Source organism: Kitasatospora xanthocidica, from assembly GCF_014656195.1.
Classification (GTDB): Bacteria; Actinomycetota; Actinomycetes; order Streptomycetales; family Streptomycetaceae; genus Kitasatospora; species Kitasatospora xanthocidica.
This window is the reverse complement of the sequence record NZ_BNBY01000050.1, coordinates 1-42,276: the sequence shown is the minus strand read 5'-3', so window position 1 is coordinate 42,276 and position 42,276 is coordinate 1. Positions and strand designations below refer to the sequence as shown.

Here is a 42,276-nt window from a genome sequence, read left to right as displayed (position 1 = left end):
TGTCGTGCCGGGCGGTCGTCGGCGCCCGTGCTTACGATCGACCGCCCGGCACGACCCGTGCCCCGACCGAGAGGTGTGCCATGACCGCAGCGGACGACCCGATCGGACTGCTCGCCCGGGCCCTCGCGCAGACCGCCGGACTGATCGACGGCACCGGCGTCGAACTGGCCGGCCACCCGACCCCCTGCCACTCCTGGGACGTCGGCGACCTGGTCAGCCACCTGCTCCACGACCTGCGGCAGTTCACCGTACGGGCGAACGGCGGGCAGCCGGACTGGTCGGAGCCCTTCGAGCGGGTCGAGGAGGACTGGCTGCACGCCTTCGAGGCCGGGGCCGAGGACCTGGTCGACGCCTGGCGCGCGGCCGGGGACCTCGACGGGACGGTCGAGGCACCCGGCAGCGGCACCGTGCCGGCCCGCTTCCCGCTCGACCAGCAGACCACCGAATTCGCCGTCCACGGCTGGGACTTGGCCCGGGCCAGCGGCCAGTCCACCGAGGGCCTGGACCACGAGGTCGCGCTGGTCGCGCTCGCCTGGGCGCAGGGCGCGCTCAAACCCGAGTACCGGGGCGTGGAGGAGGAGCGGTACGCCTTCGGCCCCGCCGTCACCGTGCCCGAGGACGCGCCGCCGTACGACCGGCTCGCCGCGTTCTTCGGCCGCGACCCGGCGGCGCCGGTGGTGCTCCCGTGACCCCGGCGGCGCCGGTGGTGCTTCGCTAGGGCCCGTCTTCGAGTCCCGTCCGCGCCGGCGCGCCCGCGTCAGGGCTGCGCCGGCTGCCGGGCCGCGGCCTGCTTGATCGCCTCGCGGATGCGCGGGTAGGTGCCGCAGCGGCAGACGTTCTGGATCTGGTCGATGTCCGCGTCCGTCGGGTTCGAGGTGCGGCGCAGCAGGGCGACCGCCGCCATGATCTGGCCGGGCTGGCAGAAGCCGCACTGGGCGACGTCGCAGGAGAGCCAGGCCTCCTGGACGGGGTGCAGGGTCTCGCCGTCGGCGAGGCCCTCGATGGTGGTGACGGTGTGGCCCGCGCAGTCCTTGACGGACCGGGTGCAGGGCTGGAACTCCTGGCCGTCGAGGTGGCTGGTGCAGGCGCGGCAGACGCCCACCCCGCAGCCGTACTTGGGGCCGGTGACGCCGAGCTTGTCGCGCAGCACCCAGAGCAGCGGCATGTCGTCCGGGGCTTCGACGGTGACGGGCTGCCCGTTGAGGACGAAGGTGTGGGTGGGCATGGGGGCGGGTCCTCAGAAGTTGATCGGGAAGGAGCGGGGGCTGGTGCCGGTCGCCCGGGCGTAGGCGTTGGCGACCGCGGCGGAGGCGGCCGGGACGCCCAACTCGCCCGCGCCGCCCGGCGATCCGCTCGGCGGCAGCAGGTGGATCTCCACCGTCGGCGGGGTGTGCCGCTGCCGGGCGTAGTGGAAGTCGCCGTAACTCCCTTCGCGGAAGGCACCGTTGTCGAGGTGGTTGCCGGCCTGGAGGATCACCGAGATGCCGTCGACCAGCGCGCCGGTCAACTGGGCTTCCAGGCCCTTGGGGTTGATCACCCGGCCGACGTCGGCGGCGATCACGGCCTTGGTGACCCGGGGGTTGGCGCGGTCGGTGGCGTCCAGTTCGACCAGGTAGGCGGCGATGCTGCCGTGCTCGTCGTGGTAGCCGATGCCCTGCGCCTGGCCGGGGGGCAGCGGGCGGCCCCAGTCGCCCTTCGCGGCGACGGTGTCCAGCACGGCCCGGCCGGCGGCGCCGCGCAGCCGGGCGCGGCGGAAGGCGACCTCGTCCTGGCCCATCCGCCGGGCCAGTTCGTCCATCATGATCTCGTCGGCCACCCGGACGCTGCCCGAGTAGACCGAGCGCCAGCTGCCGGTGTGCACGGCCAGCGGCAGTTCGGAGAGCAGCTGGGTGGGAACGCCCACGTTGTACGGGTTCTTCTCGGTGAGCAGGAAGAACGCCTGGGCGAGGCTGAGCCCGGCCACCGAGAGGCTGAACCCGGCGGCGGAGAGCGCCTCCCCGAGGCCGTGTCCGAGGTCCGTCTTGACGGTGGCGGCGCGGTGCTCCCAGCTGAGCACCTGCCCCAGGGCGTAGGTGGCCCGGACCCGGTGGTGGCTGGCCGGGCGCATCCGGCCGTGGCGCATGTCGTCGTTGCGCGTCCACATCAGCTTGACCGGGCGGCCCGCCGCCTTGGAGATCAGGGCCGCCTCCAGCGCCGCGTCGAAGAACAGCCGACGGCCGAAGGAGCCGCCGCCGCGGACCACGTGCACGGTGACGGCGCTCTGCGGCAGGCCGAGTTCGGCGGCGATGGTCTGCTGGGCGACGATCGGGCTCTGCGCCGCGAACCACAGCTCGGCCCGGTTCGGCCGGACGTCGGCGATCGCGGTGAGCACTTCCATCGGGGCGTGGTTCACGAAGGCGAAGTCGAACTCCCCGTCCACGTACTGGGTCAGCAGCGGCGGGATGAGGAAGGGCAGGTGGGCGGAGCGCAGCCGGGCCTTGACGTCGGCGTCGGACAGCCCGGCGACCGGGCCCGGGTTCCAGCTGGTGCGCAGCGCGTCGCGGGCCTTGAGCGCCTGGTCGAAGGTCTCGGCGAGGACGGCGACCCCGCTCGGGATCTGTACCACGCCGAGCACCCCGGGCATGGCGCGGGCGGCCGAGGCGTCCAGGGACTTGAGGGTGCCGTTGACGGTGGTGGGGCGGGCGACCACGGTGGGCACGGCGCCGGGGACCTGGAGGTCGCCGGCGTACTTGGCGCGGCCGGTGACGATGTCGCGGGCGTCGATCCGGCCGGTCGGGGTGCCCACCAGGCGGAGCCGGTCGGCGGGCTTGGGCGTACCGGGGACGGCGGGCAGGACCACCGTCGCGGCGTCGGCGGCGAGTTCGCCGTAGCCGGCCCGGCGACCGTCGGGGGCGAGCACGGCGGAGTCGGCGGTGCGCAGGGAGTCTGCCGGAACGTTCCAGCGCCTGGCGGCGGCGGTCACCAGCCGGGCACGGGCGGCGGCGGCCGCGCCGCGCACCGGGTCGTACAGCGAGCGGACGGAGTTGGAGCCGCCGGTCAGCTGGTTGAAGAGCAGTTCGGGGCGGCCGTCGGAGAGCGGCACGTCCACGTCGGTGAGCTTGGCGTCGAGCTCCTCCGCGACCATCATCGCGATCGCGGTGGTCAGGCCCTGGCCGACCTCCAGCCGGGGCAGGTACAGCACGGCGCGCCCGGCGGGGGTGATCTCCAGGACCAGCAGGTGGGAGGTCGGCAGTCCGGCCAGGATCATCGCGTCGCCGAGGTCGATGACGTCCGGGATGCCGGGCAGGCCGAGCAGTTGCGGGGGTGCGGCGTCCCGGGCGGCGGCCGCGGCGTGGGCGGCTTGTGCGGCCTGTGCCGCGCCCGGCGTGGCCGCCTGCGCGGTGGCGGGGGCGGCGGTGTCGAGGCCGAGGCGGGCACCGATGGTGAGGGTGGGCGCGGCCAGCAGGTAGGTGAGGAACCGGCGGCGGCCGGTGGGCCCGGCGGCCGCCGTGGTGTCCGTCGAGGTGTCCGCGCTCGCGTCCCGGGTGAGGTGGGGGCCGGCTTCCGTCGCGGTGCCCGGACGGTTGAGGGGGTGGGGCTGTCCGGCGTCGCCCGGGCGACCGGTGGAGTCCGAGGGGGCGATGGAGGTGCTGATGGGAGGAACCCTTCGAGCCGGAGAGACGGCACCGGTTCGGGCGGGCACGACGGCCCGGGCCCCGGTGCCGGACCGCGAACGCCGTTGAGCATAAAAGGGCGCTACTGACGGGTCAACACGGTCAAAGTTGGCCCCCGAATTGGCCGATCTCGCTTTTGCAACGTTCTGCGCCCGCGGAGTCGGAACGGGTACGGACGGCGCTTCGGCGGCGCGGGAACGGCCCGGCCAGGACGGCCGCGAAGCGGTCGGGGAGCCCAACGCGCCGCTGTCGCACGGGGGTTCAGCGCTCGGTCGGCGGTGCGGCGGAGCCCGGAAGTGGCCCAAGAAATCCCTTGATCACTGGACCTTCCGGATGGGCCAGTTCCTGCCTAGGGTAGGTGGCGAACCGTCGCCGACGGTTGTGAACTCCCGGCCGCACGCCGCCCGTCCGTGCGTCGGTGCTGTCGTCCGTCCGTGGGTTCACGGCCGGACACCGCAGAACAGTGACCGTCCGTGACCGATCGGCCGCGGACCAGCGAAGGAGCGACGTGCCGACCGACCGATCCGCCCGGTGGAGCACCCTCCTGCCGCCCGCCGGCCCCCAGCGGACCCTGGCCGCAGCCCAGTTGGCGAGCGCGGTGGGCGACGGCGCGTACTACACCTGCTCCGCGCTCTACTTCACCCGCGTCGTCGGGATGTCACCGACCGCCCTCGGGATCGGCCTCGCCGTCGCCTGGGCGCTCGGCTCCGTCGCCGGCGTCCCGCTCGGCCACCTCGCCGACCGGCGCGGCCCGCGCCGCACCGCGGTGGCGCTCGGGCTCGCCGCCGCCGCCGTGGTCGCCGCCTTCCTGGTGATCCGCTCCTACCCGCTGTTCCTGCTCGCGGTCTGCCTCTACGCCACCGCGCAGTCCGGACTGAGCGCCGCCCGGCAGGCGCTGGTCGCCGGACTCGTGCCGCCCGCCGAACGCACCGGCCTGCTCGCCCACCTGCAGTCGACGCTCAACGGCGGCCTGGCCGTCGGCGCCGCCGTCGGCGGCATCGCGCTCAGCGTCGGCACCCGCGACGCCTACCTCGGCGCCTTCGTCCTCACCACCGTCGGCCTGCTGATCGGCGCGCTGGTCCTGCGGCGGCTGCCCGAAGTGCCGCCCGCCCCCGAGGGATCCGGCACCGGACCGCGGCTGGCCGTGCTGCGCGACCGGCGGTACGCCGCCGTCACCCTGGTCAACGCCGTCCTGCTGCTGCGGATGCCGCTGCTCAGCCTGATCATCCCGCTCTGGATCGCCCAGCGCGCCCCCGCGATCGGCTGGCTCGGCTCGGCCCTGTTCGTCCTCAACACCGTGGCCGTGCTGGCCTTCCAGGTCCGGGCCGCGCGCGACGTCACCGGCCTGGACACGGCCGCCCGGGCGGTCCGCTCGGCCGGCGTGCTGCTGCTCGGCTGCTGCGCGGTCTTCGGACTGTCCGCCCTCGACGTGCCCGTCTGGGCGGTCGGCGCGCTGCTGACCGCGGCGTCCGTGCTGCAGGTGGCCGGCGAGATGCGGCAGTCGGCCGGCTCCTGGCAGATCGGCTTCGACCTCGCCCCGCCGGAGCGGATCGGCCAGTACCAGGGCTTCTTCGGCACCGGCGTCGCCGTCGCCCGCACCCTCGGACCGCTGCTGCTCACCACGCTCCTGCTCGACGGGGGCCTGGCCGGGTGGCTGGTCCTGGGCGGGGTCTTCCTCGCGGCCGGGTACGCGATGGGGCCGGTCGCCCGCTGGGCGGCACGGGACCGCGAGCACCTGGCGGCGCCCTCCGCCCGGGTCGTGGCGGACACCGCCGCGAAGGGCGCGTAGCGGAGGGGGACAGAGCCGGACGAAGCGCGACGACGCCGAGCGGGGGCGGGGAGAGCGGAAAACGCTGGCCCCGCCACCCGCGCGCTGGCATGCTGGCCGCGTGGACAGACCCCAGATCTGGCTCGACTTCGCCCCTGAGCTGCACCTCTTCGTCTCCTCGCCCCGGCGGGCCGGCCGCACCGCGCTGCACACCGACGGCGCCTCCACCCTCGGCCACGTCGTCGAGTCCCTGGGCGTGCCGCTCACCGAGGTCGGCGCCCTCGTGGTGGACGGCCGGGCCGTCCCCGACGCCCACGTGCCGGCCGACGGCGAGCACGTCTCCGTCCGGGCCGTGACCAGGCCGCAGCCCTCGCACACCCCGCCGCGCTTCCTGCTGGACGTCCACCTCGGCACCCTCACCCGCCGGCTGCGGCTGCTCGGCGTGGACGCCGCGTACGAGAACCCCGACATCGGCGACGCCGCGCTGGCCGCCCGCTCCGCCGCCGAACAGCGCGTCATGCTCTCCCGCGACCGCGGCCTGCTGCGCCGCCGCGAACTCTGGGCCGGCGCCTACGTCTACAGCCACCGCCCCGCCGAGCAGCTGCGCGACGTGCTCTCCCGCTTCGCCCCGCCGCTCGCGCCCTGGAGCCGCTGCACCACCTGCAACGGCACGCTGCACGCCGCCACCAAGACCTCGGTGCGCGAGCAGCTGCGGGACGGCACCGAGCGCTCCTACGACGCCTTCGCCCAGTGCGACGACTGCGGCCAGGCGTACTGGCGCGGCGCCCACCACGCCCGGCTGGAGGCGATCGTCTCCGAGGCGGTACGCGACTTCGGCAGCGGCAACGGCAACGGTCAGTCAGGGGTGGCGACGGCGTAGGGCCCTCTGGCGCAGGCCGCGTGGCCGTGGTCCCATCGGCGGTGGGGGACGGGACCACGCTACTCGGTCGCACGAGAGAGGCCAGGTCGTCGGATGAGCAATCAGGCAGAGCACCAGCCCTTCGGCACCGCGGACGTCGCGGACGCCCCCGTGGTCACCGCCCCCGACGGGGCCGAGGTGTACCCGCTGCTGGTCCTGGAGGGGCAGGGGAGCCTCGCGGTGTTCGCGCTCGCCCCCGGGCAGGTGACCCACGCGGTCTCCCACGCCACCGTCCAGGAGCTGTGGCAGGTCACCGCGGGCCGCGGCGAACTCTGGCGCCGCCAGGGCGAGCGCGAGGAGATCGTCCGGCTGCTGCCCGGCACCGCGGTGTCGGTACCGCTGGGCACCGCCTTCCAGTTCCGGGCGGACGAGGACTCCGACGGGCCGCTGCGGGTCACCGCCGTCACCATGCCGCCCTGGCCCGGGACGGACACCGAGGCCCGCCCGGAGGAAGGCCCCTGGAAGACGACCGGCTGGTGAGGCGGGGCATGCCGCGCCGCCCGCTGTCGGCGTTGGCCGCGGCCGCGGCGGTGCTCGCGCTCGCGGCCGCCCCGGCTGCCGCCGTACCCGCCGCGGGGCCCGCCGTCGGGCCGGTCCAGCCGCAGCTGGAGTCGCGCTACGTGACCATGCCGGACGGCGTCCGGCTCGCCGTCGACGTCCATCTGCCCGCGGGCACCCGGGCCGGTGCCGGCCTGCCCACCGTCCTGGTCACCCAGCGCTACTGGCGGGCCGCGGTCCGGGTCGGCCAGCCCGGCGGCGCGGGCGAGGAGGCCCGGCGGTGGACCGCCCGCGGCTACGCCTACGTCGTCGCCGACCTGCGCGGCACCGGCGCCTCCTTCGGCACCCTGACCTCCGAACTCGGCGCCGACGCGACCGCCGACAGCGGCCCGCTCAGCGACTGGATCGCCGCCCAGCCCTGGTCCAACGGCCGGGTCGGCACCACCGGCGTCTCCTACGGCGGCGACACCGCGATGCTCGCCACCTCCCTCGGCAACCACCACATCACCGCCGCCGCCCCGGTCTCCTACGACTTCGACCCGTACGAGGACCTGGTCCGGCCCGGCGGCGCGCTCATCGAGCCCCGGCTCGCCCCGTACGCCCTGCTGCTGCGCATCCTCGACCAGGCCGGCGGCACCACCTGCGAGACCGACGAGCGGACCAGGCGGCTCTGCGCGGACACCGGCCTCACCGGCCTCCAGCCCCGACCGGTCGACGGCCCGGACGGGCCGGCCCTGCTCGCCGCCGCGCGCGCCGAGCACGCGGACAACGCCAACCTGGTGGAGATGGCGAACTCCGGTGCGCACCGCGACTACCGGGACGGACCGGAGAGCTGGACGGTCGGCAGTGTCGGCGAGCGGACCGAGGCCGTCGAGGCCGGCCGGGTGCCGGTCCTGACCACGGCCGGCTGGCTGGACGCCGGCACCGCGAACGGCGTGCTCTCCCAGTTCACCGGCCTGTCCAACACCCAGGACGACTGGATCGGCCCCTGGAACCACGGCGCCGCCTCGCTCGCCGACCCGTTCCAGCCGGCCCGCCCGCTCACCGCGGCGGAACGCGGCGAACTCGACCGGCGCACCCTCGCCTTCTTCGACCGCTACGTCCGCGGCGGCGCCCGCCCCGACGGCCGACGGCAGGTGCACTACTACACCTTCAACGAGGGCGTCTGGCGCACCACCACCCGCTGGCCGGTGCCCGGCACCCGCACCCGGCGGCTCCACCTGGGAGCGGACCACATGCTCGGCCGACAGCCGGACGACCACCGCACCGGCTCCGACCTGCTCCGCCTCGACCCGACCGCGGGCACCGGCCCGCTCGACCGCTGGAACACCAACCTCAGCGGGGACGAGGTCAGCTACCCCGACCGCGCCGCCGTCGACGCCAAGCTGCTCGGCTACACCTCCGCCCCGCTGACCGCCGACACCCGGGTCACCGGCAACGGGAAGGTCACCCTCGACGTGACCGGCCTGGAGGGGTCGGCGCGCGGCGCGCTGCACGTCTACCTGGAGGACGTCGCGCCGGACGGCCGGGTGACGTATCTGACGGAAGGTCAACTCGCCCTGACAGAAAGGAAGGTGGCCGACCGGGGCGAGAACCCCGACTGGCGCCGGCTGCGCACGCCGCGCACCTACGCGGCGGAGGACGCCGAGGACTTCCCGCAGGGGGAGGCGCAACGCGTCACCATCGACCTCCAGCCGGTCTCGGTGCTCTTCCGGGCCGGCGAGCGGATCCGGCTCACCGTGGCCGCCGCCAACCCCGACTCCTTCCAGGTGCTCCCGGCCGACGGGCGGGCGAGCTACCGGATCGGGTGGGGCGACGGCCGGGCGTCGGTGCTGGAACTGCCGGTCGTGTCCTGATGGTTGAGGGCGCGGGGTTGCCCGGCCGCAGGACCGCCGCGGCCGGGCACCCCGTCGGCTACGCGTCCACGACCTCCAGGCCGTACGCGACCACGGCCTGGCGCAGACCGCCCGGGTAGCCGGCGAGGGCCGGGGTGAACTCCCAGTCGCCGGAGGCGTCGCGGTCGAAGCGGCCGAGCCGCATCGCGGTGTTGGTCTGCGCGCCGTCGGCCAGGTGCATCACGGCGGCGTCCTGACCGGCACCGGCTTCGAGGATCAGCGCCGGTCCGGCGAAGCCGGCCATGGTGGCGTCCGGGTGGTTCTCGGTGTCGGCGGCGGCGATGACGACCAGCCGGTCGACGTCGGCGGGCAGCGCGTCGAAGTCGACCATCAGGCAGGCGTTGGCGTCCTCGTAGCCGGTCACCAGCCGCACCGAACCGTCCGGCGTGGAGCCGTTGTTGTAGAAGACGAGGTGGTCGTCCGAGACCGCGACGTTGCCGCGGCAGACCAGGGCGGCGATGTCGTACTCCTGCTCGCCGGTCCAGTGCAGGAGCAGCCGGGCGGGCTCGGCCGCGACCTCGATCGCGGGCAGCGCGTCCAGGTCGGCGGCCTCGGCGGCGTCCTCCTGGGCGGCGGCGAACACCTCGTGGAAGCCGTGGTGCTTGAGCAGCCCGACCAGTTCGGCGCCGTTGATCAGGGCGACGGCCTTGCCGGTGACGAACTGGTGCGAACTCGGGCCGAACTTGCTGGTGGTGACGAGGACGGCCTTGGTCGCGGCCGGGTCGGCCCGCAGCGTGCCGTAGAGGTCGCGCACCGCCGACGGCGGCACCGTGTCCCGGTACCGCTTCACCTGCACGATCACGTTCCCGCCGCGGAACGGGTCGGTGTCGATCCCGCGGACGTCCACCCCGCCGTCCCGGGACCGGGCGGTGAGCTCGACCTTCATGCCCATCGCCGCCATCAGCCGGGCGACGAGCTGTTCGAACTCGACCGGGTCCATCGCCACCAGCAGCTGGAGCTCGCGCACCCGCTTGGACATCCGGCCGCGGTTGGCGTTGGTGTCGTCGCGGAGATGGCGGAACAGCACGCGCTGGGCGCGGCGTTCGTCGGTGTCGGGGTTGCCGAGGCGGTGGAGTTTCCGGCTCCGGGACATGGAGTGCCCCCTCTTGCAGATGACGGTTGTCGCAGGCGTCACCGTAGAGGAGTCGTGGGCGAAGCACTGTCGGCCCGTCAGTTCCGCCGCACAATCGAGACCTGGCCGGGAGGCCGCGGTGCCGGGCCTCAGAGCGCGTGCAGGTCGAGGTGCCAGGCGTGGGTGGTGTAGGCGCCCATCCGGGTCGGGTGGCGTTCGACCAGGGTCACGTCGAGGCGGTCGGCGGTACGGCGCAGCGAACCGCTGAACCGGTGCTGCTCGTCGGCGGGCAGCGGGTGCAGCTCGGCGAGGACGGTGTCGTCCAGGTCGCGGCCGACGGCCCGCAGCACGCCCGCGTCGAGCACCAGGAGGGTGCCGTCGGGCAGCACCAGCGGCTCCGGGGCCTGCGGGTCGGTGAGCAGCGGGCCGCGTTCGATCCGTCCGCCCGGCAGCAGCCGCACCACCCGGCTCTCGGTCGGGTGGCGGCGGTCCGTCTCGACCACGCGCAGGCCGCTGCCGACCACGTAGTGGCCGTAGCTGCGCCAGGAGTCGACCAGGGCGCCGTCACGGTCGTACGCCCGGGTGTCGAAGGCGTCGTAGCCGGCCAGGCCGAGCGCGAAGCGGCCGCCGCCGAGGGCCGCCGCGCGGTCCCCGCGCAGTTCGGCGACCGTGCTGCCGTCGGCGAGGTCCAGCAGGAGGGCGGGGCCGAGGTGGCCCCAGGCGGTGTAGTCGAACGAGTCGGTGGTGACCAGGACCCGGCCGGAGGAGAGGTGCGCCGCGTTGGGGCGGCCCGGGCAGGGCTGCTGCCAGCGGACCCGGCCGGTGGCGTCGACGCAGCTGAGCTCGCCGTTCCGGCCGTGCACCTCCAGCCCGTCCCGCCGGGCCAGCGGCCCGTCCGGCCGGCCCTGCGGCCGTTCGCCGCTCCTGCGATCATGGCCCATGACAGTGACCCGCCAGCTCCCCATGGCCCGGATGCTAGCGGACTCCGCCGAACGGCGGTGGCGGTTTCGGAGGGTGTCCGAACGGCCGACAATCTCTCCGGGAGTCCGGCTCCGGGAGTTCGGGCGATCGGACAATCGGAAGTCCGGGAGTGCGGGAGCCCGGGAGCTGTCCCAGGAGCCGAGGAGGAGGCCGCGGTGGAGTTCGAGGTGCTGATCGAGATCCCGCGGGGGTCGCGGAACAAGTACGTGATGGACTTCGTGGCGGGCCGGATCCGCCTGGACCGCACCCTGTTCACGGCCACCCGCTACCCGGCCGACTACGGCTACGTCGAGGGCACCCTCGGCGGGGACGGCGAACCGCTGGACGCCCTGGTGCTCGGCGGCGAACCGGCCGTCCCCGGCTGTGTGCTGACCTGCCGGGCGGTGGGCATGTGGGTGATGCGGGACGAGCGCGGCCCGGACCAGAAGGTGCTGTGCGTCCCGGCCGGGGACCCGCGCTACGCGGACCTGGCGGACATCGGCGACCTGCCGGAGTTCGACCTGCGGGAGATCAGCCACTTCTTCCGGGTGTACAAGGAGCTGGAGCGCGGCAAGTCCGTCGAGGGCTCGCACTGGGCGGACCGGGCGGCCGCGCACGCCGAGATCGCGGCCTCCCGCGCCCGGGCGGTGGGGACCCGCTTCGCCGACCCGGCGTAGCGGGGGCGGGGGCGGACCTGCTCCGAGGCCCGCCCCCGCCCCCGCCCCCGCCGCCGCTCAGAGCCGGGCGCCGCTCAGAGCCGGGCGCTGCTCAGGACGGCCCGGACCTGGTCGGCGATGGCCGCCTCGTTCTGCTCGAACTCCGGGGCGGTGAGCAGGTTCCCGTCCGCCGGCAGGCCGGTGAGGACCGGGGTGTGGAGGTGGCCGCCGGGGAGGCCGGGGGCGAGTTCGAGGCGGAGGCGGTTGGAGCGGTAGGCGACCTCGTTGGAGAGGTAGCCGCCGCCTCCGCCGGCGACCGCGCGGGAGCCCGGGGTGGGCCCGTCGGCGCGCTCCACGGGGTCGGTGGCGCCCGCCGGGATCTCGGTGACGGGCGTGTTGAGCAGCACCGGGTAGGGCTGCTGGACGGCCGTCATGGCGTCGGTCGGCAGCGTGGTGCGGATGAACTGGGGCCCGTCGGCCAGGCCGGGGGCGTCGACCGGGTGGCTGGTCGTGCCGCCGGAGAGCGCGCCGACGTTGTCGGGGTACGGGTCGGCGGAGCGGGCGCGTCCGGCCCAGGCCTCCAGGGTGAACAGGCCGGGGTAGCCCTGGCTGATGCTGGTGATCAGGTCGGCGGACTGCGGGCCGCCGGGCACCAGGTGCGGGCCGAAGGCGCGCTCCACCATGCCCCGGTCGAAGTCGCCGTAGCGGACCGGCAGGACGATGGCCCGCACCTCGGCGGTGCTGCCGTCGGCGAGGGTGATCCGCCGTCCGTTCAGCTGGAGGACGGCCGCGCCGGAGGGGTTGGCGCGGCGCGGCTCGGTGTCCAGGCCGAACGGGTCGAAGCCGCTGACGAAGATCCGCCGGATCCCGCGGGCGGCGCCGAAGCCGTCCGCGAGGCCGCGCGAGGCGTCCTCGAAGCGGGCCCGCAGCCCGGCCCGGTCGACGGTGAACCCGGGCTGCCAGCCGTCCAGTTGGACGGTCATGGCGAGCCTGGTCCAGTACAGCGGGCGGTCGTCGAGGGCGGGCAGTTCGCCGCCGGGGCGCCGGCCCTGGGCGCGGTCGACGCCGGCCTGCCACAGGGCCCGGCCCCAGGCGTCCACCACCCGCTCGGCGCGGTGGGGGGTGCGGGCGGAGCAGAGGGCGGCGGGGAAGCCGCGGAGCAGGTCGCCCAGGCCGGACCGCTCGGTGAAGGCGGCCGTGCGGGTGTCCTGGAGGCGGGCCTGCTCGGCGTCCGGGGCCGCCGTGACGGCGGTGCGGCAGCCGGCCGGGGCGGCCTGGGCGGCGGCCGGGGCCAGCAGCGCGACGAGCGTTCCGGTCAGGGCGGCGGCCAGGCCGGCGGTACGGCGTATAAGTGTCATGTCACCTGACAATAGGTCCGGACCTGACGCCCCGCCAGAGCGCCGTCGCGCGGCCCGTACGCCGAACCCGTGCCCGTACGCTGAGCGGGTGACAGCGCCCGAGCTCTCCCTGACGTCCCTGGTGGCCGACCCGTACGGCGGCTACACCCGGCTGCGCGCCGACGCGCCCGTCCACCGGCTCGTCGGCCCGGACGGCCTGCCGTTCTGGCTGGTGACCCGCTACCCCGACGTGCGCCAGGCCCTCGCCGACCCGCGGCTCGCCCTCGACAAGGCCCACGCCGCCCCCGGCAACTACCGCGGCTTCGCGCTGCCGCCCGCGCTGGACGCCAACCTGCTCAACATGGACCCGCCCGACCACACCCGGATCCGCCGCCTGGTCTCCCGGGCCTTCACCCCGCGCCGGATCGCCGCCCTGCGCGCCCCGGTCGAGAAGGTCGCCGAGCAGCTGCTCGACTCCATGGCCCCGGCCGGCCGCGCCGACCTGCTCGCCGCGTACGCCGCGCCGCTGCCGATCACCGTCATCTGCGACCTGCTCGGCGTCCCCGAGGACGACCGGCACGACTTCCGCGCCTGGACCGACAGCCTGATCACCCCCGACCCCGACCGCCCGGAGGCGGCCCGCGCCGCGGTCAAGGCGATGCTCGGCTTCTTCACCGGGCTGATCGAGCGCAAGCGCACCGCGCCCGGCGACGACCTGCTCTCCGACCTGATCGCCGTCCGGGACGAGCGGGGAGAGGGCGAGCCCGAGGTCCGGGACGTTCGGGAGGGGGAGGGCGGTGACCGGCTCAGCGAGGACGAGCTGACCTCGCTCGCCTTCCTCATCCTCTTCGCCGGCTACGAGAACACCGTCCACCTCATCGCCAACGCCGTCCTCGCCCTGCTCACCCACCCCGAGCAGCTCGCCGCCCTGCGCGCCGAACCGGAGCTGATCGACGGCGCCGTCGAGGAGTTCGCCCGCTTCGACGGCCCCGCCCCGCTGGCCATCCGCCGCTTCGCGCGCGAGCCCGTCACCATCGGCGGCGTCACCGTCCCGGCCGGGGAGACCGTGCTGCTCGCCCTCGGCTCCGCCAACCGCGACCCCGAGCAGTTCGCCGACCCCGACCGGCTCGACCTGCGCCGCCGGGAGAACGGCCACCTCGCCCTCGGCCACGGCATCCACTACTGCCTCGGCGCGCCGCTGGCCCGGATGGAGACCGCCGTCGCGCTGACCGCCCTGCTGCGCCGCTTCCCCCGCCTCGCCCTCGACGCCCCGGTCGAGCGGCTGCGCCACCGTCCCACCCTGCGCGCCCGCGGCCTTCTGGAACTCCCCGTCCGGTACTGATCCGGGCACCGGTCCGCGACCGGCCCGGCACTGACGCGACCTTGACGGCGGGGCCGGGAACCGGCACGAGTTCTACAGCGTTGTCGTACTCGAACAGCGGTACTCGTACGGTGGAGGAAGTCCCATGAGTGTGGCCCTGACGAAGGGCGGCAACGTCTCCCTGGGCAAGCAGGCCCCCGGGCTGGCGGTGATCCGGGTCGGTCTCGGCTGGACGGCCGGGGCCGGGTACGACCTGGACGCCAGCGCGCTGCTCTGCGGGGCGGACGGGAAGGTCGGCTCGGACCAGAACTTCGTCTTCTTCAACAACCTGCGCAGCCCGGACGGCTCGGTCCGCCACCAGGGCGGCTCCGGCGGCGGCGCCGACCGCGAGCAGATCGAGGTCCGGCTCGCGGAGGTCTCCGCCGGTGTGGAGAAGATCGTCTTCGCGGTGGCGATCTACGACGCGGCGCAGCGGCGCCAGAGCTTCGGGCAGGTCCGCAGCGCGTACGTCCGGATCACCGACCCGGACGGCGGCACCGAGGTGGCCCGCTACGACGTGGCGCCGGAGGCGGGCAGCGAGACGGCGATGGTGTTCGGCGAGCTGTACCGGCACGGCGCGGACTGGAAGTTCCGGGCGGTCGGGCAGGGGTACGCCGCGGGGCTCGCGGGCATCGCCGCGGACTTCGGGGTGGACGTCCTGCAGCCGGCTCCGGCTGCGGCATCGGCTCCGGCTCCCGTGAAGCCCGCGCTGCCCTCCGCGCCGCCCGCGCCGGTGGTGCCCGCCGCCGTGCCCGCCGTACCGCAGACCCAGCCTCTGACAGGGAGTTCCCCCGTGACGTGTTTCTTCGACCCCTCGCACGGCGCCGGCACGACGGCCGTGCTCTGGTCGCCGCAGTGGGGCGTGCCGCGCCAGATCGAGACCTGCGTCGCCTGCGCCCAGCGGGTGCAGACCACCGTCCCGCCGTTCTACACCCCGCAGCAGGGCTACCCGCAGCCCGTCCAGCAGCCCGGGTACCCGCAGCAGGGTTACCCCCAGCAGGGCTATCCGCAGCAGGGTTACCCGCAGGCGCCCGACCAGCAGGGTCAGGGCGGCGGCCGGCGCTTCGGCGCCGGTGCGCTGATCGGCGCGGGCGCGGCGGGCCTGGTCGGCGGCGCGCTGCTCAACGAGGCCTTCGACGACGACCCCGAGGTGATCGTCAACAACTACTACGAGTAGGACGGCCGCTGAGCCGTCGTACCGCGGACGCGGACGGGCCGTCGGGGGTGCGCCCCCGGCGGCCCTCGCCGTCGGTGGCGTGCGCTTGAATGGCGCCGGTACACCGTTCCGACCGGGGGAGACGCACCGATGACCACGCCCACCGCCGAGCTGCTCGCCGCCGCCCGCAACCCCGACGCGGCCTGGCTGGAGTCCTGCTTCGGCCCGGGCGCGCTCTGGCGGCCCGAGGCGCTGCCCGAACGCCTGGAGTCGCCCGGCGCCCGGGCCTTCCTGGCCGGGGTCGGCGTCCCGGCCGTCGGGCTCGACCTCCTCGACTACGACTCGACCGGCCTGCCCGGGCGCGGGATGTGGGAGGCGGACCTCGACGAGCTGTTCGGCAACCGCACCCCGGACGACGACACCCCGCCGGCCGCCTGGGGGTACTGCGTCGGGACGGTCGGCGTGCTGCACCTGATGGTCGACGCCGGATCCGGGGCCGTGCGGATCTACAACCCGGACGGCTGGGACCACGGGAGCGGCGAGGGCGGCTGGGCGGCCGACTCGCTGCCCGCGCTGATCGGCGCGCTGGCGCTGCTGACCCGCTTCGAGGAGCGGATCACCGGCGGGGACGCGAAGGCGGCGCTGGACGAATTCGTCGCGCTGCTGGAGGAGTTGAGGCAGGGGCCGGACGAGTCGGACCTCTGGCACGGCGTGGTCGAGAACCTGCGGGAGGAGTACGAGGAGCCCGAGGAGTCCGACGAGAGCTGAGCACCGCTCTGCGCGTCCCGCGTCCCGCGGCCGCACAACGCACCGCCGTTGTGCGGCCGTTCGCGTGTTCAGGCCCGGCCGCTCCGGTACGCCCCGGCGCGCGCGGCGGCCTCGGCGGCGGCCGCGGCGCGGTCGGCGGCGGCTTCGTCCAGCGGTTCGGCGGTGGTCAGCATCCGGTAGTAGAGCGGCGCCGAGACCGCCCGGACGACCTCCGGCGCGTCGGTGTCCGGGGGGAGTTCGCCGCGTTCGACGGCCTCGGTGACGCACGGCGCCCACTCCGCCACCCGGCGCCGGTAGAAGTGCCGCAGCGCCTCGGCGGTGTCCGCGTCGCAGTGCGCCGCGACGATGACCGCGCGGAACAGCGCGCCCTGTCGGGGGTCGGCCAGGGTGCGCTGGACGAGCCGGGCGTTGGCCCGCAGGTCCTCGGCGAGGGAGCCGCTGTGCGTGCGCGGCAGGGACTGCTCCGCCATGTCCGTGAGCAGGTCGGCGACCAGGGCGGTGGTGCTGCCCCAGCGGCGGTAGACGGTGGTGCGGCCGACCTCGGCCCGCTGGGCGATGTCACCGAGGTCGAGGCCGCTGAAGCCGTGCTCGACCAGGGCGTCCTCGGCGGCCCGCAGGACGGCGGCACGCACCCGGGCGGTCCGGCCGCCGGGGCGGACGGTGCCGGGGGTGGAGGGGTCGGCGGGATCGGTGGTCATTAACGGGATTCCTGTTCCATTAGGTCGAGGGAGTCTGCTAGCTTCGATCCCATCCTAACGGAACGGGAGTCCCATTAGGGGCTTCGAGGGGAGAACAGTCATGGGCACCGCCAGCACCGCCAGCACCGCCAGCACCGCCAGCACCGACATGGAATACCGCCGCCTCGGCGCGTCCGGACTCAAGGTCCCCGCGCTCAGCCTCGGCACCGGCACCTTCGGCGGCCGCGGCCCGCTGTTCGGGGCCTGGGGCACCACCGACGTCCAGGAGGCCCGCCGCCTCCTCGACATCGCCGTCGACGCCGGCGTCACCCTCTTCGACACCGCCGACGTGTACTCCGACGGCGCCTCCGAGGAGGTGCTCGGCCAGGCCGTCCGCGGCCGCCGCGACCAGGTGCTCATCTCCACCAAGGCCGGTCTGCCCACCGGCGACGGCCCCCAGGACGCCGGCACCTCCCGCGCCCGCCTCACCCGGTCCGTGGACGACGCGCTGCGCCGCCTCGGCACGGACTACCTGGACCTCTTCCAGCTGCACGCCTACGACGCGGGCACCCCGATCGAGGAGGTGCTCGCCACCCTGGAGGACCTGGTCCGGGCCGGCAAGATCCGCTACACCGGCGTCTCCAACTTCTCCGGCTGGCAGCTGATGAAGTCCCTCGCCCTCGCCGACCGCCACGGCCGCCCCCGCTACGCCGCGCACCAGGTCTACTACTCCCTCGTCGGGCGCGACTACGAGTGGGAGCTGATGCCGCTCGCCGAGGAGGAGGGCGTGGGCGCCCTGGTCTGGAGCCCGCTCGGCTGGGGCCGCCTCACCGGCCGCATTCGGCGCGGGCAGCCCCTCCCGGCCGGCAGCCGGCTGCACGACACCGCCGACTACGGCCCGCCGGTCGAGGAGGAGCTGTTCTACCGGGTGGTCGACGTGCTGGACGGGATCGCCGCCGAGACCGGCCGCACGGTTCCGCAGATCGCCATCAACTGGCTGCTGCGCCGCCCGACCGTCTCCTCGGTCATCATCGGCGCCCGCAACGAGGAGCAGCTGCGCCAGAACCTCGGCGCGGTCGGCTGGTCGCTGACCGACGACCAGGTCGCCCGCCTCGACGCCGCCAGCACCCGCACGGCCCCCTACCCGTACTTCCCGTACCGCCGCCAGGAGGCCTTCGCCCGCCTCAACCCGCCGCTGGCGGGCTGAGGGCGAGCGGACAGGACCTCGGGCCCGTCTGCGAACCCCCGCCCGCCTTCCGAGCGCACGACGGGGGTTCGAGGACGGACCCGAAGGCCCCGGCCCGGGAGATGTCCGGGCCGGGGCCGGCGAGGCGCTGTGGGGCCGGTGGCGCACAGCGGTTCGGGGGAGCGGGGCTCGGCTCCGGTGGGCGTGGCCGAAGGTGGGCGCGGCAGAAGGCGGGCGCGGCCGCCCGGCGCGGGAGCGGCTACCGCCGGTGCCAGGCGGCCAGGAGCTCCGCCTCCCGTCCGGGGGTCAGCGTCTCCGGCAGTGGCTCGAACGCGCCGATGTCCCGGGCGGTGTCGGCCACCGGGCGGAGCACGAGTCCGGTGGCGAGGGCGGCGGCCGGGTCGCCGGTGCTGGTGGCCCGGGTCCGGGGGTCGGTGGGCCACAGCGGCAGCGCGCGCTCCGGGACGCCGGCCGCGCGCAGGAAGTCCTCGGCCACCCAGGTGACGGTGGTCCCGGCCGGGGCGACCGCGGCGGCGACGGCGTCGAGGAGGTCGCCCATGCCGAACGGTGGGGCGGTGGCGGCGTGGTAGGCGCCGGAGGCGTTTCCGGCCAGCAGGGCGAGCATCCAGGCGGCGAGGTCGCGGGCGTCGACCACCTGGATCGGGGCGTCGGGCCGCCCCGGGGCCAGGACCTCGCCGCCGGCGGCCAGGCGCCGCACCCAGTAGTCGAACCGGCGGGTGTAGTCGTGCGGGCCGATCACGTACGTCGGGCGCACCAGCAGCGTGCCGGGGCCGAAGGCCTGCCGGGCGGCGCGCTCGCACTGGACCTTGAGGACGCCGTAGGTCTGGCCGGTGAGCGTGTCGGCCTCCGGGCCGTCGGCGGGCCGCAGTGGGGAGTCCTCGGTGAAGCCCGGGGCGGCCGGGGTGTCGTACACCGCCATGGAGGAGACCAGGAGGTAGCGACCGGCGGCGCCCGGGTCGAGCGCGGCGGCCAAGTCCCGTACCTGGCGCGGGAAGTAGGCGCTGACGTCGACGGTGGCGTCCCAGCGGCGGCCGCGCAGGACGGACAGGTCGCCGTCGCGGTCGGCGATCAGGTGGGTGGCCTCGGGGAGCAGCCCGGCACCGGACTTTCCCCGGTGCAGCACGGTGACCTCGTGACCGGCGGCGAGGGCCGCTTCGGCGAAGTGGAGTCCGACGAACTTGGTACCGCCCATGACCAGTATGCGCATCGGGCCATCGTGCCAGAGCCGGTTTCGGCCGTACCAGGAGCGGTCGTACCGGTACGGAAGTGGTCGGTGGGGTCGGTGAGTTGGGGTAGATTGTGCGCAGTTCCGGCGGGAAGTGTGTCGACCGTCGGCAGGTTCATGCGGAGCCCGGGGGCGGCGAGTGGCGCGGGCGATCGGATTCGCGCAGGTCGGCGGCCCGGAGCCGGGCGGGGAGCGCGATAGTGCGACGGCCCTCGAAACGTCTGACGCCGCGTCAAAGTTCCTTGTTTTCCTGCGAACTTCCGCGAGGCCGTTTTAAGCTCCCGTTAACGATGGCGGCTTTCCGCCACTCTCGCGAACTCCCTCACGAGGTCGGGCGGCAGGCCCCCACCGGACCATGCCCAACGTAACGATGAGAGCAGGGATGACGACGACAAGTGAACGAACAGCCGGTGCCGCGCGCGGCCCGGACCGACGGCGATCCGACCGGTACGGCCGTCGCACCGCGGGCGGCGCGGTGGCGCTCGCCGTCGCGATCGGCGCCTGCTCGTTGGCCGCGGCCCCGTCGGCGTTTCCGCAGACCGGCGACGGCACGGTGACGGTCCGGGTGATCCGGGCCGTGGACACCAGCGGGGCGTGGACCCCCGTGCTGGAACCGGGCATGGCGGGCGTGAAGGTGACGCTCACCGACGACGCCGGAGTCGGCATCGAGGGCACCACGGCGGCCGACGGCACGGTCACGCTGGCCCCGGCCGCGAGCAAGGCCGCCGGCGGCAAGTACCGGGTTCAGGTGGTGAATCCGAAGCCGGGTGTGCTGTTCCCGGCCTTCGCCTCCCGCCAGGGACTGACCGGCGCACCGAACCAGCTCAGCAGCAACGAGGAGTTCGTCGACCTCACCGGCGGCAAGAAGGTGGAACTCACCACGGGCCTGTGGAACCCCGGTGACTACTGCCAGAAGAACGCGCCGCTGGTGTCGACCTGTCAACCCGCCCCCAGGGAAGGCGAATCGGCGCACACGCTGGTCTCCTTCCCGTACAGCGCCCGGGGCGTGGCCGGGACCGACGCGACGGTGACCGACCTGGCCACCGCCGAACAGACCGGCAACATCTACGGCGTCGCCTGGAACAGGACCGACAAGCGGCTCTTCTCCGCGGCCTCGGCCAAGCGCACCACGGCGTACGGGCCCGGCGGCCCGGGGGCGATCTACGTGACCGACCCGGCGACGAAGAAGACCACCCTCTTCGCCACCGTCCCGGACGCCGGCACCACGCCGCACAGCGCCGGCAACGACGACGCGTTCCTGCCCGCGGTGGGCAAGGAGAGCCTCGGCGCCATCAAGGTCGGCGAGGACGGCAAGGACCTCTTCGTCGTCAACCTCCACGACCGCAAGATCTACCGCTACGACGCCACCGCGGCGACGGCGGCGCAGCCGAAGGCCGCGTACCCGATCCCCGACCCGGGCTGCCCGGCGGCCGGGGACTGGCGTCCGTACGGCCTCGGCCTGCAGGACAGCACCGGCTACCTCGGCGGTGTCTGCTCCGGCGAGTCGACCGGCAAGACCTCGGACCTGCGGGCCGTGGTGCTGCCCTTCGACCCGGCCACCGGCGAGTTCAAGCCGGCCGTGCTGAACCAGCCGCTCGACTACCCGCGCGGCAACACGGTCGGCACCGCCTGCCCCGGCGCCGGCTGGTTCCCCTGGCAGGACGACTTCCCGGCCACGCAGAACGGCCGGTCCTGCGGCACCGACTACATGGCCAACCCCGAGCCGGCGGTGGCCGAGATCGCCATCGAGACCGACGGCACGATGCTGCTCGCCTTCCGCGACCGCTTCGGCGACCAGTCGGCCGCCGGGCCGACCGCGGGCACGATGGCCAAGGTCCTGCCCGGCGGCGACCTGAACAAGGCCTGCCTGGTGAACGGCGCCTACGTGCTGGACACCAACAACGGCTGCGGGGCCACCACCCGGGGCACCCGGTTCTTCGACAACAACCGCATCGGCCACAACAACGCCCTGAACGCCGGAATGGCGTTCTCCAAGGTCGAGAGCTCCATCGCGACCTCGGGCTACGACACCAACGGCATGGCCTTCGGCTACGGCCCCGGCTTCGACAAGCGCGACGGCAAGGCCGACGGCGGCCTGCGCCTCAACCCGGTCGGCCCGCTGCCGCCGTTCGGCAAGGGCGCCGCGATGGGCGACCTCGAGGTGCTCTGCGACCAGGCACCGCTGCAGATCGGCAACCGGGTCTGGTACGACCCCGAGCGCAGCGGCCTCCAACTGCCCGGCCAGCGACCGGTACCCGGTGCCACCGTGCACCTGTACGACGAGTCGGGGAAGCTCGTCGGCACGACGAAGACGACGGCGCGGGGCGAGTACTACTTCGACGACAGCAACGTCGACGGAGGCCTCAAGCCGAAGACCAAGTACACCATCAAGCTGGACAACCCGGCCGACTACGCCAAGGACGGCCCGCTGTTCCAGTGGGTGCCGACCGAACACGACGTCGGCGACAACCACTTCATCGACTCCAAGGGAATCGTCCCCACCGGCGGGAAGTACCCGGAACGGGCACTGACCACCGGCGGACCGGGCCAGAACGACCACACCTACGACTTCGGCTTCCGGCAACAGGAAGGCACGCTGCGCCTGGTGAAGAACGACCAGGACGGCAAGCCGCTGGCGGGCGCCAAGTTCCAGCTGTGGCACGAGACGAACGGCACCGACGGGCTGCAGCCGACCGGCGACAAGCCCGACACCAAGGTCGGCGAGCCGTGCACCACACCGGCCGACGGGGTCTGCCAGGGCAAGGGCGTGCCGGGCACGTACTACTGGCAGGAGCTGAGCCCGCCGGACGGGTACGCGGCGCCGGAGGTCACGGTGTTCGGCCCGCTGGTGCTGAACTCCGGAAACCTCGACGACGGGGTCTCGGTGACGGCGGTCAACCGCCTGATCCCGACGCCGACGCCGACACCCACCCCGACACCCACCCCGACACCCACGCCCACGCCGACACCGCCGCCGACCACGTCGACGCCGGTCCCGGCACCGCCGGACCAGCCGGCCCCGCCGGCGCCCGGCCCCGGGCACCTGCCGAACACCGGTGCGAGCTCGGCGATCCCGTTCGCCGTGGCCGGTGCGGCGGCACTGATCACCCTCGGAGCGGCGCTGGTGCTGCTGGTCCGTAGGCGCAGGACCGTCCGACAGGGCTAGCACCCGTCAGGCGGAACGGGCGGGTTCGCGGGACCACCGGTCCCCGGGCCCGCCCGACTGCTGTGACCGGCCCGCCGTTCCGACCCATCGACGAGAACCGACGAGAGAAGGCACCCGGCATGGCCCGGAAGGCGCAGACCGACCCCGACCCCCGGAGGCCGCGTCGCCGCCGCCTGCTCCGGACCCTGGTCGCGATCGTGGTGTGCGGCACCGCGGTCGGCGGCCTCGCCGTCTACCGGGCGGTTTCCGACGAGACCGGGGAACGGCCGGTGACCACGGACGAGGCCTCCCGGCTGGCCCTGTCACGGCTCAACCTCTACCAGGCCGCCCCGGTCGGCGTGACCCTCACCGCCACCGAGGGCGGGGGAGTGAGCATCCGGGTCGAGGGCGTCGTGGACTACCGCACCCACCGGGGCGTGGGCCGCTACCGCACCACCGGGGCGAGCGGCCCGCTGGACCACGGGCTGGTCGTCTGGGACACCGGCGGCCTCGGACTGGCCCCCGAGCCGGCCGGCGTCGACGGCCCGGCCTGGCAGCAGGCCGAACACGTGCCCCGGCAGGCCTGGTCACCGCGCTCCTACACGGCCGACCCCCTGGACGCCGGGCTCAGCCTGATCGTCCAACTCGGCGCCGACCGCCCCGACAACCCGCTGCTGCTCGCCCAGTCCGGCGCCCGCTGGCTCGGCCGCGACCGGATCGACGGCCGCGGCTACGACCGCTTCGCCGGCCCGCGCGCCCAGGGCTCCGCCCCCGACGGCGAACGGTCACCACTGACGTACTGGGTCGACGGCGACGGCGCACTGCGCCGGGTCACGATGCGCATGCCGGGCCTCGGCACACCGGCCACGGCGGACTTCACCGGCCACGACGGCGCCGCCAAACTCCCCGAGGCCCCCTGGCTGACCGGCTGACGCCACCTGTGACCCGATGACGCACGGAAGGAAACGAGACCCGGTGAGTACGGCACGTCACGAGATCATCGAGGGAGTCATCACTCCCGACTCACGGTCATGGGCGCACGAGTCCGCCGCCGAGGTGTAGGACCTAGACCCGGGCGGTGTCCTTCGGGCGGGCGTGGGCCGGGAGGCCGTTGGCGAGGTCCTCGACCAGGAGGCGCCAGGCGATGGCGTCGGCGGCGGTGCGCAGTTGGGGGCTGCGGGGGCGGCCGGCGTCGGCGTCGAGGCGGGCGTTGAGCCAGCCGGACCAGGCGCGGCCGAGGGCCTGGACCTCGCGGGTGCCGGCCTCGGTGTGGACGAGGCGGTCGCCGTCGCGGACCAGGTAGCCCTCGGCGGCCATCCGGTCGAAGACCGGCTCCAGCACCTCGGGCGGGACCCGCTTGCGGGCGGCGATGAGGTCGAGGTCGGCGTGGCCGATGGCCTTGGTGTGCTGGGCGACCTCCATCAGCGCCCAGGCCCCGGCGAGGTCGACCCGGGTGTCGGCGCCGGAGACGATCGTCCGGACGGTGTCGAGGTCCACGCCGCGCACGATCGTGCAGACCGCGTACTCCAGGTGCGGGTCGGAGTCGCCGGTGGTCGGCTGGGCGAAGCCCTCGCCCATGTCGGTCGAGCCCGCCCGGGCGGTGTCGCGCAGCTGGACCTGCTTGAGGAAGAGCGCGACCACGAAGCCGACCGCCGCCACCGGGATCGTCCACAGGTACACGGTGTGCAGGGCGTCGGAGTACGCCCGTACGATCGGCGCGGCCTGCTCGACGGGCAGGCGGTGCAGCCCCTGCGGGCTCTCGGCGGCGCGGGCGAGCACGGCCGGGTCGGCGCCGGTGAGCCGGGCGGCGGTGGCGACGCCCTTGCCGAGTTCGGTCTTGAGGCTGTTGGCGTAGATGGTGCCGAACACGGCGGTGCCGAAGGAGCTGCCGATGGTGCGGAAGAAGGTCACCCCGGAGGTGGCGGTGCCGAGGTCCGCGTAGTCGACGGTGTTCTGGACGGCGATGGTGAGCACCTGCATGCTCAGCCCGATGCCGACGCCGAGCACGAACATGTAAAGCGAGGCCAGTGCGGTGCCGGTGCCGGGTTCGAGCCGGGAGAGCAGGTAGAGGCCGAGGGCCATCACCGCCGTGCCGGCGATCGGGAACATCCGGTACTTCCCGGTCTTGCTGACCACGTTGCCGCTGCCGACCGAGGCGATCAGCAGACCGATCACCATCGGCAGCATGCGGACGCCGGAGACCGTCGCCGAGTCGCCGTCCACGTACTGCAGGAAGGTCGGCAGGAAGGTCAGCGCGCCGAGCATCGCGAAGCCGACGATGAAGCTGAGCACCGAGCAGACCGTGAACACCGGGTTGCGGAACAGCCGCATCGGCAGCATCGGTTCGACCGCCCGGGTCTCCGCCCAGCAGAACAGGCCGAGCGCCAGCGCGCCGCCGACGAACAGGGCGATGATCACCCCGGAGCCCCACGCGTACTGGTTGCCGCCCCAACTGGTCGCCAGGATCAGCGCGCCGGCGCCGACCGAGACCAGGGCGATGCCCAGGTAGTCGACCACCGGCCGGGCCGCCGAGCGCACCGAGGGGATGGTCCGGGCGGCCGCGATCACCACCACGACCGCGATCGGCACGTTGACGTAGAACGCCCAGCGCCAGGACAGGTGGTCGGTGAACAGCCCGCCCAGCAGCGGCCCGATCACCGTGGCCACGCCGAACACCGCGCCGATCGCGCCCTGGTACTTGCCGCGCTCGCGCAGCGGGATGACGTCCGCGATCAGCGCCATCGCGGTGACCATCAGACCGCCCGCGCCGATGCCCTGCACCGCCCGCCAGGCGATCAGCAGCGTCATGTTGGTGGACAGGCCGCACAGGAACGAGCCGCCGACGAAGACGATCGCCGACACCTGGAACACCAGCTTGCGCCCGTACAGGTCGCCGAACTTGCCGGCCAGCACGGTGGCCACCGTCTCGGCCAGCAGGTAGGAGGTCACCACCCAGGACATGTGCGCGGCCCCGCCGAGGTCCGCGACGATGGTGGGCAGCGCGGTGCCGACGATGGTCTGGTCGAGGGCGGCCAGCAGCATGCCGAGCACGATCGTGCCGAAGACGACGTTCCGCTGCCGGACGTCCAGCACCGGTGGGGCGGACGGCGGGTTCTCGGTGGCGACGGTCATGCCGTCAGCCTCTGGCGTGCGGGCGCCGATCGCGATCCGGTTCGGCTGATCGGGTGAGGGCGCGCCGGGAGACCGTACGGGGCCGGGCGCGGGGCCTTGTGCGGTGCCGTGGTCAGGGCCTTGGCCGGTTAAGGCCCGGGTGGCGGCGCCCGGTGGCGCGGGCGACGATGAGCCGAGCGGAGCCGGCCGACGATCGGCCGGGCAGCAGGCCGCCCCGGACTCCGGGAAGAGGCTCCGATGACCGCCCGTACCCCGCGCAGCACCGCGCAGCCAGGCCCGCCCGGCCCGCCGGGCCCGCCCGGCGCCACCGCCGCGGGCGGGCGGGCCGCCGCGCGGCGGTGGCAGGCGCTCGCGGTCTGCCTGGTGGCCGGGTTCATGACCTTGCTGGACGTCAGCATCGTCAACGTCGCCCTGCCGACCGTCCGGGCCGGGCTGCATATGTCGGAGAGCGGCCTGCAGTGGGTGCTCAGCGGCTACGCGCTGGCCTTCGGCCTGGTGCTCGTCCCGGCCGGGCGGCTCGGTGACGCGCGCAGCCGGCGGGCCGTCTTCCTGACCGGGCTCGCCCTGTTCACCGCGGCCAGCGCGCTGGCCGGCGCGGCACGCAACCAGGAGTGGCTGGTGCTGGCCCGGCTGTTCCAGGGCGCGGCGGGCGGCGTGCTGGTGCCGCAGGTGTCCGGCTTCATCCAGACCCTCTTCCAGGGTGCCGAGCGCGGCCGGGCCTTCGGCGCGCTCGGAGCCACCATCGGGCTGTCCACCGCCGTCGGACCGCTGCTCGGCGGCCTGCTGATCCACCTGTTCGGCCCGCAGGACGGCTGGCGCTGGGTGTTCCTGGTCAACCTGCCGATCGGCGTCGCCGCCCTGCCGGTCGCCTACCGGCTGCTCCCGCCGCCCCCGCCCGCCACCGAGCGGGCCGGGCACCGGGACTTCGACCCGGTCGGGGTGGTGCTGCTCGGCGCCGGCACGGTCTCCCTGCTGCTGCCGTTCGTCCAGGAGCAGCAGTGGCACAGCGCGTCCCGCTGGCTGCTGCTGCCGGTGGCGGCGGTGCTGCTGGCCGCCTTCGTCGGCTGGGAGGCGGCCTACGGGCGGCGGCACGAACCGCTGGTGAGCATGGCGCTGTTCAGGGTGCGCCCGTACGCGGCCGGGGTGCTGCTGTCGCTGGTGTACTTCGCCGGGTTCACCGCGATCTTCTTCATCTTCACGCTGTACCTCCAGGCGGGCCTGCACTACTCGGCGCTGACGGCGGGCCTGGCGATCACCCCGTTCGCGGTCGGCTCGGGGGTGGCCGCGGCGGTGGGCGGCCGGCTGGTGAGCCGGCTCGGGCGACGGCTGGTGGTGGCCGGGCTGCTGCTGGTGCTGGGCGGCCTGCTGGCCGCGGCGCTCGCGGTGCAGCTGTGGTCCGGGCCGCGGGTGGGCTGGACGACCGCGCTGCCGCTGCTGGTCGCCGGGGTCGGCAGCGGGCTGGTGATCGCCCCGAACCAGACGCTGACCCTCCAGCGGGTGCCGGTCGCCCGGGCGGGCAGCGCGGGCGGCGTCCTGCAGACCGCGCAGCGGGTCGGCTCGGCGGTCGGCATCGCGGTCGTCGGCTCGGTGTTCTTCGCGCACGCCCGCGGCCGCCACCCGGACTGGGCGACGGCCTTCCAACTGGGCGTGACGGTCGCGGCGGGCCTGGTCCTGGTGGCGCTGCTGGTGGCGGTGACCGACGACTGGGTGGGACGGCGTGCGTAGGGCGGGCCTTCGAGCGGCCCTGGGGCCCGTCTTCGAACTCCCGCCTGTGGACCGGCTTCCGGGCTGGACGGCTGAGGTAGGAGGCGGATCGTGACGGGTGTCCGGGTGGGTTTCCTCGCGGCGGCCGGGGCCGCCGAGCGGTTGCCGCGCCGCCCCGAGGTGGCGGCGGCCTGGCGGTCAGCGTCGGCGTTCCGACCCCCGAACTCCCGCCGGAGGCCGCCGACTTCGTGGTGGGCCTGCCGGCCCGGCCGGCCGTCCGCCGGCACGGGTGGGTGGACGTGGTGCGGGCGCTCAGCCGGGCGGAGCGGGCGCCGGGGCGCGTCGCGGCGTTCTGAGTGCCCGCCGGGCGTGTCGGCTGCCACCGGCCCTCAGTGGTCCCGGCGGTGGATGACCAGCGTCGCGACCGCCACCGAGCCGAGGGCCCAGGCCGCGAAGGTGATCCAGGAGCCGGTGACGGTCGCCGGGTACTCGGTCGGGCGCATGCCCGCCAGGGTGGTCCGGGCCAGGCGTTGAAAGGCGGGCAGCGGCAGGGCGTGCAGCAGGTCGGCGGTCCAGCGGTAGCGCTCGGTGAGGAGCGACGGGAGGAAGAACAGCACCACGACCGTACCGACGACGGCGCCCGCGCTGTGCCGGATCAGGGTGCCGAGTCCGAGCCCGACCAGCGCGCAGACCGGGCCGAACAGTACGGCCGCCGCGACGTACCGGAAGGCGGCGGGGTCGCTGAGGGACTGGCCGATGCCGACGTCGGACAGGATCGCCTGGGTGAGGCCGAAGGAGACGCCGACGGTGAGCAGGCCGTAGCCGAGCATCGCGGCGGCCAGCACGCAGGCCTTGGCCAGCAGGACGGCCCGGCGGTCCGGCACGGCCGCCAGCGTCGTGCGGATCAGTCCGGTCGCGTACTCGCCGGCGATGACGATGGCGCCGAGGCCGCCGGCGACGAGCAGCAGGATGTCGGCGGCTGCCATGTTGAAGGCGTCGTTGAGCGCCAGCTGTGCCATGACCACCGGATCGCCGTCGCCGGGCGTGTAGTGGTCGCGGGTGTACAGGGCGGACTTGAGGCCGGCGGCGATGACGGCCAGCGCGCTGAGGCCGAGCACCCAGGGGATCGAGCGCAGCGAGCGGAACTTGAGCCACTCGGCGGCGAGCAGGTCGGTGAAGCGGGCGCGGGGTTCGGTGTCGAGGGCACGCGGTCCGGTGCGGCGGACGCGGGAATCGGTGGTTGCGGTCCCGGCGGTCATCAGGGTGTTCATCGGGGCTCTCCGGCGAGGTATTCGACGCTGTCGGCGGTCAGGGTCATGAACGCCTCCTCCAGGGAGGCGCCGCGGGTGGTCAGGGCGTAGAGCAACAGGCCGTTCTCCAGCGCGAGTTCGCCGATCCGGCGGTCGTCCAGGCCGGTGACCGTGAGCGTGTCGTCCGGGCCGGCCTCCGTGAGGGAGGCCCCCGCGAGGGCGGCCTCCGGGCCCGGCCGTACGGTGGCGCCCGCGGCCGTCAGCACGGCGGCCAGCCGGTCGGGTTCGGCGGTCCGCACGGTGACGGTGGCGCGGCCCGCGCGGGCGGCGAACTCGGCCAGGCTCTCGTCGGCGATCAGTCGGCCGCGGCCGATCACGACGAGCCGGTCGGCGGTGTGCTCCATCTCGGCCATCATGTGGCTGGAGACGAACACCGTCCGGCCCTCGGCGGCGAGGCGCCGGAACAGGCCGCGCACCCAGAGCACGCCTTCCGGGTCCAGCCCGTTCAGCGGCTCGTCGAAGAGCAGGACGGGCGGGTCGCCGAGCAGGGCGCCCGCGATGCCGAGCCGCTGCTTCATGCCGAGCGAGTAGCCGCGGATCCGGCGCCCGGCGGCCTCGGCGAGCCCGACCTCCGCCAGTACCTCCTCGACCCGGGCGTCCGGGATCCGGTTGCTGCGGGCCAGCGCCCGCAGATGGGCCCGGGCGCTGCGCCCGCCGTGCACGTCGCCGGCGTCCAGCAGCGCGCCGACGTGGCGCAGGCCGCGGGGCCGGCCGCGGAACGGCCGGCCGTCGACGGTGACGGTGCCGGCGGTGGGGTCGTTGAGGCCGAGGACCATCCGCAGGGTGGTGGACTTGCCCGCGCCGTTGGGGCCGAGGAAGCCGGTGACGGTGCCCGGCCGGACGGTGAAGGTGAGGCGGTCGACGGCGGCCCGGACGGTGGTGCCGCGGCCGTAGTGCTTCGTCAGCTCGTTGACTTCGATCATGGGCACCACTTTGCCGGGGGAGTGGACCGCGGGGCATCGGACCGACGTCGACACCGCAGGTCAGCCCCGGTCGTACAACCACGGTTGGATGACGGCGTCCCGGGCTGTCGTTACGATCTTGAACCATGTTGTCGACCCCTTCCCCGCCGCCGTTCCGGCGCGTCCCGCCCGAGGCGTGGGTCGGTCTCGCCTGGTGCGTGGCCGCCGCCTATCCGGCCGTCCGCCTCGGCGCCGGCGCCGGACAGCACCACGGCGCCGCCGCGCACGGCGGCTGGGCGTTCACCCTGGCCGACACGGTGGTCGCCTTCGCGGGTGCCGCGCTGGTGCGCCGGCTGCCGGTGCTCTCGGTCGTCCTGCTGCTGATCGCCACCTGGACCGAGACCGACGGCTGGGCCGGCGGCACCCAGGTGCCGCCCGGCGCGCTGCTCGCCGTGGACGCCGCGCTCTGCCTGATCACCGCCACCCGGTCGCGCCGCACCTCGCGGGCCGCGTTCGCCGTGGTCATGGGCTTCCTGGTGCTGCACATCGGCCTGGTGCGCGGCGACACCGTCGGCATCTTCACCGGGACCCACATCGGCTCCGCCGACGGCGCCGCGCTGCTCGCGCTGGTCGCCTGGCTGGTCGGCCGCTCGGTGCGGCAGAACCGGGAGCACGCGGAGGCGTTGACCAGCCGGGCGGCCGCAGAGGCGGTCACCGCCGAACGGCTGCGGATCGCCCGCGAGATGCACGACACCGTCGCCCACGGCCTCGGCGTCGTCGCGCTGCAGGCCGGCGCCGCCCGCCGGGTCATCGACCGCCGGCCCGAGCGCGCCAAGGAGGCGCTCGGCGAGATCGAGGCCGCCGGACGGGACACCCTGGCCGCGCTGCGCCGGATGCTGGTCGTGCTGCGCCGGGCCGACGGCGAGGCCTCGGCCACCGTTCCGCAGAGCCTGGCCGACCTCGACCGGCTGGCCGGGGTGACCACGGCGGCCGGGGTGCGGGTGGAGGTCCGCCGGCACGGTGACCCACGGCCGTTGCCGCCGGAGGTCGACCTCGCGGCCTTCCGGATCATCCAGGAGTCGGTCACCAACGTGGTCCGGCACGCGGCCGCGGCCGCCTGCGTGGTCTCCGTCGACCACCGGACGGCGGGGGAGCTGTCCGTCGAGGTGACCGACCGGGGCCGGGGGTACGGCAGCGAGCCGGGCAGCGGCTTCGGGCTGGCCGGTCTGCGCGAGCGGGTCGCCCTGCTGGACGGCGAGTTCGACGCGGGGCCGCGCGCCGACGGCGGGTTCCGGGTCGCGGCGACGCTGCCGGTGCCCGCACTCGCGGCCTCGGTGACGGGGGAGGCGGGCGCATGATCCGGGTGGTGCTGGTCGACGACCAACCGCTGGTGCGGGCCGCGCTGGAGATGGTCATCACGGAGACCACGGACGTCGAGGTGGTCGGCGAGGCGGGCACCGGGGCCGACGCCGTCCGGCTGGCCGCCGAACTGCGCCCGGACGTCGTGGTGATGGACATCCGGATGCCCGGCATGGACGGCATCGAGGCCACCCGGCTGGTGACCTCCGCCGGCGGGCCGACCAGGGTGCTGGTGCTCACCACCTTCGACGAGGACGAGCACGTCTACGCGGCGCTGCACGCGGGGGCGTCCGGCTTCGTGGTCAAGGACATGGCGCTGGACGACATCCTCGGCGCGGTGCGGGTGGTCGCCGCCGGGGACGCCCTGATCGCACCGAGCGTCACCCGGCGGCTGATCGGCGCCTTCGTCGGCGGCCGGCCGCCGGGGGCGCCGGCGGGGGCACTGCCGGGGCTGTCGGGTGGGGCGGCGGCGCCGGGTGCGGCCGCGGCGGCCGAGCGGCGGCTGGACGCGATCACCGGGCGCGAGCGGGAGATCCTCACCCTGGTCGGCCGCGGGCTGTCCAACACCGAGATCGCCGCCGAACTGGTGCTCAGCATCGCCACCGTGAAGACCTACATGACCCGGCTGCTCGCCAAGCTCGACGCCCGGGACCGGGTGCAGCTGGTCATCCTGGCCTACGAGGCGGGCCTGGTCACCGTCCCCGGGTGACCGGGGCCGGGTGGTTGGGGCCCGCCTCGCTGCGGCCGCCTGCGCGGGCGGGAACGTTCAGCGCTTGATCGCCACGCCCGCGTACATCGCGATGTCCCGGTCACGGACGGGCGCCGCGTCGGCGTCCGGGTGCCAGTGGTGGACCAGCGTGACGCCCGGGTCGAGCAGCTCGTAGCCGTCGAAGAAGGCCTCCGCCTCGGCCTTGTCACGGACCTGCAGCGGGATGCCGCGCGCGTTGTACTCCCGGCCGACACCGCCCACGCCCACCGGGTCGGTGTCGCCGGTGAACACCGTCAGGGCGAGGAAGCTGCCGGGCGCCAGCGCGTCCATGAAGCGGCGCACGATGCCCTGCGGGTCGTCCTCGTCCAGCACGAAGTGGACGATCGCGATGAGCGACAGCGCCACCGGCTGCGAGAGGTCGAGCACTTCGCGCAGCCGGGGGTCGGTGATGATCGACTCCGGGTCGCGGAAGTCGGCGTCCACGTAACAGGTACGGCCCTCGGGCGTGCTGGACATCAGCGCCCGCGCGTGGGTCAGCACGATCGGGTCGTTGTCCACGTACGCGACCCGGGCCCCGGGCACGATCGCCTGGGCGATCTCGTGCACGTTCGGCGAGGTGGGGATGCCGGTGCCGATGTCCAGGAACTGCCGCACGCCGTACCGCTCGGCGAGGTGGCGCACCGAGCGCTGCATGAAGGAGCGGGTGGTGCGCATCGAGATCGGCAGCGACGGCCAGGCCCGCACCGAGGCGTGCGCGGCGGTGCGGTCCGCCTCGAAGTTGGTCTTGCCGCCGATGAGGTAGTCGTAGACCCGGGCGGAGTGCGGGACGTCCATCCGCAGGTCCACCGACGGGTAGTCCTCGTTCGGACCGCGTTCAGCCCGGACCTCGTTCGCCATGCTCGCCCTCCCGTGGGGGATCCGTCACCGGCCGCCCCGGTGGCGGTCCCTGGAGCGCATGGTAACGGGCTCCGGGGAGGGCGTGATGACGGTCCCTCAGGCTGGCTCCTCGGGTGGGCTCCTCAGGCCTGCGCCTCCGGCTGCACCGGCTCCGCCAGGGCGCCGCCCGGCTGCCGGGGCACGGCGGCCTGGTCGGGGCCGGCCCGGCGGTGCGCGGCGAGTTCGAGCGCGGCGCCGAGCCAGGCCGCACCGAAGGACCACGTCGCCAGCCACTCGCACAGGTAGAGCGGCCGTATCCGCCAGTCGGCGCCGATGCCCGTCGCCCCGGCCGCGATGGAGAGCGCGAGGGCGACCAGGATCAGCACCCCGGCCGCCAGGTAGGCCGCGCCGACCCGGGCCGGCTGGGTCGAGCGCGGATTGCGGAAGGAGTAGAGGCAGAACAGCGCCAGCATGACGAACAGCAGGCTCGCGAAGACCAGGTGAAACACCCCGATGGTGCGCTGCAGGCCGGACGCCCCCTCCGGGGACGTGGGGCACAGCGCGACCCCGACCGCGAAGAACCCGGCCGCCGTGCTCCAGCGGTCGTCCCGGCGGTCGAAGCGGTAGCAGACCAGGAACACCCCGAGCGCGCACAGGGCGCCCACGAAGACGTTCCGGGTGCCGGTGTAGTACGAGGCGCTCATCGAACCGGGCCAGAAGCCGTCCGTGCTGCGCCCCAGCAGCTCGGCGGCCAGCCAGTTGCCGAACGGCAGGGCGACCGGGAGCAGGATGCCGATCAGCCCGACGCCGAGGCGCAGGAACGTGACCGTCCGTCCGTCCTGGACGCCCCGCCGGACGTCCGGTGGGTTCTGCGCGCGTGAGTCGTGAGTCACGGACGCCTCCTTGCATGCGGTGCGGGCGCGCCGGCGCCCGCGGACTTCTCGGGCCGCGAGGGACAGGAGGGGGCGGTGTCGACGGGATCCGCCCCACCTGAGCGGCCATCAACTGGTGTACCCGCATTGGCGTTCGAAGCACCACTGAATCGAGTGGTTTGCGCTCCCGGGCCGCCGCCCGGCATCCCCCGGTGACCAGCGGCGATGACCTGATCCCCTCCGACCGGCGGTCTGTCCCGATAGCCCGGGAAGTCTCCGGCCGCCCGGCGCGGCCGGTCTACGACGGCCGGTCTACGACGGCCGGTCTACGACGGCCGGTCTACGACGGCCGGTCTACGACGGCTGGTCCGCCGCCCGGCCCGTCGGCCGACCGCCGCGTGCGATCACCGCGTTGAGCAGGGCCGCCCCGCGCTCGGCGTCGTCGACGCTGACCGCGAAGTCGGTGCCGCGGCGGGTGCGGACCACCAGGCACTCGCCGCCGCGCAGCATCACCGTGGTGCCGAGCCGGTTGACCCGGTAGCCCCAGCCGCCCGCCTGGGCGGCGGTGCGCGCCTCGGCGCGGGCCGAGACGAGCTCCTCGGGGGACCAGCGGCGGGCGGGTCGGCCGAACGGGCCGAAGCCGACGGTCAGGCCCCGGGCGGTCACCCGGGCCTGCACCGAGGAGCAGACGAGGACGGCCAGGGCGGGGAGCGTGAAGGACAGCGCGACCGACCAGTCCAGTCCGGTCAGCCCGCTCGCCGCCACCAGCACACCGGCCACCGCCACCAGGCCGAGCACGGCGGCGAGCAGTTGCAGCCACGGGTTGACGGCCCGCGAGAGCCAGACGAAACGTTCCCCCTCCGGCACGTCCAGCGCCGGGGTGCCGGCCGTCGGGTGCTCCTCGGGCCGGCCGTCGGCCGCCCGGCCCGTGCCCCGGCCCGCCAGCCAGGCCAGCGCCCCGGCGACGGCCGTGGCCGCCAGCACCAGGACCACCTCGACGCCCATCGGCGCGGCGTCCTGCCACCGGGCGCGGTCCAGGTTGGCGTGCACGACGGCGGTCTGCGCCCCCGTCAGCAGCACCCCGCCGGAGGCCAGTGCCGCCGCCCCGCAACCGGGCGCCTGCTCGGCGCAGTACCGCTGCAGCAGCGCGGCGACCGCCACCAGGACCAGCCAGACCAGCGCCGGGAACAGCGCCGCCCAGGTCAGCGACATCGAGCCGTCCGGGTCCCGGCCGCCCCAGTGGGTGGCCAGCGGGTCCGGCAGCCGGTGGCGCGCCGCCAGCGGCAGCGCGATCAGCAGCGCCAGGACCCCGAGCGACCAGGCCGCAGCGCCCCACCGGGCTCCCCGGCCCGCCGGGCGTCCCTTCCCGCGTGCTTCCTCCGTCACGACATCCCCCTGATCATGTCCACGAGATCATTCCTGCTGTAGCCGGCCCTGGCCGCGTCGGCGACCAACTGCCGTACCCGTTCGGTGAGTTCGGATCGGGTGTCGGCGCCCGTCGCGATCGTGATGCCCCGGCCCCGGCGGAACTCCAGCACCCCCTCGTCGCGCAGCGTCCGCAGCCCGCGCAGCACGGTGTTGGCGTTCACCCCCAGCGCCCGGGACAGCTCCCGGGCCGGCGGCAGCTTGTCCCCGGGGGCGCACTCGCCCTCGGCGACGGCCCGTCTGATCGCCCCGGCGACCTGCTCGTGCAGCGGTCGGGTGTCCCCGACGTCCAGCTTCAGCAACATGGTGCTACTGACGATAGCACCATTCATGTCTCCTGCCAGGTGCGCCCGGGTCCGACGGGCGCCCGGGGCGGGTTCCCGTATGGAGTGCGTCGGGATCGCCGCCCGGCGCGTCAGGGAGGCGTCAAGGAGTGGAGGTGGGCGGCCCGGGCGGCGGTTGGGTGGGAGACGTCGGGACACCACGGAGCGAGGACGGACCATGCACGGCAGCGAGCGGCACGAGAGCGGCGCGGCACCCCAGGTGGTGGCACCCCGGGTGGTGGTCGGGGTCAGCGGGTCGCTGGGAAGCCTGGCGGCGCTGCACCGGGGGGTGACCGAGGCGCGGGAACGGGGCGCGGAGCTGCTGCCCGTCCTGGCCTGGGAGCCGCCCGGCGGGGAGCTCGGCTACCGGCGCTCGCCCTGCCCGCCGCTGCTCGCCGCCGTCCGGGAGAAGGCCGAGCAGCGCCTGCACGCGGCCCTCGACGCGGCCTTCGGCGGCGCCGACCCCGGCGTGCCGCTGCGCCCGGTGGTCATCCGCGGCGAGACCGGCCCGGCGCTGGTCGACGTCGCCGACCGCCCCGGCGACCTGCTGGTCCTCGGCCGGAGCGGCGGCCCGCTGCGCCGCCGGCTGCGGCGCCCGGTGTCCGGCTACTGCGCGCGGCGGGCCGGCTGCCCGGTGCTGACCGTCCCGGTGCCGGCGCTCCTCGGCGAGCTGCACGAACTGGAGGCGCTGCACCGCCGTGCCCGCTGGCACCTGCCGGTCCGGCCGCTGTCCGAACTCCTCCCGGCGAAGGGGTAGTCGGCGGTGCGGATGTACGCGGCCCGCCCGGGCGCCACCCGGTACCACCCCGTTCGCAAACGGCCGACGGCCGGCACCTCGGCCACGGTGGCCCTGCTCGCGGGCGGCGCGACGGCGCTCGGCCTCGGCGCGCTCGGCGAACTGCACTCCGGCCCGCTCGCCCTGACCGCCTACGCGGTGCTCTGCGCCCTGGTCGGCGGCCGCTCCAGGCCGGGCGCCGCACCGCTGGTCGGCCTGGCCGCCTGGCTCTGCTGCAACGCCTTCGCCGAGCACCGGCACGCCGAACTCGGCTGGTCCGGCCCCTGGCCGGAGGCCGCCCACTACGCGGTGTTCACCGCCGCCGCCCTGCTGGCCGCCCTGCCCACCGCCCTGCCGCGCCGCACCATCCGCGTCTCCCTCCTGCACCCCGACCCTCGCTGAGGCCCCCCGAGCGGCCCGCCGCCGGCCACCACGCCGACGGCGGGCCCCACCGAACCCCCCTGGCTCCGGCCGGTACTCCGGAGTCACGGCGAACCGGTGGAATCGGGTGACGGACCGCGCGGAGCGGCCACGGGTTCGGACAACGGGGGCCACCTGGAACCACCGGCCCCCACCGCGACCCGCCCCGCGCGGTCCGCCATCCGGCTGCGTGAAGGTGGCGGTCACGGCCGCGCCGACGGACTCACCCGCCACCCCGCCACCCCGCCACCCCGCCGTCGCGCCGGATGTGAGGAGCGACAGGATGCGCGCATGCGGACAACCGGAACGCCCAGGACGGCGACCCTCGGTGACGCGGCGTCGATCAGCCGCTCGCTGGCCCCCGCCTTCGACGACGACCCGATGATGTGCTGGTTCTTCCCCGACGAGGCCTCGCGTCGGGCCTTGCTGGGCAGGTACTTCGCCACCCTCTTCACCTGCCAGTACGTCCACGCCGCCGTGTGCGAGCGCACCGCGAACGCGGCCGCCTTCTGGGTGCCGCCGGAGGCCCGGGCCAAGGCCGTCCCGGACGCCGCGACCGTACGGGAGCTGACCGAGCTCCTGGGCGACCGCGCCGAGCTGTTCGGCCGCACCGTCGAGGAGGTCGGCCGGCACGCCGCGCGGGAGCCGCACTGGTACCTGGCGCTGATCGGTGCCGACCCCGCCGCGCAGGGCCAGGGGCAGGGTGCCGCGCTGCTGCGCTGCTGCGCTCCGGGCTGGCCCAGGCCGACGCCGCCGGACTGCCCGTCCACCTGGAGTCCTCGAAGGCCGCCAACCTCGGCCTGTACGAGCACTTCGGCTTCACCGTGCGCGAGGAGCTGACGCTCCCGGACGGCGGCCCGACGCTGTGGGCGATGCGGCGCGAGCCGCACCCAGTCCGGGCGAGCCGGATGGACGGTAACGGCTAGTCGTCCGAGCGGAGTTCGGCCGGGACGGCGATGACGTCGACCAGGGCCTGGCCGCGCAGCACCGTGAGGGACAGCGGGCGGCCGATCGCGTCGGCCAGCATCAGGTGCTGCAGGGAGCGGGCGCTGCTCATCGGTTCTCCGGCGGCGGTGAGCAGCAGGTCGCCCTCGTGCAGGCCGGCGCGGTCGGCGGGGGCGCCGGGGACCACCTCGACGATCCGCAGGCCGGTGGGCTGCCCGGTGCGCTCGCGCAGGGCAGGCGGTAGCGGGGCGGGCAGTCCGGCGAGGCCCAGGTAGGCGCGGCGGATGCGGCCGTCGGTGAGCAGGGTGGCGATGATCTGCCGGCTGGTGGCGTCGATCGGGACGGCCAGGCCGAGCCCGTTCCCGGCCACCGCCGTGGTGATGCCGACGACCTCGCCGCTCGCGGTGGTCAGCGCGCCGCCGGAGTTGCCGGGGTTGAGGGCCGCGTCGGTCTGGATGACGTTGTCGATGACGCGCACGGCGCTGCCGGAGTGGGCGGGGAGCGAGCGGCCGAGGGCGCTGACCACGCCCGCCGTGACCGTGCCGGCCAGCCCGAGCGGGTTGCCGACGGCGACGACCAGCTGCCCGACCCGCAGGGCGGTGGCCTCGCCGAGCCGCACCGGGGTGGGGGTCGGGCCGTCGGCGCGCAGCACGGCCAGGTCGGAGAGCGGGTCCGCGCCGATGGTGTGGAAGGGGGAGGTGGTGCCGTCGGCGAAGGCCAGCGTCCCGGCGTCGGCGTGGCCGACGACGTGGGCGTTGGTGAGCAGGAAGCCGTCCTCGGTGAAGACCACCGCCGAGCCGAGCGCGGTGCTGAACCAGCCGCCCCGCCCGCGCCGGGGCACCTGGAGCGCGGCGACGCGCGGGGTCACGGTGGCGGACACGGTCGTGACGATCCGCGAGTAGGCGTCAAGCGCGTCGGCTGCCGTGTCCGCGGCCCCGTCCACGGGGTCGAAGGTGTCGTCGTCCGGGGCGTGTTCGGGCCCGGGGAGGGTGTCGGCCACGGTGCTCACCCCTTTCGCCGGCGCGGGTTCTCCCGGTGCCAACAACGGTCGGGCGCCGAAGCTTCCGCCGCTGGCCGCTGGCCGCTGACGCCGTCTTGACGGACGGGTGACTATAAAGAAATGGCAAAGCAGGCACATTGTGTGAGTAAAGCCACCGAAGTGGGAGGGTCTGATGGAGACCACGCTGGACGCGGACTGGCGCACGCTCGGCACCACGGGCGGCGGTCGGCTCGGGACGGAGCACCTGCTGGCCGCGGTGGTGGGCTCGACCGGCCCGGCCGGTGCGGCCCTCGCCGCCGCCGGGGCCACCGAGAGCCAGCTGCGCGCCCTGCTGCGCGACCGCGACCGCGACCACGGCCGTGAGGGCGACCGCGACGGCGACCGCGACGGCGAGGCTGACTGCAACGGCGACGGCGGCCGCGGTGCGGGCTGGGACGCGGACGACGAGGCCGACGCCGGTGTGCCCGCCCGGGAGGTGCTCGGCTCGACCAGGGCCCCGGACCTCGTGCTGACCGGCGCCTCCGCCCGCGCGCTGTCCGCCGCGGTGGCGGAGGTCCGGCGAGGTGGCGGGCACCGGCTCACCGCGGAGCACGTCCTGCGTGCCCTGCTCGCCGAGGACCGCACCCGGGCCGCCGAACTGCTGCGCGCGGCGGGCGTCGCACCGCAGGCCGTGCGGGAGCGTCTGGACGGCCCGTCCGCCGTGCTGGACCCGCTGCTGATCCCCACCCGGGACGCGCTGCTCGGCCGCCGTTCGCGCCGACTCCCGCGCTGGAGGCGGGTGTTGACGCCGGGCGCGGCCGGACCTGCGGCCCCGGCAGCGGACTGGATCCGGTGGGAGACGGACCAGCAGGCCCAGCGCCTCGGCCGCCGTACGCCCGGCACCGAGCACGTCCTGCTCGCCGTGCTGGCCGTGCACGAGGTGCTGGCCCACCGGCCGCAGCCGGACGTGGACGACACCGGCGGTGAACTCCTGGCCTGGCTCGGCCTCGACTACGTCCGGGTGCACGGGGCCCTCTCGGCCGGGACGGTGGCGCTGCCGGCGGACCCGCGCTCCGTCGAGGCCTACCTGGCCGGCGCGGCCCCCGGCCCGCTGGTGCGGGTGCTGCTCGACGAGCCCACCCGTGCCCGGCGGCTGGTCGAGGCCCTGCGCGCGGAGCAGGACGCTCCGGGGGAGGCGGGAGAGGCGGGGGAGGCAGGAGAAGCAGGACAGACAGGGGAGGCAGGAGAGGGCTGAGGCGTACCACGCCGCGAGCGTGAACATGGGGGCTCGCGGAGCGGAAGATACGTGCTCGTCCCCCATGAACCCCCGGTTCGGCGGCGGCAAGATCGGCGCTGCGGTCGGACGCCGGCCGGCTCCAGCAGTGTCCGGAGAACGGGGGAAGAGCGATGGCGCACGGGTACACGACGGGCCGGGACTCGGCGGATCCGTACGCCGGGTTCTTTCCCGACCTGATCGAGGCGGTGCTCCGCAGGCAGGGTGCGCGGGACTGGTCCGTCACCCCGGAGGACTTCTGGTGCCGCGTCCGCCCGGGCAACGCCGACCCGGTCCGGCGGCAGGGCTGGAAGCTGCACGTGTCGGCGACCCCGCTCTCCGCCCCGATGGTGCTGACCCGGGCCGCCGAGGTGCTCGTCGCCGCCCGGGCCCCGTTCAAGTGCGCCGGTACGCCCGGCCGCCTGGCGGAGCTGGTCTCGGCCCGCCACGACCGGGGAGGCGGCGGAAAGTTCATCACCGTCTACCCGGACGACGACGACCACTTCCGGCGGCTGGCCGAGGAGTTGCACCGGGCCACCGCGTACCTGCCGGGGCCGGGCATCCTCTCCGACCGTGCGTACCGGCCGGGCAGTCTGGTGCACTACCGCTACGGCGCCTTCCGGGGCTTCCCCCGGCTCACCAACGACGGCTCGCCCGAGCCGATGCTGCGGACACCCGACGGGGGCTTCGTCCGGGACCGGCGGCAGGCCGGATTCAGCCCGCCGCCCTGGGCCGTCTCCCCGCTGCCGCCGCCCGAGGACCCCCCGCCCGCCCCCGGGACGAGCGTCCTGCTGAACGGCCGCTACGTCGTGCACAAGGCCGTCCGGCACGCGTACAAGGGCGGCGTCTTCCTCGGCACCGACCGGCGGACCGGGCAGGAGGTCGTCATCAAGGAGGCCCGCCGACACGTCGGGGCCACCCTGGAGGGCTCCGACGCGGGCGACCGGCTCGGCCACGAGGCGGAGATGCACGCGCTGCTCGCGCCGCTCGGCCTGTGTCCGCAGGTCGTGGGCGTCTTCGGCCAGGGCGGCAACCGGTACCTCGCCGAGGAGCGCATCGCCGGGCAGACGCTGCGCTCCTGGATGTCCGAGCGGCTCCGCCCCGACCGGGCGTCGGTGCTGGACCTGGCCGGGCAGCTGGTGACCGTCGTCGGGGCCGTCCACGGACTCGGCCTGGTCCTGCGGGACCTCAACCCCAACAATCTGATGGTCACTCCGGACGGCGAGGTCCGCCTGATCGACCTCGAAGCCCTCGCCCGCCCCGGCGACCACGTCCTGCGGCTCCACACCCCGGGCTACGGCGCCCCCGAGGTGGTCGACGGCGCCCCGATCGGCCCGGCCCCCGACCTGACGTCCGACCTCTACAGCCTCGGTGCCGTGCTGTTCCACCTGCTGACCGGCACCGACCCCGTGCTCGCCCCGGACCGCGGGACGGTGCGCGGCCGTCACGACCGCCTCGCCGTCCTGCTGGCCGCCGCCCTCGCCGACCGCCCCGAGCTCACCGCCTTCCAGCCGCTCGTGCTGGCGCTCATGGCGGAGGACCGCGACGACCGGTGGAGCCTGCGCACGGTCCGCGAGGCGCTGACCGGGCTCCACGTGGACGTACCCTCCGCCGGCGCCGGGAGCGCCTGGGACGGCGGGAGTGCCCGGGACGGCGGGAGCACCTGGGAAAGCGGGGCCGTCCTCGACAACCCGGCCGTCCTCGACGGCCCGACCGCGGAGCGGCTGCTCTCCGACGGGCTGACCCACCTGATGGACACCATGACCCCGCAGGACCCGGTACGGCTCTGGCCCGCCGACGCCTCCGGCGAGCGGACCGATCCGCTGAACGTGCAGCACGGCGCGGCCGGCGTCCTGTCCGTCCTCACCGCGGCCGCCGCACACCGGACGGACCCGCGGTTGCGCGCCACGGTCGCCGAGGCCGCGGCGTGGATCGCGGCCCGGGCCGAGGTCGGTGGGCAGCAGCTGCCCGGGCTGCACTTCGGGCGCTCCGGCACCGCCTGGGCACTGCTGGACGCCGCCCGGCTGCTCGACGACGACGGCCTCGCCGGGCACGCGGCCCGCCTCGCCCGCGAGGTGCCGGTGCGCTGGCCCAACCCCGACGTGTGCCACGGCGTGGCCGGCGCCGGTCTGACCCAGCTCCACTTCTGGCGGACCACCGGCGAGGAGGGGTTCCGGCAGCGCGCGGTGACCGCCGCCGAACACCTGCTGACCGTCGCCGCGAAGGGCCGGTCCGGCGTGGTGTGGCCCGTCCCGGCCGACTTCGACTCCGAGCTCGCCGGCATCACCCATCTCGGCTTCGCCCACGGCGTCGCCGGTGTCGGCACCTTCCTGCTGCTCGCCGGGCTCGCCGCGGAGCGGGACGACCTCGTCCACGCCGCCCGGGCGGCCGCCGAGACCCTGCTCGCCACCGTACGCGTCCGGGACGGCGGCGCGGGCTGGCCCGTCGAGGACAAGGCGGCCGACACCCCCGTCCACGCGCCCCACTGGTGCAGCGGCGCCTCCGGCATCGGCACCTTCCTGATCCGCCTCTGGCAGGCCACCGGCGATCCCCGCTACCGCGAGAGCGCCGAACAGGCCGGGACCGAGGTGTACCGGTGGCGCTGGCGGAGCTCGCCCACGGCCTGCCACGGCCTCGCGGGCAACGCCGAGTACCTGCTCGACCTCGCCGAGGCCCTGGACGACCCCGCCCACCGGCGCCGCGCCGAGGAACTCCTCGCCTGCGCCCACGCACGTCACGTCGCCCACGACGGACTGCTCCTGATCCCCGACGACACCCTGACCGGGGTGGGCGTCGGTTACAACACCGGACTCGGCGGGTCGCTCGGCCTGCTGGTCCGGCTCCGCCACGGCGGGCCGCGCCTGTGGCTGCCCGCCCCCGACCCGACCGGAAGGAGGTGACCACCGTGACCGAGGACGTCAACGCCCTGCAGCTGCTGGACAGCGAGGAGCAGACCACCACGGACTACGGGTGCTA

34 protein-coding genes and 1 pseudogene are annotated in these 42,276 nt (G+C 75.0%); 20 read left to right on the top strand and 15 right to left on the bottom strand.

All coding sequences use genetic code 11. The features are described 5' to 3' along the window. The first annotated feature begins 80 nt into the window (after positions 1–80). Entirely contained in the window at positions 81–689 is a 609-nt protein-coding gene (locus IE332_RS39250) for a TIGR03086 family metal-binding protein (RefSeq protein WP_189926393.1), read from the top strand. Positions 690–757: 68 nt separating this feature from the next. Here IE332_RS39250 and IE332_RS39245 read toward each other — a convergent pair whose 3' ends face one another. Next, positions 758–1,225: a (2Fe-2S)-binding protein gene (locus tag IE332_RS39245; protein ID WP_189926391.1), complete on the bottom strand. Its 468-nt coding sequence runs from the start codon at positions 1,223–1,225 to the stop codon at positions 758–760. A gap of 12 nt (positions 1,226–1,237) precedes the next feature. Continuing rightward, the gene (locus IE332_RS39240) at positions 1,238–3,682 is read right to left on the bottom strand and encodes a xanthine dehydrogenase family protein molybdopterin-binding subunit (protein WP_229929285.1); all 2,445 of its coding nucleotides are present in this window, start codon (positions 3,680–3,682) and stop codon (positions 1,238–1,240) included. Positions 3,683–4,161: 479 nt separating this feature from the next. Between IE332_RS39240 and IE332_RS39235 the strand changes: the two genes are divergently transcribed. The 4 genes from IE332_RS39235 (at position 4,162) to IE332_RS39220 (ending at position 8,694) form a co-directional block, all read left to right on the top strand. Beyond that, entirely contained in the window at positions 4,162–5,442 is a 1,281-nt protein-coding gene (locus IE332_RS39235; RefSeq protein WP_189926389.1) for an MFS transporter, read from the top strand. A gap of 100 nt (positions 5,443–5,542) precedes the next feature. Continuing rightward, positions 5,543–6,301, top strand: coding sequence for a Mut7-C RNAse domain-containing protein (locus tag IE332_RS39230; RefSeq protein WP_189926387.1), 759 nt, complete (start codon positions 5,543–5,545; stop codon positions 6,299–6,301). Between the two features lie 93 nt (positions 6,302–6,394). Continuing rightward, positions 6,395–6,820, top strand: coding sequence for a cupin domain-containing protein (locus IE332_RS39225; protein ID WP_229929284.1), 426 nt, complete (start codon positions 6,395–6,397; stop codon positions 6,818–6,820). 8 nt (positions 6,821–6,828) lie between these two features. Continuing rightward, positions 6,829–8,694 (top strand): CocE/NonD family hydrolase, encoded by a 1,866-nt coding sequence (locus IE332_RS39220; protein WP_189926385.1) that lies wholly within the window; start codon positions 6,829–6,831, stop codon positions 8,692–8,694. Positions 8,695–8,752: 58 nt separating this feature from the next. Here IE332_RS39220 and IE332_RS39215 read toward each other — a convergent pair whose 3' ends face one another. Together IE332_RS39215 and IE332_RS39210 are read right to left on the bottom strand one after the other, a co-directional pair. Further along, positions 8,753–9,826 (bottom strand): restriction endonuclease, encoded by a 1,074-nt coding sequence (locus tag IE332_RS39215; RefSeq protein ID WP_189926383.1) that lies wholly within the window; start codon positions 9,824–9,826, stop codon positions 8,753–8,755. A gap of 128 nt (positions 9,827–9,954) precedes the next feature. Next, positions 9,955–10,770, bottom strand: a complete 816-nt coding sequence (locus IE332_RS39210; protein WP_189926381.1) for a PQQ-binding-like beta-propeller repeat protein — start codon at positions 10,768–10,770, stop codon at positions 9,955–9,957. 171 nt (positions 10,771–10,941) lie between these two features. On the opposite strand from IE332_RS39210, the gene IE332_RS39205 reads away from it, so the two are divergent. Next, positions 10,942–11,442, top strand: a complete 501-nt coding sequence (locus IE332_RS39205) for an inorganic diphosphatase (RefSeq protein ID WP_189926379.1) — start codon at positions 10,942–10,944, stop codon at positions 11,440–11,442. A 74-nt stretch (positions 11,443–11,516) separates the two neighbouring features. Here IE332_RS39205 and IE332_RS39200 read toward each other — a convergent pair whose 3' ends face one another. Beyond that, positions 11,517–12,779 carry a pyroglutamyl-peptidase I gene (locus tag IE332_RS39200; protein ID WP_189926377.1) on the bottom strand — a complete coding sequence of 421 codons (1,263 nt, stop codon included), beginning with the start codon at positions 12,777–12,779 and terminating at the stop codon, positions 11,517–11,519. An 88-nt stretch (positions 12,780–12,867) separates the two neighbouring features. Here IE332_RS39200 and IE332_RS39195 point away from each other — a divergent pair, with 88 nt between their 5' ends. From IE332_RS39195 to IE332_RS39185, 3 genes are all read left to right on the top strand, one after another. Continuing rightward, complete coding sequence (locus IE332_RS39195; protein ID WP_229929283.1) at positions 12,868–14,100, top strand: cytochrome P450 family protein; 1,233 nt, start codon at positions 12,868–12,870, stop codon at positions 14,098–14,100. Positions 14,101–14,224: 124 nt separating this feature from the next. Beyond that, entirely contained in the window at positions 14,225–15,295 is a 1,071-nt protein-coding gene (locus tag IE332_RS42545; RefSeq protein WP_189926373.1) for a TerD family protein, read from the top strand. 129 nt (positions 15,296–15,424) lie between these two features. Then, entirely contained in the window at positions 15,425–16,042 is a 618-nt protein-coding gene (locus IE332_RS39185; protein ID WP_189926371.1) for an SUKH-4 family immunity protein, read from the top strand. Positions 16,043–16,110: 68 nt separating this feature from the next. Here the strand turns inward: IE332_RS39185 and IE332_RS39180 are convergent, their stop codons facing one another. Then, a complete protein-coding gene (locus IE332_RS39180; protein ID WP_189926368.1) occupies positions 16,111–16,740 on the bottom strand; it encodes a TetR/AcrR family transcriptional regulator in 630 nt (209 codons plus the stop codon). Positions 16,741–16,888: 148 nt separating this feature from the next. Here IE332_RS39180 and IE332_RS39175 point away from each other — a divergent pair, with 148 nt between their 5' ends. Beyond that, on the top strand, positions 16,889–17,926 hold the full coding sequence (locus IE332_RS39175; protein ID WP_189926400.1) for an aldo/keto reductase: 1,038 nt from the start codon (positions 16,889–16,891) through the stop codon (positions 17,924–17,926). A gap of 238 nt (positions 17,927–18,164) precedes the next feature. Here the strand turns inward: IE332_RS39175 and IE332_RS39170 are convergent, their stop codons facing one another. Then, positions 18,165–19,133: an NAD-dependent epimerase/dehydratase family protein gene (locus tag IE332_RS39170; protein ID WP_189926366.1), complete on the bottom strand. Its 969-nt coding sequence runs from the start codon at positions 19,131–19,133 to the stop codon at positions 18,165–18,167. Positions 19,134–19,533: 400 nt separating this feature from the next. On the opposite strand from IE332_RS39170, the gene IE332_RS39165 reads away from it, so the two are divergent. Together IE332_RS39165 and IE332_RS39160 are read left to right on the top strand one after the other, a co-directional pair. Next, positions 19,534–22,317 carry an SdrD B-like domain-containing protein gene (locus tag IE332_RS39165; RefSeq protein ID WP_189926364.1) on the top strand — a complete coding sequence of 928 codons (2,784 nt, stop codon included), beginning with the start codon at positions 19,534–19,536 and terminating at the stop codon, positions 22,315–22,317. Positions 22,318–22,436: 119 nt separating this feature from the next. Further along, positions 22,437–23,228 (top strand): hypothetical protein, encoded by a 792-nt coding sequence (locus IE332_RS39160; protein WP_189926362.1) that lies wholly within the window; start codon positions 22,437–22,439, stop codon positions 23,226–23,228. A 133-nt stretch (positions 23,229–23,361) separates the two neighbouring features. Here IE332_RS39160 and IE332_RS39155 read toward each other — a convergent pair whose 3' ends face one another. Then, on the bottom strand, positions 23,362–25,428 hold the full coding sequence (locus tag IE332_RS39155) for an MDR family MFS transporter (RefSeq protein ID WP_189926360.1): 2,067 nt from the start codon (positions 25,426–25,428) through the stop codon (positions 23,362–23,364). Between the two features lie 237 nt (positions 25,429–25,665). On the opposite strand from IE332_RS39155, the gene IE332_RS39150 reads away from it, so the two are divergent. Continuing rightward, the gene (locus tag IE332_RS39150; RefSeq protein ID WP_189926358.1) at positions 25,666–27,153 is read left to right on the top strand and encodes an MFS transporter; all 1,488 of its coding nucleotides are present in this window, start codon (positions 25,666–25,668) and stop codon (positions 27,151–27,153) included. A gap of 368 nt (positions 27,154–27,521) precedes the next feature. Here the strand turns inward: IE332_RS39150 and IE332_RS39145 are convergent, their stop codons facing one another. Together IE332_RS39145 and IE332_RS39140 are read right to left on the bottom strand one after the other, a co-directional pair. After that, entirely contained in the window at positions 27,522–28,403 is an 882-nt protein-coding gene (locus tag IE332_RS39145) for an ABC transporter permease (protein WP_268256668.1), read from the bottom strand. After that, complete coding sequence (locus IE332_RS39140; protein WP_189926356.1) at positions 28,400–29,365, bottom strand: ABC transporter ATP-binding protein; 966 nt, start codon at positions 29,363–29,365, stop codon at positions 28,400–28,402. The genes IE332_RS39145 and IE332_RS39140 overlap by 4 nt, the downstream gene beginning before the upstream one ends. Positions 29,366–29,490: 125 nt before the next feature. Between IE332_RS39140 and IE332_RS39135 the strand changes: the two genes are divergently transcribed. Together IE332_RS39135 and IE332_RS39130 are read left to right on the top strand one after the other, a co-directional pair. Then, on the top strand, positions 29,491–30,702 hold the full coding sequence (locus IE332_RS39135; protein WP_189926346.1) for a sensor histidine kinase: 1,212 nt from the start codon (positions 29,491–29,493) through the stop codon (positions 30,700–30,702). Continuing rightward, positions 30,699–31,412: a response regulator gene (locus IE332_RS39130; RefSeq protein ID WP_189926344.1), complete on the top strand. Its 714-nt coding sequence runs from the start codon at positions 30,699–30,701 to the stop codon at positions 31,410–31,412. The genes IE332_RS39135 and IE332_RS39130 overlap by 4 nt, the downstream gene beginning before the upstream one ends. A gap of 57 nt (positions 31,413–31,469) precedes the next feature. Here IE332_RS39130 and IE332_RS39125 read toward each other — a convergent pair whose 3' ends face one another. From IE332_RS39125 to IE332_RS39110, 4 genes are all read right to left on the bottom strand, one after another. Continuing rightward, complete coding sequence (locus IE332_RS39125; protein ID WP_189926342.1) at positions 31,470–32,309, bottom strand: SAM-dependent methyltransferase; 840 nt, start codon at positions 32,307–32,309, stop codon at positions 31,470–31,472. A 122-nt stretch (positions 32,310–32,431) separates the two neighbouring features. Continuing rightward, the gene (locus tag IE332_RS39120) at positions 32,432–33,181 is read right to left on the bottom strand and encodes a hypothetical protein (RefSeq protein ID WP_189926339.1); all 750 of its coding nucleotides are present in this window, start codon (positions 33,179–33,181) and stop codon (positions 32,432–32,434) included. Positions 33,182–33,514: 333 nt separating this feature from the next. Next, positions 33,515–34,546: a DUF1648 domain-containing protein gene (locus tag IE332_RS39115; protein WP_229929282.1), complete on the bottom strand. Its 1,032-nt coding sequence runs from the start codon at positions 34,544–34,546 to the stop codon at positions 33,515–33,517. Continuing rightward, positions 34,543–34,890, bottom strand: a complete 348-nt coding sequence (locus IE332_RS39110) for a GntR family transcriptional regulator (RefSeq protein WP_189926337.1) — start codon at positions 34,888–34,890, stop codon at positions 34,543–34,545. The genes IE332_RS39115 and IE332_RS39110 overlap by 4 nt, the downstream gene beginning before the upstream one ends. A 196-nt stretch (positions 34,891–35,086) precedes the next feature. On the opposite strand from IE332_RS39110, the gene IE332_RS39105 reads away from it, so the two are divergent. From IE332_RS39105 to IE332_RS39095, 3 genes and pseudogenes are all read left to right on the top strand, one after another. Further along, complete coding sequence (locus tag IE332_RS39105) at positions 35,087–35,665, top strand: universal stress protein (protein ID WP_189926335.1); 579 nt, start codon at positions 35,087–35,089, stop codon at positions 35,663–35,665. 6 nt (positions 35,666–35,671) lie between these two features. Next, the gene (locus IE332_RS39100) at positions 35,672–36,085 is read left to right on the top strand and encodes a hypothetical protein (RefSeq protein ID WP_189926333.1); all 414 of its coding nucleotides are present in this window, start codon (positions 35,672–35,674) and stop codon (positions 36,083–36,085) included. Positions 36,086–36,394: 309 nt separating this feature from the next. After that, positions 36,395–37,029, top strand: a pseudogene (locus IE332_RS39095) (GNAT family N-acetyltransferase). Here the strand turns inward: IE332_RS39095 and IE332_RS39090 are convergent. After that, positions 37,026–38,048: a S1C family serine protease gene (locus tag IE332_RS39090; RefSeq protein ID WP_229929281.1), complete on the bottom strand. Its 1,023-nt coding sequence runs from the start codon at positions 38,046–38,048 to the stop codon at positions 37,026–37,028. The pseudogene IE332_RS39095 and the gene IE332_RS39090 sit on opposite strands and share 4 nt — an antisense overlap. Positions 38,049–38,220: 172 nt before the next feature. On the opposite strand from IE332_RS39090, the gene IE332_RS39085 reads away from it, so the two are divergent. Both IE332_RS39085 and lanL read left to right on the top strand, forming a co-directional pair. Then, positions 38,221–39,282: a Clp protease N-terminal domain-containing protein gene (locus IE332_RS39085; RefSeq protein ID WP_189926329.1), complete on the top strand. Its 1,062-nt coding sequence runs from the start codon at positions 38,221–38,223 to the stop codon at positions 39,280–39,282. A 152-nt stretch (positions 39,283–39,434) separates the two neighbouring features. After that, positions 39,435–42,200 (top strand): class IV lanthionine synthetase LanL, encoded by a 2,766-nt coding sequence (gene lanL / locus IE332_RS39080; RefSeq protein WP_189926327.1) that lies wholly within the window; start codon positions 39,435–39,437, stop codon positions 42,198–42,200. Positions 42,201–42,276 lie beyond the last annotated feature (76 nt).

What these genes read in the sequence shown, in the direction of transcription:
- IE332_RS39180 (WP_189926368.1), bottom strand. Translation starts at nt 16,740, where the DNA reads ATGACCACCGATCCCGCCGACCCCTCCACCCCCGGCACCGTCCGCCCC.
- IE332_RS39160 (WP_189926362.1), top strand. Translation starts at nt 22,437, where the DNA reads ATGGCCCGGAAGGCGCAGACCGACCCCGACCCCCGGAGGCCGCGTCGC.
- IE332_RS39215 (WP_189926383.1), bottom strand. Translation starts at nt 9,826, where the DNA reads ATGTCCCGGAGCCGGAAACTCCACCGCCTCGGCAACCCCGACACCGAC.
- IE332_RS39105 (WP_189926335.1), top strand. Translation starts at nt 35,087, where the DNA reads ATGCACGGCAGCGAGCGGCACGAGAGCGGCGCGGCACCCCAGGTGGTG.
- IE332_RS42545 (WP_189926373.1), top strand. Translation starts at nt 14,225, where the DNA reads ATGAGTGTGGCCCTGACGAAGGGCGGCAACGTCTCCCTGGGCAAGCAG.
- IE332_RS39210 (WP_189926381.1), bottom strand. Translation starts at nt 10,770, where the DNA reads ATGGGGAGCTGGCGGGTCACTGTCATGGGCCATGATCGCAGGAGCGGC.
- IE332_RS39155 (WP_189926360.1), bottom strand. Translation starts at nt 25,428, where the DNA reads ATGACCGTCGCCACCGAGAACCCGCCGTCCGCCCCACCGGTGCTGGAC.
- IE332_RS39220 (WP_189926385.1), top strand. Translation starts at nt 6,829, where the DNA reads ATGCCGCGCCGCCCGCTGTCGGCGTTGGCCGCGGCCGCGGCGGTGCTC.
- IE332_RS39140 (WP_189926356.1), bottom strand. Translation starts at nt 29,365, where the DNA reads ATGATCGAAGTCAACGAGCTGACGAAGCACTACGGCCGCGGCACCACC.
- IE332_RS39135 (WP_189926346.1), top strand. Translation starts at nt 29,491, where the DNA reads ATGTTGTCGACCCCTTCCCCGCCGCCGTTCCGGCGCGTCCCGCCCGAG.
- IE332_RS39225 (WP_229929284.1), top strand. Translation starts at nt 6,395, where the DNA reads ATGAGCAATCAGGCAGAGCACCAGCCCTTCGGCACCGCGGACGTCGCG.
- IE332_RS39125 (WP_189926342.1), bottom strand. Translation starts at nt 32,309, where the DNA reads ATGGCGAACGAGGTCCGGGCTGAACGCGGTCCGAACGAGGACTACCCG.
- IE332_RS39110 (WP_189926337.1), bottom strand. Translation starts at nt 34,890, where the DNA reads ATGTTGCTGAAGCTGGACGTCGGGGACACCCGACCGCTGCACGAGCAG.
- IE332_RS39130 (WP_189926344.1), top strand. Translation starts at nt 30,699, where the DNA reads ATGATCCGGGTGGTGCTGGTCGACGACCAACCGCTGGTGCGGGCCGCG.
- lanL (WP_189926327.1), top strand. Translation starts at nt 39,435, where the DNA reads ATGGCGCACGGGTACACGACGGGCCGGGACTCGGCGGATCCGTACGCC.
- IE332_RS39200 (WP_189926377.1), bottom strand. Translation starts at nt 12,779, where the DNA reads ATGACACTTATACGCCGTACCGCCGGCCTGGCCGCCGCCCTGACCGGA.
- IE332_RS39145 (WP_268256668.1), bottom strand. Translation starts at nt 28,403, where the DNA reads ATGAACACCCTGATGACCGCCGGGACCGCAACCACCGATTCCCGCGTC.
- IE332_RS39185 (WP_189926371.1), top strand. Translation starts at nt 15,425, where the DNA reads ATGACCACGCCCACCGCCGAGCTGCTCGCCGCCGCCCGCAACCCCGAC.
- IE332_RS39170 (WP_189926366.1), bottom strand. Translation starts at nt 19,133, where the DNA reads ATGCGCATACTGGTCATGGGCGGTACCAAGTTCGTCGGACTCCACTTC.
- IE332_RS39175 (WP_189926400.1), top strand. Translation starts at nt 16,889, where the DNA reads ATGGAATACCGCCGCCTCGGCGCGTCCGGACTCAAGGTCCCCGCGCTC.
- IE332_RS39165 (WP_189926364.1), top strand. Translation starts at nt 19,534, where the DNA reads ATGACGACGACAAGTGAACGAACAGCCGGTGCCGCGCGCGGCCCGGAC.
- IE332_RS39150 (WP_189926358.1), top strand. Translation starts at nt 25,666, where the DNA reads ATGACCGCCCGTACCCCGCGCAGCACCGCGCAGCCAGGCCCGCCCGGC.
- IE332_RS39245 (WP_189926391.1), bottom strand. Translation starts at nt 1,225, where the DNA reads ATGCCCACCCACACCTTCGTCCTCAACGGGCAGCCCGTCACCGTCGAA.
- IE332_RS39085 (WP_189926329.1), top strand. Translation starts at nt 38,221, where the DNA reads ATGGAGACCACGCTGGACGCGGACTGGCGCACGCTCGGCACCACGGGC.
- IE332_RS39250 (WP_189926393.1), top strand. Translation starts at nt 81, where the DNA reads ATGACCGCAGCGGACGACCCGATCGGACTGCTCGCCCGGGCCCTCGCG.